General features: G+C 30.6%; 51 protein-coding genes (2 of these 51 only partly in view). 29 read left to right on the top strand and 22 right to left on the bottom strand.

Annotation, left to right across the window (positions count from 1 at the left end; genetic code table 11):
• Positions 1–990, top strand: partial view of a PKD domain-containing protein gene (locus IPK88_18470; GenBank protein MBK8245418.1) — the final stretch only. Its footprint begins 2,223 nt before the window's first position; 990 of the gene's 3,213 nt are visible here — the last part of the coding sequence; the start codon falls outside the window, past its left edge; it ends in the stop codon at positions 988–990.
• Between the two features lie 836 nt (positions 991–1,826).
• On the opposite strand, the gene IPK88_18465 is transcribed toward IPK88_18470, so the two are convergent.
• The gene (locus IPK88_18465; GenBank protein ID MBK8245417.1) at positions 1,827–2,303 is read right to left on the bottom strand and encodes an OsmC family protein; all 477 of its coding nucleotides are present in this window, start codon (positions 2,301–2,303) and stop codon (positions 1,827–1,829) included.
• A 135-nt stretch (positions 2,304–2,438) separates the two neighbouring features.
• On the opposite strand from IPK88_18465, the gene IPK88_18460 reads away from it, so the two are divergent.
• From IPK88_18460 to IPK88_18430, 7 genes are all read left to right on the top strand, one after another.
• Entirely contained in the window at positions 2,439–3,638 is a 1,200-nt protein-coding gene (locus IPK88_18460; protein MBK8245416.1) for a homogentisate 1,2-dioxygenase, read from the top strand.
• Positions 3,639–3,747: 109 nt separating this feature from the next.
• Complete coding sequence (locus tag IPK88_18455) at positions 3,748–6,021, top strand: gliding motility-associated C-terminal domain-containing protein (GenBank protein ID MBK8245415.1); 2,274 nt, start codon at positions 3,748–3,750, stop codon at positions 6,019–6,021.
• A gap of 26 nt (positions 6,022–6,047) precedes the next feature.
• Complete coding sequence (locus tag IPK88_18450; GenBank protein ID MBK8245414.1) at positions 6,048–6,701, top strand: hypothetical protein; 654 nt, start codon at positions 6,048–6,050, stop codon at positions 6,699–6,701.
• A 31-nt stretch (positions 6,702–6,732) separates the two neighbouring features.
• Positions 6,733–7,608, top strand: coding sequence for a hypothetical protein (locus tag IPK88_18445; GenBank protein MBK8245413.1), 876 nt, complete (start codon positions 6,733–6,735; stop codon positions 7,606–7,608).
• A 79-nt stretch (positions 7,609–7,687) separates the two neighbouring features.
• Positions 7,688–8,374 (top strand): DNA alkylation repair protein, encoded by a 687-nt coding sequence (locus IPK88_18440; GenBank protein ID MBK8245412.1) that lies wholly within the window; start codon positions 7,688–7,690, stop codon positions 8,372–8,374.
• A 199-nt stretch (positions 8,375–8,573) separates the two neighbouring features.
• Positions 8,574–9,227: a hypothetical protein gene (locus IPK88_18435; GenBank protein ID MBK8245411.1), complete on the top strand. Its 654-nt coding sequence runs from the start codon at positions 8,574–8,576 to the stop codon at positions 9,225–9,227.
• Between the two features lie 83 nt (positions 9,228–9,310).
• On the top strand, positions 9,311–9,850 hold the full coding sequence (locus tag IPK88_18430; GenBank protein MBK8245410.1) for a hypothetical protein: 540 nt from the start codon (positions 9,311–9,313) through the stop codon (positions 9,848–9,850).
• A 139-nt stretch (positions 9,851–9,989) separates the two neighbouring features.
• Here IPK88_18430 and IPK88_18425 read toward each other — a convergent pair whose 3' ends face one another.
• The 3 genes from IPK88_18425 to IPK88_18415 form a co-directional block, all read right to left on the bottom strand.
• Entirely contained in the window at positions 9,990–11,471 is a 1,482-nt protein-coding gene (locus IPK88_18425; protein ID MBK8245409.1) for a T9SS type A sorting domain-containing protein, read from the bottom strand.
• A 15-nt stretch (positions 11,472–11,486) separates the two neighbouring features.
• Positions 11,487–12,905, bottom strand: a complete 1,419-nt coding sequence (locus tag IPK88_18420) for a T9SS type A sorting domain-containing protein (GenBank protein ID MBK8245408.1) — start codon at positions 12,903–12,905, stop codon at positions 11,487–11,489.
• Positions 12,906–13,238: 333 nt separating this feature from the next.
• A complete protein-coding gene (locus IPK88_18415) occupies positions 13,239–14,372 on the bottom strand; it encodes a Fic family protein (protein MBK8245407.1) in 1,134 nt (377 codons plus the stop codon).
• Between the two features lie 1,493 nt (positions 14,373–15,865).
• On the opposite strand from IPK88_18415, the gene IPK88_18410 reads away from it, so the two are divergent.
• The 3 genes from IPK88_18410 (at position 15,866) to IPK88_18400 (ending at position 18,957) form a co-directional block, all read left to right on the top strand.
• A complete protein-coding gene (locus IPK88_18410; protein MBK8245406.1) occupies positions 15,866–17,080 on the top strand; it encodes a site-specific integrase in 1,215 nt (404 codons plus the stop codon).
• 161 nt (positions 17,081–17,241) lie between these two features.
• Entirely contained in the window at positions 17,242–17,562 is a 321-nt protein-coding gene (locus tag IPK88_18405; GenBank protein MBK8245405.1) for a hypothetical protein, read from the top strand.
• A gap of 348 nt (positions 17,563–17,910) precedes the next feature.
• The gene (locus IPK88_18400) at positions 17,911–18,957 is read left to right on the top strand and encodes an FRG domain-containing protein (protein ID MBK8245404.1); all 1,047 of its coding nucleotides are present in this window, start codon (positions 17,911–17,913) and stop codon (positions 18,955–18,957) included.
• Between the two features lie 41 nt (positions 18,958–18,998).
• Here IPK88_18400 and IPK88_18395 read toward each other — a convergent pair whose 3' ends face one another.
• The 9 genes from IPK88_18395 to IPK88_18355 form a co-directional block, all read right to left on the bottom strand.
• Complete coding sequence (locus IPK88_18395) at positions 18,999–19,688, bottom strand: hypothetical protein (GenBank protein MBK8245403.1); 690 nt, start codon at positions 19,686–19,688, stop codon at positions 18,999–19,001.
• Positions 19,689–19,800: 112 nt separating this feature from the next.
• Positions 19,801–21,582, bottom strand: coding sequence for a hypothetical protein (locus IPK88_18390; protein ID MBK8245402.1), 1,782 nt, complete (start codon positions 21,580–21,582; stop codon positions 19,801–19,803).
• Positions 21,583–22,647 (bottom strand): tetratricopeptide repeat protein, encoded by a 1,065-nt coding sequence (locus IPK88_18385; GenBank protein MBK8245401.1) that lies wholly within the window; start codon positions 22,645–22,647, stop codon positions 21,583–21,585.
• Positions 22,648–22,882: 235 nt separating this feature from the next.
• Positions 22,883–23,755 carry a relaxase/mobilization nuclease domain-containing protein gene (locus IPK88_18380; protein ID MBK8245400.1) on the bottom strand — a complete coding sequence of 291 codons (873 nt, stop codon included), beginning with the start codon at positions 23,753–23,755 and terminating at the stop codon, positions 22,883–22,885.
• A 51-nt stretch (positions 23,756–23,806) separates the two neighbouring features.
• Positions 23,807–24,343 carry a hypothetical protein gene (locus IPK88_18375; protein ID MBK8245399.1) on the bottom strand — a complete coding sequence of 179 codons (537 nt, stop codon included), beginning with the start codon at positions 24,341–24,343 and terminating at the stop codon, positions 23,807–23,809.
• Complete coding sequence (locus tag IPK88_18370; protein MBK8245398.1) at positions 24,327–25,769, bottom strand: type IV secretory system conjugative DNA transfer family protein; 1,443 nt, start codon at positions 25,767–25,769, stop codon at positions 24,327–24,329. The genes IPK88_18375 and IPK88_18370 overlap by 17 nt, the downstream gene beginning before the upstream one ends.
• 189 nt (positions 25,770–25,958) lie before the next feature.
• Entirely contained in the window at positions 25,959–26,666 is a 708-nt protein-coding gene (locus IPK88_18365; protein MBK8245397.1) for a hypothetical protein, read from the bottom strand.
• Positions 26,663–27,679: a hypothetical protein gene (locus tag IPK88_18360; protein MBK8245396.1), complete on the bottom strand. Its 1,017-nt coding sequence runs from the start codon at positions 27,677–27,679 to the stop codon at positions 26,663–26,665. The genes IPK88_18365 and IPK88_18360 overlap by 4 nt, the downstream gene beginning before the upstream one ends.
• A 161-nt stretch (positions 27,680–27,840) precedes the next feature.
• On the bottom strand, positions 27,841–28,104 hold the full coding sequence (locus tag IPK88_18355) for a hypothetical protein (GenBank protein ID MBK8245395.1): 264 nt from the start codon (positions 28,102–28,104) through the stop codon (positions 27,841–27,843).
• A 496-nt stretch (positions 28,105–28,600) separates the two neighbouring features.
• On the opposite strand from IPK88_18355, the gene IPK88_18350 reads away from it, so the two are divergent.
• Positions 28,601–29,578: a hypothetical protein gene (locus IPK88_18350; GenBank protein ID MBK8245394.1), complete on the top strand. Its 978-nt coding sequence runs from the start codon at positions 28,601–28,603 to the stop codon at positions 29,576–29,578.
• Positions 29,579–29,706: 128 nt separating this feature from the next.
• Here IPK88_18350 and IPK88_18345 read toward each other — a convergent pair whose 3' ends face one another.
• Entirely contained in the window at positions 29,707–30,630 is a 924-nt protein-coding gene (locus tag IPK88_18345) for a DUF1738 domain-containing protein (protein ID MBK8245393.1), read from the bottom strand.
• A 30-nt stretch (positions 30,631–30,660) separates the two neighbouring features.
• A complete protein-coding gene (locus IPK88_18340; GenBank protein MBK8245392.1) occupies positions 30,661–31,140 on the bottom strand; it encodes a JAB domain-containing protein in 480 nt (159 codons plus the stop codon).
• A gap of 815 nt (positions 31,141–31,955) precedes the next feature.
• Here IPK88_18340 and IPK88_18335 point away from each other — a divergent pair.
• On the top strand, positions 31,956–35,036 hold the full coding sequence (locus IPK88_18335; GenBank protein ID MBK8245391.1) for a T9SS type A sorting domain-containing protein: 3,081 nt from the start codon (positions 31,956–31,958) through the stop codon (positions 35,034–35,036).
• Complete coding sequence (locus IPK88_18330; protein MBK8245390.1) at positions 35,036–36,706, top strand: T9SS type A sorting domain-containing protein; 1,671 nt, start codon at positions 35,036–35,038, stop codon at positions 36,704–36,706. Before IPK88_18335 ends, IPK88_18330 begins: the two co-directional genes overlap by 1 nt.
• 210 nt (positions 36,707–36,916) lie before the next feature.
• On the opposite strand, the gene IPK88_18325 is transcribed toward IPK88_18330, so the two are convergent.
• A complete protein-coding gene (locus IPK88_18325) occupies positions 36,917–37,333 on the bottom strand; it encodes a hypothetical protein (GenBank protein MBK8245389.1) in 417 nt (138 codons plus the stop codon).
• Positions 37,334–38,426: 1,093 nt separating this feature from the next.
• On the opposite strand from IPK88_18325, the gene IPK88_18320 reads away from it, so the two are divergent.
• The 8 genes from IPK88_18320 to IPK88_18285 all read left to right on the top strand — a co-directional run bounded on the left by IPK88_18320 (position 38,427) and on the right by IPK88_18285 (position 46,642).
• Positions 38,427–38,747 (top strand): HTH domain-containing protein, encoded by a 321-nt coding sequence (locus IPK88_18320; GenBank protein ID MBK8245388.1) that lies wholly within the window; start codon positions 38,427–38,429, stop codon positions 38,745–38,747.
• Between the two features lie 357 nt (positions 38,748–39,104).
• The gene (locus IPK88_18315) at positions 39,105–39,287 is read left to right on the top strand and encodes a hypothetical protein (GenBank protein MBK8245387.1); all 183 of its coding nucleotides are present in this window, start codon (positions 39,105–39,107) and stop codon (positions 39,285–39,287) included.
• Positions 39,256–40,116 carry a hypothetical protein gene (locus IPK88_18310; GenBank protein MBK8245386.1) on the top strand — a complete coding sequence of 287 codons (861 nt, stop codon included), beginning with the start codon at positions 39,256–39,258 and terminating at the stop codon, positions 40,114–40,116. Before IPK88_18315 ends, IPK88_18310 begins: the two co-directional genes overlap by 32 nt.
• Positions 40,116–41,102 (top strand): grasp-with-spasm system ATP-grasp peptide maturase, encoded by a 987-nt coding sequence (gene gwsG / locus IPK88_18305; GenBank protein ID MBK8245385.1) that lies wholly within the window; start codon positions 40,116–40,118, stop codon positions 41,100–41,102. Before IPK88_18310 ends, gwsG begins: the two co-directional genes overlap by 1 nt.
• Before the next feature lie 128 nt (positions 41,103–41,230).
• The gene (locus IPK88_18300; GenBank protein MBK8245384.1) at positions 41,231–42,304 is read left to right on the top strand and encodes a hypothetical protein; all 1,074 of its coding nucleotides are present in this window, start codon (positions 41,231–41,233) and stop codon (positions 42,302–42,304) included.
• Between the two features lie 52 nt (positions 42,305–42,356).
• A complete protein-coding gene (locus IPK88_18295; GenBank protein MBK8245383.1) occupies positions 42,357–42,980 on the top strand; it encodes a hypothetical protein in 624 nt (207 codons plus the stop codon).
• A gap of 111 nt (positions 42,981–43,091) precedes the next feature.
• Positions 43,092–45,293, top strand: coding sequence for a peptidase domain-containing ABC transporter (locus IPK88_18290; protein ID MBK8245382.1), 2,202 nt, complete (start codon positions 43,092–43,094; stop codon positions 45,291–45,293).
• Positions 45,294–45,298: 5 nt separating this feature from the next.
• Positions 45,299–46,642, top strand: a complete 1,344-nt coding sequence (locus IPK88_18285; protein ID MBK8245381.1) for a hypothetical protein — start codon at positions 45,299–45,301, stop codon at positions 46,640–46,642.
• Between the two features lie 105 nt (positions 46,643–46,747).
• Here the strand turns inward: IPK88_18285 and IPK88_18280 are convergent, their stop codons facing one another.
• Entirely contained in the window at positions 46,748–47,905 is a 1,158-nt protein-coding gene (locus tag IPK88_18280) for a type IV secretion system DNA-binding domain-containing protein (protein ID MBK8245380.1), read from the bottom strand.
• Positions 47,906–48,012: 107 nt separating this feature from the next.
• Here IPK88_18280 and IPK88_18275 point away from each other — a divergent pair, with 107 nt between their 5' ends.
• Genes IPK88_18275 through IPK88_18265 form a run of 3 tightly spaced genes read left to right on the top strand, consistent with a single transcriptional unit; the run spans position 48,013 to position 50,241 of the window.
• Positions 48,013–48,201 carry a hypothetical protein gene (locus tag IPK88_18275; GenBank protein ID MBK8245379.1) on the top strand — a complete coding sequence of 63 codons (189 nt, stop codon included), beginning with the start codon at positions 48,013–48,015 and terminating at the stop codon, positions 48,199–48,201.
• Between the two features lie 9 nt (positions 48,202–48,210).
• Positions 48,211–49,800 (top strand): recombinase family protein, encoded by a 1,590-nt coding sequence (locus tag IPK88_18270; protein MBK8245378.1) that lies wholly within the window; start codon positions 48,211–48,213, stop codon positions 49,798–49,800.
• Positions 49,801–49,806: 6 nt separating this feature from the next.
• Entirely contained in the window at positions 49,807–50,241 is a 435-nt protein-coding gene (locus tag IPK88_18265; protein ID MBK8245377.1) for a replication protein, read from the top strand.
• 523 nt (positions 50,242–50,764) lie between these two features.
• Here IPK88_18265 and IPK88_18260 read toward each other — a convergent pair.
• The 5 genes from IPK88_18260 to IPK88_18240 all read right to left on the bottom strand — a co-directional run bounded on the left by IPK88_18260 (position 50,765) and on the right by IPK88_18240 (position 55,925).
• Positions 50,765–51,415 carry a trypsin-like peptidase domain-containing protein gene (locus IPK88_18260; protein MBK8245376.1) on the bottom strand — a complete coding sequence of 217 codons (651 nt, stop codon included), beginning with the start codon at positions 51,413–51,415 and terminating at the stop codon, positions 50,765–50,767.
• A gap of 64 nt (positions 51,416–51,479) precedes the next feature.
• A complete protein-coding gene (locus IPK88_18255) occupies positions 51,480–54,401 on the bottom strand; it encodes a DEAD/DEAH box helicase family protein (protein MBK8245375.1) in 2,922 nt (973 codons plus the stop codon).
• Between the two features lie 33 nt (positions 54,402–54,434).
• Positions 54,435–54,638: a hypothetical protein gene (locus tag IPK88_18250; GenBank protein ID MBK8245374.1), complete on the bottom strand. Its 204-nt coding sequence runs from the start codon at positions 54,636–54,638 to the stop codon at positions 54,435–54,437.
• Positions 54,639–54,660: 22 nt separating this feature from the next.
• Positions 54,661–55,302, bottom strand: a complete 642-nt coding sequence (gene lexA, locus IPK88_18245; GenBank protein ID MBK8245373.1) for a repressor LexA — start codon at positions 55,300–55,302, stop codon at positions 54,661–54,663.
• A gap of 227 nt (positions 55,303–55,529) precedes the next feature.
• On the bottom strand, positions 55,530–55,925 hold the full coding sequence (locus tag IPK88_18240; GenBank protein ID MBK8245372.1) for a type II toxin-antitoxin system PemK/MazF family toxin: 396 nt from the start codon (positions 55,923–55,925) through the stop codon (positions 55,530–55,532).
• A gap of 137 nt (positions 55,926–56,062) precedes the next feature.
• On the opposite strand from IPK88_18240, the gene IPK88_18235 reads away from it, so the two are divergent.
• The 4 genes from IPK88_18235 to IPK88_18220 form a co-directional block, all read left to right on the top strand.
• Positions 56,063–56,287, top strand: a complete 225-nt coding sequence (locus IPK88_18235; protein MBK8245371.1) for a hypothetical protein — start codon at positions 56,063–56,065, stop codon at positions 56,285–56,287.
• 9 nt (positions 56,288–56,296) lie between these two features.
• Positions 56,297–56,665 (top strand): replication protein, encoded by a 369-nt coding sequence (locus tag IPK88_18230; GenBank protein MBK8245370.1) that lies wholly within the window; start codon positions 56,297–56,299, stop codon positions 56,663–56,665.
• Between the two features lie 570 nt (positions 56,666–57,235).
• Positions 57,236–57,544 (top strand): hypothetical protein, encoded by a 309-nt coding sequence (locus tag IPK88_18225; GenBank protein ID MBK8245369.1) that lies wholly within the window; start codon positions 57,236–57,238, stop codon positions 57,542–57,544.
• A gap of 57 nt (positions 57,545–57,601) precedes the next feature.
• Positions 57,602–57,671, top strand: the start of a protein-coding gene (locus tag IPK88_18220) for a metallophosphoesterase (protein ID MBK8245368.1). The gene runs 1,103 nt beyond the window's last position; 70 of the gene's 1,173 nt are visible here — the first part of the coding sequence; it begins with the start codon at positions 57,602–57,604; the stop codon falls past the right edge of the window.

Below are 57,671 nucleotides of genomic sequence, written 5' to 3'. Positions count from 1 at the left end.
ACATCTTCTGTTAGTTCTACTGATTTCGTCTGGTCATTTCCAGGTGGAACCCCGTCCACAAGTACAGATCGGGATCCGGTTGTGGTTTATAATTCAATTGGAACTTTTGATGTAAAATTGGTTGCTACAAATTCTCAGGCAGCTGATTCTATTACTTCAACTCAATATATAACGGTTGAAGATTTACCGGTTTCTAATTTCCAAAGCAATGTGACCGGATTCTCAGGATTTTTTACAAATAACAGTATCAACGGAACTAAATATTTATGGGATTTTGGAGACGGAAAAGGAACAAGTACGCTTGCCTCACCAAATTATAATTATGGTGTTGAAGGAGAATTTACAGTTAAATTGACTGTGGAAAACGGTTGTGGTGTATCAACATTTGAACAATTAATAGCAGTTTACTTGATTCCTAAAGTTAATTTTAGTTCTGATGTTATCAGAGGATGTGCGCCACTCAAAGTCAATTTCCAAAATAAATCTTCAGTAGACGTAAATGATTGGAGTTGGCAATTTGAAGGTGGTTCACCACTTGTATCTACAACAGCAAATCCAGTTGTTACATTTAATAAACAAGGAAAGTACACTGTAAAATTGACTGTAAAAAATAATAATGGATCTAACGCATCGACTAAGATTAAATACATCGAAGTGATTTCTCCGGTATTATGTCCTGATCGTCCAAAGAAAAAAGGACCAAAAATATCTGAAATTGGTGGATTTTATAATCAAGAGTTAGACGAAAGAGCATCTTTATCCAATACGGTTAATATTTATCCAAATCCTGCTAATGATATCATTACCATTGAAGGAGCTCATATTATTTCATATTCATTGGTAAATTTAGCAGGAAAGGAATTGGCATCAGGTCAAACCAATGGAAATGTTACTTCGGTTAATATCAGCCACATTGAGTCGGGAGCTTATTTTATAAAAGTAAGAGAGACCGATGATTTTACGATTCGAAAAATTACAATAGCTAGATAATTCTGGATATTCAGATTCAAATAAAAAAAAACTGATCATACAATATATGATCAGTTTTTTTTTGATTAAAAATGTCCTACTTCAGCATATAATCAAAATATTAGCTTAGCCTAAATAATTGGTGACTAACGCGAGTTGAAAACATAATCGATACCATAAATTAATGGAAATTGATTAGCAAGTAACCTATGTAGTGAGGTGGTTTTATTTTAACATGGAGAGGATAACATCAGAGGCTGAATTCGTTCGATATTTCTAAATTATTATTTAATAATTAGAAGACATTTATTTAATTTTCCAAAAATAGAATTTGGCCAGCATAAATATGGAGGGCGGATTACAGATATGGTGTATTATTAATGATCTTGTTAGATATTTTTTAAAATGTTGTCCAAATGAATCAGTATTTGAATCATACGCCTCTATGACCTTAGGCACAAGTATACAGCAAGTATGTACGCCTATAGGGTAGGTTTGGTACCAACTAAGATACCATGGAAGTAGTGGTTTAGATAGAGGTTAATACAAAGTACTCCTCTGCCATATATCGATCATACTAAAGCGCATTTGGTTCGATTAGTAAATATGGTCTGTTTAATTTTAGACTATTTATTATGGGTTTCATATAATTTATCAGGACTAAAAATTTGCTTTCTAGATTAGGAATCAATAAAATTAAAATACCTTGCTCCCCAGAAAATGATTTTGACCTAAAATTTGGCAGCTCGAATATCAAGCTATTTTGAATTTTAGTTTGTAACAAAAATCTAGGATAATAAAATTAGAATTGCATTTTTTTCAAGTGATGTATGAATCTAACCATAATCCTAAACAACTTATTGCTTAGATTCTGTAAATGTCGGATTATGATAGACAGGAAAGTTACACGAATTGGCAATAAAACACATTTCATTAGCTTTTTGATGTAACGCCTTTGCTTCTGAAATTCTCGTCAAATCAGTAATAACAATTTGCGGATTTAATGTCACTTCTTTAAAGTGACCACTCCCGTTCTCAAGTTCGGTCATAATTCCAATGGCATGATCTAAATAATCCATAACGATAATACCAGCCTCAGAACACAAGTGCAAATACCACAACATATGACAAGATGAAATGGCCGATAATAATAAATCTTCTGGATTGTGAAGATTTGGGTTTCCTCTAAAATGTGGATCTGACGAACATTTCAATAAAGGTTTATTTTTGAAATTAATTTCATGGGACCTTTCATAACTCGTATAAGTTTTAGTACCGATTCCCGTATTACCTGTCCATTTTAATTCCAGTTGATAGCTTAATTCTCGATTCATTGGAAAATTTTAAATGATACTTTTTTTTCGACTAGGCTAAATGCTTATTTTGTATTGATAATAGGCCAAGTGACTGGTGTAAATATCGATTAAAAAGATAGATTATATCACTATTTTTGTGACTAATTTTATAATATGCATTACTATAGTTTAGGTCAAATTCCTCATAAACGTCATACTCAGTTTTTAAAACCCAATGGAGAGCTTTATTCTGAGCAATTGTTTTCAACCGAAGGATTTTCAGATTTGGCTTCTTTACTCTATCATTGTAATGCACCTACTCAAATCCTCCAGGTAGAAGAACCCTTTTCAATAGCGCCAAAAACCATCCATGATAAACAGCTTAAGCATAGATGTTTAAAAGGATTTCATATTAAACCTGAATCTGATTATTTAAAAAGTAGAAAACCGGTATTGGTTAATGATGACTGCAAAATCACATTGGCAGCTCCTAGCCAAAGTATGACAGAATATTATTTTAAAAATGCGGATGCAGATGAAGTTGTATTTATACATGAAGGGACCGGAGTTTTAAAGACCATGTATGGAAATATTGATTTTGCTTATGGTGATTATTTAGTAATCCCTCGGGGAACTATCTATCAGTTTCATTTTAATCAATCTTCCAACAGAATCATGATCATTGAATCAGCAGGACCCATTACTTTTCCAAAAAGGTATCGCAATGATTTTGGCCAATTGATGGAACATTCTCCATTTTGTGAACGAGATATAAGAAAACCCGCTACATTAGAGACTCATGATGTACAAGGCAGATTTTTACTTTATATTAAAAAGCAGGACATCATCTATCCTTATCATTACTTAAATCATCCTTTTGATGTTATTGGTTGGGACGGATATGTATATCCATTTGCATTATCGATACATGATTTTGAGCCGATTACAGGGAGGGTACATCAACCGCCACCGGTTCATCAAACCTTTGACGGACGAAATTTTGTTATTTGTTCCTTCGTTCCCAGACTTTATGATTATCATCCTTTAGCCATCCCAGCTCCATACAACCACAGCAATATTGACAGTGATGAAGTACTCTATTATGTTGATGGAGACTTTATGAGTCGAAAACATGTCGAAAGGGGAATGATTACCCTGCATCCGGGAGGTATTCCCCATGGTCCTCATCCAGGTACGGTAAAGAAAAGTATAGGTGCTAAAGAAACTAAAGAGCTTGCAGTAATGATTGATACATTTAAGCCCCTATTGATGACTGAATATGCAGTTGACATTGAAGACCCAAATTATTATTTGAGTTGGCTAAGTCATGAGATTGGGGAAGGTGGTATCCAAATGAATACCATTACTTCATAAAATATTTAATAAGATACCTGAAAGTTATTCATTTAATCTTTTAGATCCTTTTTCGCAACTTTTATAGCATTTCGCGCGTATCTTTACTATGTAAATCAAACTCGAATAAATGAGATTTCCCAGAGTTGTAATTTGTGTTTTATTCTCTTTTTTAAAGATATCAGGTGTTTTTGGAGCACATATTATCGGAGGTGAGATGTATTATGAGTGTATGGGTTATGGTAATGCAGGGAAAGATACTACTAAAAGAATTTATAGAATTTATATCACTTTATATAGAGATTGCCGACCCCAAAGTAATGCTGCAGGATTTGATGAACCCTTAGGTTTCACCATTTGGCGCAAGAATGCCAATGGAACATATACCAATACCAAACAAAATAATAACCCGGAATACAGTATAAATAATCTAAAAAATAGACCAACTTTAGTAGATCCTCCCATTTACCCATGTTTGATATTACCACCTGATATTTGTGTTGAAAAAGGGGACTATTATTATGATGTAGAGCTTCCGATTATTAATCAAGAATATGTGGTCGTTTGGCAAAGGTGTTGTAGAAATAGTACAATTTCAAATATTCAAATGCCAGATGCTACAGGTATAACCTTTTCTGTTTCAATTCATCCCGAAGCACAAAAAACCTGTGGAAGTAGTCCAAGATTCAAAAACTTTCCCCCTACAGTTATTTGCGTAAATGAACCCTTTAGTTTTGATCATGCAGCTACAGATAAGGAAGGGGATTTATTAATATATAGTTTTTGTCCTCCTCTTGCTGGAGGGGGTAGAAGTGGTGGTAGTGGTTGTTCTGCTACCATTCCAAGTCCAGATTGTCCCCCTCCATTTACAGAAGTTTCTTTTAGAGCTCCTACTTATTCATATTTGTTCCCTGTTACAGGTAATCCACCGATGACTATTAATTCGATTACCGGTGAAATTACCGGAGAACCTGATTTAATTGGTCAATTTGTAATTAGTGTTTGTGTTTCTGAATATAGAAGTGGGGTGTTGTTATCAACGGTCAGACGTGATTTTCAATTTAATGTGGCCAGTTGCACAGGCACTGTTGTGGCACAACTTGACAATGGTGTTCCAATGGGAAAAAAGGACCGGTCCATTTTGTTGTGTAATTCAGATCAGCTTACTATGAAAAATTCCAGCTATCAACAACAATTTATTTCAGATATACTTTGGGAATATGAGAATGGCGGACAAATAGAAACATCAACTGTTTGGAATCCTACTATTAAATTTAAAGAAGGCGGGCTTCACAATGGTCGATTTATTTTGAATCCTGGGACAAACTGTAGTGATACCGTGAATTTTGTGGCTAATGTAATCAATGATTTAAAACCTGATTTTAGTTTTACTTATGATAGTTGTCATGTTGGTCCCGTACAATTTAGAGATACTTCCAGTTCAAGTTATAGCACGATAACAAATTGGAATTGGGATTTTGGTGATGGATTTTTGGGATTTCAGAAAAACGTTGATCTTCAATATGTCTACCCGGATCGCTATACTATTAAATTACAAATAAAGGATAATTTTGGGTGTGTCAACCAAATTCAAAAACCACTTGTTTGGTATCCTTCTCCCGAGGTAGTCATTTTTGAGCCTAGTATAAAAGCTGGCTGTGTTCCATTGAAAGTTAATTTTAGAAATATTTCATTCCCGACTGATAATAGCTACACCTTTAATTGGAAGTTCGGTGATGGTGATGAGGCTAAGGGTATTTCAGTCGACCATGTATTTGATTCGATAGGTAATTATGATCTAAAATTAGAAGTCACATCACCCATAGGATGTTACAATGAAGGAACTTTTACCAATGTTGTTCAGGTCTATCCACCACCTACAGCAGAATGGATGATCGATAGAAATGTGTTGGATATTAAAGATCCTATTGTACAATTAAATGATGTTTCAAAATTGACCTTAGGTAGAACTTGGATTGTAAATGGAAAGGATTATTATTATGATAAGGATCTCACTTTAATTTTAAAAGATACAGGATTTCATCATATTCAATTAATTGTTTCAGATCAATTTTTGTGTACGGATACTTTAGAAGCTGATGTGTTTGTAGGACATAAGTTTACATTGTTTATGCCAAACGCATTTACACCAAATGGTGATGGAGACAATGAGACTTTTTTGCCTGTAGGTGATATTCATTCTTTGGAATATTATTCATTAAATATTTATGATCGATGGGGTTCAGTCCTGTTTCACTCATCAGATCCTCAAGTTGGTTGGAATGGCAAGTTTAATAACTCAGGTACTGAAGTCCCATCTGGAGCATATCCATATCTTTTGAATTATAAAGTGAATCGCTCCAATCCAGTCAGTGAGAAAAAAATGCTTACCCTTATTCGTTGATTTATTTTTAAAATTTTATTTATATTATGAAGATTAAATTTTTTATTGCCTGTTTTATTGTCTTTACTTTTAGCATGATGTTTACTGAATGCACCAAGTCGAGTCTTCCAGATCCCGAGATTTGTTTTGAATCTGAAATTTTGCCATTGTTGAAATCAAATTGTACTCAAAGTGGATGTCATAATGTGATAGACCGCAAAAGTGGTGTTGTTATTTCTGATTATTATGATATCATAAAATTGGTAGATCCGGGGCATTATAAAACCAGTGAATTGTATCAAGTTATTGTATCTGAATTTGGTAATAAGATGCCTCCTAAGCCTTACGAATTGTTAAATGATAATCAAATTAAAACCATTGCTTTATGGATCAAGCAAGGCGCTCAAAACACTATTAATTGTGCAGGGGCATGTGATACCTCGAGTGTATCATTTAACAGAACTATTTTTCCAATGTTGCAGACCTATTGTAATGGATGTCATGGCGGATCGAACCCTCAAGGAAATGTTGCGCTGAATAATTATGGTGCAGTTTTAGAATACGTTAATGATAATTCATTGGAAGGTTCGGTGAATTATGTAACTGGATATAGTCGGATGCCAAAAGATGGTATTCAATTATCTTCTTGTCAACTATCTCAAATCAGTAAGTGGTTAGCGGATGGTGCGCCTAATAATTAATTCATTTTTCAATTTATCAAAATCAAAAGTTATGTTTAAATATATATTTGCTGTTTGCTTTTTTAGTTTGTCCGTTTTAAATGCACAAGATGAAGGAAGCTTATTAGATGGATTAGGAGTAGATGATGGAACTACTGTTGTAACCAATGCTTTTAAATCAACCAGAGTGATAAATGCCCACAGTATTGAAATGCTTCATAAAGGTGTTTTGGATTTTAGAATTTTGCACCGTTTTGGAGATATAAATGGTGGAGCATATGAGTTTTTTGGATTGGATCAGGCTTCTATGCGTTTAAGCTTTGACTTTGCACCCATTGAGAATCTCACCATAGGAGTAGGTAGAAGTACTCGAAATAAAGAACTGGATGGCATGATCAAATATAAGTTTCTCAGCCAAAAATCAGGCAATAACTCCTTCCCATTCACTGCAATAATTGTTGCAGGAATGAATGTCATTACATTGAAGAACCCATTTGGAAATGAATATCAGGAAGTTTTTAGTGATCGGTTGAGTTATTTTGTACAGCTACCTGTTGGAAGAAAATTCACTGATCGTTTTTCATTGCAGTTGGCACCCGTTATGGTATATCGAAATCTGGTGAAGACTAGTGTTGATCCTAATTTGGTCTATGGATGCGAACTTGGCGCCCGATTTAAAATCACCAATAGAATGGCCTTGGTTTTAGATTATACTTATGCAGTGAATCGCTTCCCCAATAAATTGTCCTATAATCCACTTTCTTTAGGAGTTGATATAGAAACAGGAGGTCATGTTTTTCAATTGCATTTTTCTAATGCGGTAGGTATGAATGAAAGATCTTCATTGTTAGATGCAAATTCAAATTGGTTGAACGGAGAGATCAAATTAGGATTTAATTTATCGAGGGTTTTTCAATTGTATAATTAATAAGTTCCTTTTAGGTTTGTTAGAAAATGACAAACTGGTTTTCATTATTAAATAATGTAACGATTTAATTCTGATTCCTATGGACCATTTGTTCAATAGTATAAAGCTTCAATTTGAAGCTAAAGCCAATGCCGTTAGGGCAGGGCAGATGAAAGCATATATGAAGGATCGATTTGAATACTATGGTGTTATGGCCCCAGATCGAAAAGAAATCGTGAAACAAGTATTTGATCAATGGGCCTGGCAGGGAGATCAGGCATTTAAAGATTTTTTTGAGCAATGTTGGAGTTCTGATTTTCGTGAGTTCAATTATGTGGCTCTTGATGTAGCTCGTAAATACCTCAGGCGTATGAATTCCTCTTGGGTTAGTTTTTATGAGCCCTATATAGCCCGGGATTCTTGGTGGGACACGGTTGATTTTTTATCACCAAGTATTATAGGCTTATTGGTCATAAAAGAACCTGATACCCAAATTCAACTCATGAGAAAATGGATAGCCTCTGATAACATGTGGTATCGTCGTTCAGCCCTAATTATGCAATTGAAGTATGCCAAATCAACGAATTTCGATATTTTAAAATCGATGATTTCGGATCAATCCACCAGCAAAGAATTTTTTATCCAAAAAGCCGCCGGCTGGGCATTGAGGCAACATTCTAGAGTAGATCCAATAGGAGTTAGTTCATTTATTTTTAAATATCAATTACCGCCCTTGACAAAGCGCGAAGGGATGAGGTTGATATTGAAAGAAGAGGGGAAATGGTGAATTGTGTGATCTTTGGGTTGTGCATTAAAATGAGTATGTCCAAGAAATAAAATCAATTAATTAAAGTACTATCTTTGGTTTTAGTTAAGTATACAATCGGGATATCTTTTCAAAGATAAGTAGTGTTTGTTTTGTATTGAAAAGTTTCACTTATCTTTTAATTAGTTTGTGATAAATGCGATTAAAAATCTTTGCCTTTATGTTTTTTCAATGTTTCATTTTAATTAGTGAAATAAATAGTCAATTGTATTTGGGCGCTGGTTTTGGAATCGATAATTCAAATATAGTTCAATCTAAAAATTCGAATTATTTTTTAATAAATTATCCAAAATCAAATTATAACAAATTAAGTCTTGCTGCTGAAATTAAAATTAGATATCTATTTAAATCAAAGATGTTTATCGAATTGAATCCTGGTTATACATTCAAAAAAATTCCACTCTCATCAACAACTATATTGGGATTCCCTGAAGAAGAACCAAAATTAGATTTTAAGTTCAATTACTTTCAAAATTCAGCACATTTCGGTTATGCAATTAATAAATTTGAATTTTCAATTGGACTTGATGTTAATATAATAAATAGTATTAAAGTCCATTATCTCTATTCACCATTTTATGAAATAGTTTTGAAAGATAATATAGAACTTGGACCAACATGTAGATTTGGCTACAAGCTTAATAGATTAAATTTCTATATTTATTATAATCGCGGCGTTTATTTTTCTGATAAATTAGTTAAAGAAAAGTATTTTGAACCAATAAATTCATTCGGTGCAAAATTATATTATATCTTTAAGATATATTCAATCAAACAAAAAAGCAAAGTGGACTGCCCATCATTTAAAGCTTGAGAAGTGTATTAAATGTGATAATAAAGTTATAAAAGTAAATATTTAAATAAATCAATCAAGTCAAAATTCGCAATATAGTATAAATGAAATATTTATTATCAACTGTTCTATTATTACTAATCTATTCATGCATTAAGGATGCTGCATTTGATGAGAATGGATTTTTTGGCGAAGGACAAGCAGTATTAAATGGGGAAACTTGGAAAGGAAAAACTGGTGTATTTAAATCTAGAAACTATTGTACTCCTGATACATGTATTGGTGTTTTAATATATAAATATAATGAATTTGGTGAACTTAGAGGCAAAATCTTGATTGACTATGTATCATTAAAAATTGGAAGATTTCAATTAAATCCAATAGAACCTTTTTATTTAGATACATTTAATAGAATTTCATATAGTGAATTTATTTCTGATGGAGATGTAGTAACAGGGACTTATATTTTAAAAAATCCTAGTTCTGATTATTATATTGAAATTAAGGAACTAAATAAGCAAAACGGTGATATTCGAGGTAGTTTTAGAGCTAAAGTAGTTAGAGATACTTCATTTATAGGTAAATTTCCAGACACAATTAATATTGAAGATGGAAATTTTTATGGTAGAATTAATTGGAGATAAATAAAAGAATTATTGTTTTTGAAAGTGATTTTACAAGTAGCTTGTCTTCACTACAAATTGATCATGTTTTTGAAACTTATGAAATTCTCTTTCAAATATACTTTTAATACTTTACTTTTGACTTGACTAAGTCCTCCTTCTAATTCTTAACAAGTTTATATTCATAGTGAAAAGTCCCCCAATTAGCCTGAATTAAATATGCACCTGGTGTAAAGTCTTCTATGCTTATAACTCCACTTGGTGAGACATTTTTCATTGTTTTAATTAACTTGCCATTTATAGAATAAATAGATATCCACCCTGACTTGTCTTTAAAATTATAATAAATAAAATCACCTCTCTTCTCGAAAACCTCAAAGTTTTCATTGTTTAAGTCAACTGAATTAGTTTCTTTACATTCTCTTACACCTTTAAAATCGTAGAAATTAGGAGCATAAGTCATTGTATAATCATGATTGCCAGGCAATCGAACAGCTTGTTGAATAAGTTCGCATTTCTTTCCTCTACAGTTGGGATTATTAATTACGCTGAGGTATTGGCCTCCTGCTAATCCACCTATGTAAATTCTACCATCTGGACCTATACGTCCAGAATTAAATGCTGAAATATTTGTTTTCCCGGTACTTCGGTCCAATGTATCAATTAATATTCCTGAGCTTTCTACATGATCAGAAGTAAGATCATATTGGTATAAAGAATCTATTGAGAATACATATAATAATTTAGAGTCGGGAGAAAAGCAAATTCCACCAAATGGCTGACGACCTCCTTCTTCATGGAAATACTTTGGTCTGTTAATGGCTCCAGTTTTAGAATCAAAATCAAACAGTTGAATTCCATATTCAGGACAGTAACGAGCATATTTAGTACGATCGGGACTAAAAGAAGTTGAACTTATTCCATCAGAATAACCATAAATTTTAGATCCAACACATGTTCTTCCTAAAATATTCAATCCCGCTGAGGTATATTCATATATTAAATAACAAACGCTTGCGTCTAGAGGAACTATAATCCACCAATCTTTACCGTTATCTTGTAGGCATGCTGTAAGATGGCCTGGAGCAAATGTATCAAAATGAACTTGGTTCCAATTATTGACTAACCTTTTGCTAATTGTATTTGTAAGATTCATTTCCATTGAATATAATATTCCGTAATCTAGAGCTTTAAGTGAATCTTGATCTCGTTCTATAGAAGCTATATCCATTAATAAAATTGGAAAAATGTTTTTTTTATGATTGTCAGGCAATATAATCATGGACTGATCATATGGGTAATAATAGTCTATAGGATCAAAACACCAATAATTTCGTCTGTTTGACTTAAGTGTATAATTACCATACATGGTATCAAGCTGACTATCCAAAATAGAACAATTAGTAAATAATACTATGGGGTCTCCATCTTGATTACATATAAAAGTTTTATCGCCAAAAATGTTGAAATTACTCTGCAAACTATCAATTTTGACTATTCCAGTATCCGAAAAATATATACGATTTAAATTCTTATTACTCCCAATATTCGTTCCAAAGGTCCAAGTATAGTCATATTTATTCTGACCAACCCCAATTAATGTAAATATGGACCAAATAAATATTGCTAAAAGTACTTTCATTATTACACTTCAATCTTAATTCTTGACCAGTTTATATTCATAGTGAGAAGATCCCCAATTCACCTGAATTAAATATGCACCAGGTGTATAATCCTCAATGTTTATGACACCACTTGGTGAGACATTTTTCATTGTTTTAATTAACTTGCCATTTATAGAATAAATTGATATCCACCCTGACTTGTCTTTAAAATTATAATAAATTAAATCACCTCTCTTCTCGAAAACCTTTAAGTTTTCCTCCTTTGAGTCAACTGAATTCGTTTCTTTACATTCTCTTACTCCTTTGAAATCATAGAAATAAGGAGCATACGTCATAGTATAATCATGATTGCCAGGTAATCGAACAGCTTGTTGAATAAGTTCGCATTTCTTTCCTCTACAGTTGGGATTATTAATTACGCTGAGGTAATGGCCTCCTGCAAATCCACCTATGTAAATTCTACCATCTGGACCTATGCGTCCAGAATTAAATGCTGAAATATTTGTTTTCCCGGTACTTCGGTCCAATGTATCAATTAATATTCCTGAACTTTCTACATGATCAGAGGTAAGATCATATTGGTATAAAGAATCTATTGAGAATACATATAATAATTTAGAGTCGGGAGAAAAGCAAATTCCACCAAATGGCTGACGACCTCCTTCTTCATGGAAATACTTTGGTCTGTTAATGGCTCCCGTTTTTGAATCAAAATCAAACAGTTGAACGCCATACCTAGGACAATATCGAGCATACTTTGTTCGGTCTGGACTAAATGTTGTGGAGTTAACGAAATCAAACTCGCCATAAATTTTATTACCAACACATGTTCTTCCAACGATATTCAATCCAGCCGAGGTATATTCATATATTAAATAACAAACACTTGCGTCTAGTGGAACTATAATCCACCAATCTTTACCGTTATCTTGTAGGCATGCTGTAAGATGGCCTGGAGCAAATGTATCATAATGAACTTGGTTCCAATTATTGTTTAAATGGTTTGTTATTAGATCCAATTCCATAGAAAATAATGAACCATAAAATGGGGACTTTAATGAATCTAGTTCAAACGAAATTGGTCCGACATCTATTAATAAAATTGGATAAAAATTTTTTCTTTGAACATCAGGTAAAATCAGCATAGTTTGATCAAATGGGTAGGAATAGTGCAAAGGATCATAGCACCAAGACAATTGTCTATTATTTCTTAAAGTATGATTCCCTTTTAAAGTATCAAGATTAATATCTAATACAGAACAATTCGTGAATAATACAACGGGATCTCCATTTCGATTACATATAAATGTTTTATCTCCTTCGATATCAAAATTACTAACTACACTATCTATTCTAATAATTCCAGTATCAGAAAAAAATATTCGGTTCAAGTTATTATTACCGGAATTCTTACCAAAAGTCCAAGTATAGTCATATTTATTTTGGCTCAATAAAAGTTGTATTGAAGTCAAGCAAAAAATCCAAATAACAGTTATTCTCATTCAGTGTAAATATAATATTGTTTTCTGTTTTATTAAAATATTGTTGGTTTAAAGTTTGAGAATTTATTAAAGGAGTTATGAAAGGATTCGTTTTTGTTGATATATTACCAAGTCTTGAGCCTATTTTCTAAATAAAATTATTGTTTTGTATCGGTCCAATATTTGGACTGTTTATTATCACGATATTTGCAATAACAGTAATGTGATTTATATAGCTTAATTTCCCACGAAATAGTTTTATAATTCTGTTTTACGTGTGACGTTCTATTTTACCAATGTTACTCACGATCTGAAAAGTTTAATATAATCGTCGAATGCAAAAATTCGATTGCGTTTAAACCCAGTAACTTCTATTAGTATTTCCAACTTAATAAAATCTTCTATCAATCTTAAAGCGGTTGATATATTGATGTTTAAATCTTTCGCTACATCATTGGCATCAGTAATGGGTTTTCCATATAAAAACTGCAAAAATGATTTTGCCAATGCTTGCTTTTTTCCTAAAGAAATAATTTTGTGTTCTACTTCTGTTCTGATTTGTATGATATGTTTAAATGTCTGGATAGCGTTTTCTGAAGTACTACGAACACCTTCTAAAAAGTATTTCAGCCATTGTGTTAAATCATTGTGGTTTCGTACTCTGTTTAGATTTTCATAATACAGCGATTTGTTTCGTTCAAAAAAATCAGATAAATATAGTGTTGGTTTGTGTAGCAAATGATTACTGACCAAATACAATGTAATCAGTAAACGTCCAATCCGACCATTACCATCTAGGAACGGGTGAATGGTTTCAAATTGGTAATGGGCAATACCTATCTTTATTAAATGCGGAACAGGAGTGTTATCATTGTGTAAAAATCTTTCTAAATCTGCCATTAAATCAGCTACACTGTCTTGGTGAGGAGGTATAAATGTCGCATCTATTAAGCTGCTACCACCTATCCAGTTCTGACTTTGGCGAAATTCACCCGGCAACTTATGTGTACCCCTTACGCCTTGCAGCAGAATTGAATGTGTTTCTTTTAATAATCGATTGCTCAGGGGTAATTTTTCCAAATTTTCGATAGCATGATTCATAGCTTGCACATAGTTTTGAACTTCTTGCCAATCTTCCTTTTTATCGTCTTTTATGTATTCAGCTTTTTGTATGGCTTCGTCTATATTGGTTTGTGTTCCTTCAATCCGGCTACTTTTGGTACCCTCTTTTAAAACATGCATTTTGATAAAAAAATCAACATCGGGTATCAGTTGTGAATATGCATTGAGTTCGCCCATTTTGATATTGGCTATGCTTAGCAGCATATTTAGTTCAGCATTGTCAATTTGCCAAGGCATATCAACTATATTGGGTTCAAAACTCTTATATTGATATCGTTGTACGTTTTTTCCTGCTTTAAAACTGGTGACATTCATTTACTTTATGCTTATATCTTCTGCAAATATAAATATTTATAATTGCACTTTATGTATTATCTGCTAATAAGATAATTTTTATTTACACTTCCTATCAACCTTGTTTTGCCGAATAACAATTCCTGAATCACGCATTGTTTGAGTAGTTTGTATTTTATAGCTTTTTTTCTGATTAGGTGATTTCATTATACATATCGGAAAGTCTTGGGGTAATTTGAGCCCGTTTGATATGAGTTGGAAATGTTTTTTCAAATTTTCTATGGTATTTGCTTTAAAACTCCGGAGGCTTCATTGTGAGTGAGGCGTTGGCATGACAACGCACCTAAAAAGGTGGTCTGCATGCCGATCGAAGCATCGGCATTCGAACTCATAATCGTAATTAAAAAGAAATAACTAACTGGAATCCCATTGTATTCAAATAAAAAAGGAGCTATGAAAATTAATTCATAACTCCTTGATTTTCAGTCGGGGCGGAGGGATGCAGACGCACCATAAAAGGTGGTCTGCATGGCGACCGAAGCGTCGGCATTCGAACTCTTGACGATACCAATGAAATCGGTATAGTTTAAATATTGTAAAATGAATTTAAGGCCAAAAAAAAAAGAGTTATAATTTTCATTATAACTCCTTAACAATCAGTCGGGGCGGAGAGATGCAGACGCACCAAAAAAGGTGGTCTGCATGCCGACCGCAGCGTCGGCATTCGAACACTTGACAATACGTATAGAATCATGTTGGAATTGAATTGTATTCAAATAAAAAAGGAGCTATGAAAACTAATTCATAACTCCTTGATTTTCAGTCGGGGCGGAGGGATGCAGACGCACCTAAAAAGGTGGTCTGCATGCCGATCGAAGCATCGGCATTCGAACTCTTGACAATTCCGAGGAACTCGCGACAGATAACATATTATAAATGAATTTAAGACTAAAAAAAAAGGAGTTATAATTTTCATTATAACTCCTAAACAATCAGTCGGGGCGGAGGGATGCAGACGCACCAAAAAAGGTGGTCTGCATGCCGACCGCAGCGTCGGCATTCGAACTCTCAAGCCAAAGTATATTGAAATTATTAGTTGAAAATAAATAGTATTCAAAAAAAAAGGAGCTATGAAAATGAATTCATAACTCCTTGATTTTCAGTCGGGGCGGAGGGATGCAGACGCATCAAAAGATGGTCTGCATGCCGATCGAAGCGTCGGCATTCGAACTCTCAAGCCAAAGTATATTGAAATTATTAGTTGAAAATAAATAGTATTCAAAAAAAAAAGGAGCTATGAAAATGAATTCATAACTCCTTGATTTTCAGTCGGGGCGGAGGGATTCGAACTCTCGACCCCCTGCTCCCAAAGCGTGAAATTTATGGATTTATGTGTATTTATAATTATATAAAGTATTGTAAATCAGCATAAAAATATTAAAATCAATTCATATCTTTACATATTAATACAAATGGTGCTGGCAAATCGCTGGCAAATTTTAAATACAATCAATATGGCTTTATCAGTCAAAGTAGAATTAGACAAGCGAAATATTAAGAGTGATGGTAGATATCCATTAAAGCTATTGATTGTGGTGAAAAGAAGTTCTATTCGTTTATCTTTAAATCAAAGTCTCTTAGAAAAGGATTGGAACGCAAAGCTCCAATGTGTAAAAAACTCTTGTACAGACTTTGATCACATTAACCGATATAATAATTGGCTCCTAAAGGAAAAAAGTAAATATTTAACCAAGTTGTTAGCATTGAAAGAAGAAGGTGTGTTGGAAAATATGTCAATAGGGGATATTAAAATTAGATTATTAGATGTCAGAACTGAATTAATGACCTTAGAGTATTTTAAAAATATCATTAATGAATTAGAAAAAGCCAAGAGATTTGGCAATGCAAGAGTCTATGATTTAACTTATAGAAGTATCTCAAATTTTATTAATGGCAAAGATTTTCCGCTCAAGCAAATAACCTTTACTTGGCTTAAAAAATATGAAGCATGGTATTTATCAAAAGGAAATAGTTTAAATGGTCTAAGTGTCAATTTAAGAACCCTAAGAGCATTGCTTAATTTAGCAATCAAGCAAAAGAGATTGTCAGCTGAGAATTATCCGTTTAAGGAATATACCATTAAAGGACAAGAAACTCGGAAAAGAGCTATAACTAGAGAAGATTTAATTAAAATACTACAATTCCAACCTCAAACTCAGAGGCAAACTAGAGCAAAAGACTATTTTTTAATTAGTTTCTATTTGATGGGAGCTTCCTTTGTTGATATAGCCATGCTGAAAGGAAATAACATTATTCAAGACAGGATTGAATATAAAAGACAAAAGACTGGAAAACTTCATTCTATACCACTTTCAAAACCACTTAATGAGATTATAGACAAATATAGAAATGGAAAGACAGAGAACGAATTTATATTGAATGTTGTAAAGTCATCTGATCCAAAAATTCAACTTAAACAAATAAGTGATGAACTTAGACGATATAATAAAAGCCTAAAAGAAATAGGAAAAATATGTGAAATTGAATCTTCGATCTCAAGTTATGTAGCAAGGCATTCATATGCAACAAGTGCTAAAAAGCTTGGAGTGCCTATTTCAGTAATAAGTGAATCACTTGGTCATGCAACAGAGAAAACCACTCAAATTTATTTGGATTCCTTTGAAAACGATGTAGTTGATAAATATCATGAATTGGTAATTGACCTATAAATTTATGTAATTAGGATTCAACTACTTAAAAATTTAAAATTATTCAGTATTAAAACTAACTAGATACTTTTAAATTCAATTCAATATAATCAAGATTAATTCTTAAATTTGCATTTCTATTAAATATTCTATATTCAAAATCAACAAAGGAATCTTGCCATATGAATAAATTAAATCATGATTTGATTGTGAAATTAGCTAAAGAATATATATTGGTGAACAAGGATTTAAAAAATTCTAATTTATCACAATACCCTTTAAGAGTATTTATGGATGACACACATCCAGACAGACTAGTTGTAGTAAAAGAGATGGAGTTAAGTACTTTAGAATCCTTGGATTTAAGTAAGATTGAAGAATATTTTTTTAACCAATGCGATTTTGAAAAAGAATATTTAGTTCTTGTTGTTTACGGTGGAGAAGGGTCAAATCTGGACATCTTTATATTGGGAGATTATCCCGACAAGTCTGGGATTAATTGAACTAAATTTGAATTTGAAATTAATAGACTTAGATATAAAATGGATAAATTTAAATATTAGACTTTGAATAACATGTAGCGATTTTTATTGTTCATGTTAAATTTCAAATTATGGTTTATGAGTTATTTCAAAAATTAACTGAAATTTTGGGTTTTATTAAAATCTAATCATGCATATTGAAAGCCATACTTCTGGGAATCTGTCAGTTGATAAGTTTCCATTTCAAATGCTTCAAAAACTTAAACTTCATACATTCATCCTAACAATAATTGGTTACCAAGATAATTTTATTAATAAGGATAAGGATGTTGCGTTAGAAAGTGTTCTTAAATACTAAATAAAATATCCATGTCAGAAATCAACAGTAAATTAATTAAGACTTCCGCTCTTGCTTATGTTAAACAAACACTAAAGAACGAAATAGAGAATTTTCCAATTTGTTATTTAAAAGTATCTAATAATTTGTCTAGTCAAAAAAAACCTTACGTTAAGGAATTGCCTTTAACAAATGAAGAATGCTTAGATTTTAAAAATGCTGAAAATTATTTCAATAAAAATTGTGATTATCTTAATGATTATTTAGTTAATGTTGTTAGATTAGAAGGGAGAAGTAGATATGAGGTGTATATATTTGAAAAGAAAGTTAAAGTAGATAAGAAAATAAAATCTATAGAAATTAAATCGCTCGCTGATTATATTAAAAAGATTAATTCTAAGAGCTTAACTTGTGGACATTATGTTTTTCGAGGAGTCACGGATTCTAAAAATTACAAACTAATTCCAGCAATTGGAAGAGTAGATAAGGAGATTTTAGACTCATCTAATTATGAGAAAGAAATAATTGATAGATTCAAATTACGAAGTAGATCAGGAATAAATTTGTGTCCCAATAATGATTGGGAGTGGTTAGCCTTGGCTCAACATCATGGACTGCCAACTAGATTGCTTGACTGGACATCAAGTCCTTTAATTGCTCTTTATTTTGCTACGATGCCAAAGTTAAATAATCAAGGAATTATTTTACCAAAAGATAAGAATGGCACTGCGGTTTATGCATGGCATACCTGTAATAATATTGACATAGAGAAGATTAAGAATCCCTATGAATATGATTCTTGCGGATTGTTTTATCCACCAAGTATATCAAATAGAATTTCAGGCCAATTTGGTTTATTTTCAATACATACGAACCCATTTATACCATTTGAAGAATTATTAAATGAAACAGATGACCAATTATTAAAATTTACTCTTTCTAAGAAAGTGTCTGAGAGAGTATTGCGAGAGCTATATTTTTCAGGAATTAGGCATGAGAGTATTTTTCCTGACTTAGATGGATTCAGTTATGATTTAAAGGTTAAATACAATTTGGCGGAATGTCATATAAAAAACTAATTTTTTATAAATTTAGAATTTTATAGAATTTTTGCTATTAATCAAACTCGCTTGAATTCTGTGTTCAGATCAGCCTTAATGAGATCAATTATTGGATCCCCAGTATTTTGATCGTATTTGACATTAAATTTTATTTCTCCAGTAGTACCTTCAAAGTTGATATTCCAAAGTTGCGTATGAATTTGATGTAATTTTAATAAATTTTTTGTGGCTAATGGGATTGTCCATGCACAATAATTTGTTTTATATTCATTTGGGACGATATTTTCCCAATGTGGATCTCTTATTGACAGATAATCGTAATTAAAATCAATGTTCATTTCTGATGGTTTTTTTGGTTTTCCTGACCATTCATAAAATTGACCCTTTTCAAATACAGTATCTAAAAATTGATTTTCTTGGAGATAGGCCTTTATTTCATTTTTTAGTGCTTCATTTAATTTGGTTTTGATAGAATCCTTCATAATTTTATTTAATAAACATGTACTCAAAGTGAATGCCAAAAACTCGCCATCTGCCATTATGTCAGTAGAGCGCATTGAATTACCACAAGTGCTAAAGATTGGAACATCAATTTCAGTAATAAGTGAATCACTTGGGCATACAACAGAAAACAACTCAAATATATTTGGATTCCTTTGAGAACGATGTGGTCGGTAAATATCATGAAATGATAATACAATTATAAATAGATCAGACACTGCTTTGGGTATTTTTTTTGTAAGATTCAAATGCTTCAAAAGTTTTATCGGCATTCATCAACAACGACAACTATTAGTTATCAATCTAATTTTATAAACCAAGAAACAGAAGAAGCACTTGATGCTCTATTAAAATTCTAGCTTAATTACTATTTTCAAAAATAGCAGGTGAAATTTCATAAAGAATTTTTGGCGGTCTTCTTAAATTTAAATTACCTAAAAAGTTATCAATAAACATTGAAAAGGATTGACATGAATCCATTATATATTCATAATGTTTATTATATTTTAAATTCGCTTTTTTTAATAATACCTCAGAGTTATATTTATCTAAAATAATATGTAATGGATATTCGTGGGAAAGTATTTCTTGATGATGAATAAGCGTATCTATATTAATTACAACTAAGGGCTTAATTTTATTAATATAATATCCCTCGTCATTTAGAGTAATTTTCTCATCAGTAAACCAATCATTCACCATGAAATTAAATCCTGGAGTATCATATTGAGAATCATGTGTTATTAATATTGGATAAATATTTAATTTCTTATATTGATAATTTGTGTCATCAATAAATTCCCTTTTTAATACCTTTCGTATAAAATAAGAAAGTTGCATGACTGCACCTCTTTTTACTTTTCCAGGCTTTATTTCTTCTTTTATTAAAGTCCTTTCAAATTCATAGTAATACTTGTCATAGTCAAAGGATTGTTTAATACTAGCTTTAATTAAAAAATCTTTTGATTCAAAAAGTAGTAAGTTATTTCCAATTCTAATATAGTAATCTGGCCCTCCGTCTATTCTATTATCACTAAAATATTTCCCAGAAAACTTAATAATTCTATTTTCGCTAGCATAAATAATATCAAGTATTTTATAAAGTAAATATTTTTCTGAAAATTCATTGCAATAAATTCCTTTTAATTTGTTGTCACTGATTTTAATAGAATCTAACATTTTTCTATTAATATCTCTTAATTGAAAATAGAGTCCCTTGAATATTTTTTCGACTAAAAATAGATTAAAAATAACTCTATAAATGCCATTTGAAAGTTCATACATTGGATTGCTTCGTAAAGCAATAAAGTCTTCATCATTCATTCTATTATCTTCAGATAAACATAACTTTTTTAGAAAAGAGCAATTAATTTCAAAATGTTCATCTCTTGGAATATTAATATCACAATGTGCTTCTTTGTCCGCTTTTAATAGAGTTAAAATTAACAAAACAATTTTGTTTAAATATGATTTGGGGTTTTCGCATTTAAAATTAGCAAGAAAACTGTCATAAAGATATTTGAAATTTATTTCATTTTCAAAATATTGGAAAAAATAGTACGCTTTAATTAATTGAGTAAAAAAAAGTAGCTTTAGGTCATAATCTACTTTGTCATAAATTGGATATTGCGAACAAAAATTGTAAATAGGATATCTAATTTCTTTATCTAATTCTTCAGTTGACTCCTCAGCGAGAGATTGATTTTTTGTAAATATAGAATTAATCGAAAGATATGCTTTCATTAAGTTAATTTCAAATTCAATTGGTGTCTGCGTAATTTCACCTATATCCAATTGAAAGAAAGTCTCAAATAATGTTAGACTTGACCAATTGTTAATTATTAATACTTTATGATTGAAATTATTATTAATTTTCTGTTGGCTTTCAATTTTTTGAATAATAATACTTAAATTGTCACCAAATTTTCTATTTTGTGCATGGAAAAACTTATTTAGTAATTCAATATGATTGTGATAAATTGAATTTTTGGGTTTAAATCCAAGAAAATGTGAAGCTGCTCTAAGTATTACTTCTTTGTTTCCACCTTTTAAATAGTAGGCAGGTTCTTGCCTTATTTCATTTGGAAAGACAAGCTCAAATTCTAAGAATTGATTAATGATAGCCGCGCTGCCTATTATCATTTACTTACTTAACAACTGAATAATATCATCAGAACCTGCGATAAGAGTATTTTTTAATCTTGCTTTTTCAATTGCCAAAATCATTGCTTTTTTCTCAATTAAGGCATTTTCACCTTTACAATGACTAATAGCCTCAGCATAAAATTTATTTGCATTATTTTCATCATTATTTAATAAATAAGTTAATCCCATTCCACTATAGACTCTAGTTTTATATAGTTCATTGTCTTTATTTTCCTTGATTGATTTTTGATAAGCACTAATTGCCTTATCATATTCACCAATATACCGATATGCAGTTCCTAGACCCTGATATGCAATATAATCATAATATTTAGTACTTTTTGCTAATTCAAGGTAAATATTTATTGCGGACTTATAGTCTTCCTTTTCCATTTTTAATTGTGCAAGTTCGAAATAGCTTTTTGAATCAGCTATCTCTTTTTTTTGTTTCTCTTCCTTTGCCTTTTTTGAAGCTTCCGAAATATCTGACAATGCATTAGATAAAGATTTTATCCCATCGTCTAATTGATCTTTATTGTACTGTTCCTTATCAAAGACAATTGCAACTGCCTCTATTTGGACTTTAATAGATTCATTAAAATTTGGATTTTCCAAAGTGATAATTTGATTTGAAAAATTCGGAATAACTTCAACAATTCCAGAAGTCAACATGGATCTGGAACCGACTGAAAGATAACCTCCATCCATTATGTTTATATTACAGACAATGACACCAGATGGTGCCGTAAGGGATTTTACAAATCCGGAATAAATGCCTTTTGAAAATAATTTCGACATTTCAACAAGTAAATTTGATTGTGTCTTTTGTTCAATTTTGTCAGAACTAAGAGTATAAACCCACTTTACAGTATTTCTTGGAATTGTAAGAGGAATATCAGTTGAACTTTTGCCAACTGTCAAAAGTTTATTTAAACTAAAATTAGTAGAAGGTAAGATTTGAACCAATTTATAATATTTTTCCTTTCCAGCTTCCTGAGCTTTTAGTATAAATAGGTTTTGGGTAATGATGGAAAATGTAAATAATAATTGTAAAAATTTCATCTTAGTTGATTTTAAATATAGGGCATGTTCGCACAAACAAATTTAATTTAAAAATGCAAATTTAGTTATTTATTAATTGTTCTTAAATATTTAAATCACAATTTAAAGTAAGGTCCAAAGCAAGCTAATACAAGAATGATAGATAAACAAATAGGAATTGCAAGATTGCCTCTCGCCATGGCGATTTGTAACCTGCCTTTGTCGAGAGGCTATCTTGTCGGGAGACCCGAACCCCTTAAATTCCTAATCCATCATATTCATCATCTTCGGAATTATCCTCAGTTTCCTTATCATTCTCAATTTCAATACTTCGTTCATCTTCAAGCTCTTTTTCTAAATTTTTGGATTCACGAAGATCGCTAAGCTCTTGTAATACAGATTCCTCCTTACTTTGTTTCTTGTCTAATTCATCCAGGTTGTTAATGTCAAACCCCAAAGTCTTAAATCTGTAGTGCCTTCCTTGATCCTCAACTCCATACACTGAACCACCTCTATAATAGGGCTCTAAACCCTTAAATTTGAGCTGAGAAAGGAATTCTTGACTTGAATTGACCTTTCCATAGATTTCTTCAATTTTCTCTGAAATTTGCTGTTTTTGAGACAATGTCTTTTCAGAATCTTTAAATGGATAAGAAATATTTTGGGAATGGATATTGTTCAATTTACCATGTGCTGGCAAGCTATGGATTAACACTGGATATTTTTCTTTTTGATAGGCATCTAAAGCAAGCTTGAGTTCACGGAATTCCATTTTTGAGATTCTATTGGATTCTCCAGTCATATACTTTGTCGCAGACATTAATATATGTAAATGAATATGGTCCTTATCATGGTGTGATGAAGCTAGATATAAATTGTCTTTGCCTCTAAGTTCTATAAATTTTTTAGAGATATCCTTTAAAAGATCTTTAGGGATATGTTCCATATCTTTATTTGAGAATGATAATATTGTATGGTTAAGTTTAATATTATCACTTCTCTTGTATAGCCGCAGAGCATCATTTGATTCAAATTCCTTTGTCCAACCAATAGCGGAGCGTGATCGAAGGTTATGTTTTAAAATTGGTTCAGCCTTTTCATTCTTTTCTGGCTTTAGGATATAGTTCACTAATTGTCCAATATTACTTCGACGAGTTAGATTTTTTAATATCACGGATCATTAAGAGTTTAAAATTTCCAATAATTGAGCTTTATTTCTTCCATCTTTTGCAATATGCAATTTAATATATTCCTCCAAGGTTTTAGGATGGTGAAGTAAGGGTAATATTTCTCGCTCCAGTCTATTTATTGATTCCATTATATCTCGGCCCAAATCAAAATTTAATTTGTTAGCATCAAACAAGTCTTGAACTGAATTGTATGTCATTGCAAGTATTTGTGATATTCGTTTTACCTCTAGTATGTCAGGAACAATAAAGGAGTTATTAATATAAGCGAATGTGGTTTCTTTGATAAACTGAGTTCTACTTAACTTATGCTTTTTAGACTCATAGGTTAAAACTTTTAATTCATCAGGATTAAAGGAGATGGTGAATTCCTTATCTATTCTTCTCTTAGCTACTCTCCACTTTCTTTTATACTCTTTCCAATATTCACTCCGAATTTTTTGAATTTCTTCATGAGTTCCTTTTTCAAGTACTCCGTTTGTTTGCAAATGTTTGAAAATGGTATTTTCCTTATTAACCTTTCTTTTCATCTGCAAATTGAATTAAAGGAGGTATATCAAAAGGAAGTATATTGTTTGGAAGATATGGAGGAATTTCAGTTAGCAATTTCAACTTTTTGTTTTTATAATATGGATACAATTTTGCATGAATTGGTGGTTTGTTGCCAATTAGAATAATGGCTTTATCGCTCATTCGTATTTCATCTGAGGTCATTAATTGACGAGTATGCCTAACTTCATTTTCATCCTCATATTTAAATTTACCTAGTGTCATTTCTAACATTTTGCATGTCTCAATCGGTTGACCTGGTAAATATACTTTTGCATAACAATTTGCTGAAATATTCTTGGCTTCATATGAGCCATAAATATGTTCTAGAATATGGTAGTCCTGATATATCAAAAGTATTCCACTATTGTATTTACGGATATTAGAAATTATGGTTGATAGTGAAGGCAAATACATCGATCCAGCTTCATCTAAAAGAAAGAAAATATTATTATCATGCTTACTAGGAATTCTAATTAATATTTCATTCATAAATTGCTGGAAAAAGAGTGATGATATTCCGCTATAATATTGCATGGTTGGAATGGAGTTGTTTATAAATAGGGCAATCTTTTTAGTGCGGAATTCTGCAAAATCAATTGTATCAATTGATGTAATCTTAGCTATTGTTTCATCTGCAAAAAGTGAAAGTGAAGCTTTGGCTGTAGCAACAATAGACATTAGGGTCTTGTCGCCATAAGCTACAAATGCTTTGTATTCTGATAGCAATTTATCATCTCTAGTCTTTACTATGAGTTTATCTATTTTCTCAGGAGTGCCAGCGAATACATTAATAAGTTGAAGGACATTGTATAAGTTTCTATTCTCAGGTTCACCGTAGAATATTAAATATCGGATGAATAGAGACAAAAGAGATTCAGCTGACTTGTTCCAAAACGGATCTTTTGCTTCTCCAAGGGCATTGCGAACTAGCAGTGATGCTAATTTTTGAATATCCGAAATTGTTTTACATCTTTGAAGTGGGTTAAAACACTCTGACGCTTCATTGCTATAGTCTATTACTTTAATGGTATATCCATAACTTTGTAATGCACCACTTACAAGTATTTTGATTTCATGAGATGGATCATTAAAAATGAGTGATGAATTTCCTTTAGCCATGAATAGTGCGCTATTGATAAGTACAGTAGAGCTTTTGCCTGAACCGCTTCCACCTAAAATAATTTCATTTTTATAACTCTCTGATATTGATAAACAATTTTCACCATCAAGACAAAAACCAGTATCTGAATTTTGCAAGACTTTATCTACACTAATAAAGTCAGCATTGAATTCCGTTTTCCGACTCATTTTTGCAAGTGATGAAATAAAATCAAACAGTCCTGTTGCTATTTCAGTACAAAGCCAATAAATGACTTCAAATATTACACCTATTATTTTTATCATCTTGTCATCATTTTTTCAATAGTTTCTCCCGTTTTAAGTAAAAGCATTCCAAAAACTTTACATAATAGGGCAAAGGCCATTGTCATCAATTTGAAAAAAGTGACTACAAGTGTTCGTATTAGATTAAATATTGTTTGGGTAGAAGTTCTATTCACATTCACGTATTTAGGATTAGATAAATATCAAGCTCTATAAATTACTACCTATACTTACATGGGCACCATTTGATTCTAGGAATAATTTATAGAAGTCAGAAACAATTTCAAATCTTTCGCTGTCCATTTTATCAATTGGCTTATATAGTATGTAAATTTCAATTCCAGATAATTTATTCAAAGGGTACTTTTCAATCAGTAGGTTTTGAATATGCGTTGGCTGATTGACTAATTCATTGAAAATTTCTTGATCATAGAAATCAATGAATGATTTATCCATAAGGTCTGTATTAATTATTAGTATCTTCTTATCATATTTAGATTTACTAAGTATATTTAATTCTTCTGAAATTATTTTAAAAATAACAGAACCAACTCTTTCTTTCTTGTTATTATTTAATTCTAATAATGTGGAATCTATATTGGAATAATATTTTTTGATAACATGCTTCCTTTCATAGTCATTTGATAATAAAGCACTCGATACTGAATCAAGCATAAATGACTTTACTTCATTGAATCCAAACTCTGTAATGCCTTGAATTCTCACTGCCTCCGAATTATTCACATTTTTCGAAATAATTGATTTCTTTTTAAAATCATTCAACGATATATGTGAAAAATGTTCTGAGGTAAGATCCAAGACAATTGAGATTTCCTGTGAAATTGGATTTGGATTACAGGAGGGAAAGAGCACTGCTGAAATTATCAGCAGTGCACAAATGTATTTGTCTATTTTCATGAGGTTTGATTTATTGGGTTAACTAATGCCTTTAATTTATGTGATCCACTTTTCAATACAAACTCTTTCATAGCCATCGCATGGATTCGTTCTGTTTCTTTATCAATTAGAATTATCATTGAATCTCTGTATTTATGAAAAGCTTCTAGTATTTGTTTGCGCTCATTAATCCTTTCTTCTTCTAATCGTAAAAATGTAAGCATTCCTTCCTTTTGATTCTTTAAAAGCATTAATTGATTTTTCTTTTCTTCTAATTGACTATGTTCCATTGATTGCTCTTTAGTTGGAAGTTTTGTTGAAGCGAACACCAAGGCAATACAATAGAAGAATAAATTGAATAGAGCCCAAAGGATTGGATTATTTCCAAATGAGCTTGAATCATCCATATATGTTTGTCTTAATATGCCAAGGAAAAGAAAAACAATTCCAGCTCCAATTAATCCTCCTATGAACCAAAACCGTTTTTGTTTTGGTGTCTTTGCAGTTTGGATTTTCATACCAATAGTATGTGAAGCAACAGCAAGACCACTGGCTACGAATATGGATAAAAAGATTGCACCAATTAGACTGCCTGTGATTACTTGAAAACTTGAATAGTTTAAGCCTGCATCAATAGAGCATAGAGCTACAATTGCAACTAATACCCATATGTATTTTTTCCAATCATAAGTCAGTCTTGTTCTCTGAATATCCACCTCAACACTACTTATTTTCTTTTTTGTCTGCTCAACCTGCTCGTCAGTTGCATTTTGTAAAGCTTCTAAGTTTGTTTGCTTTATGTCTTCAGTAATTTTGTCAACTTCAGGATCAATGTTTTTGTTAACTTCTTGCTTTAGTACTTCAGTCTCTGTGGATACTGAATTCAGTATTACAGTTGTGTCATTTAAGTTTTGGGATACTGCAATATCCATGTCTTGTTTTGCTCTATCTCCAATTCTAGAGATTTCTGATTTAATATGGCTCTCAAGTGCGTCAGCACGAATGCCAAATTGAAAAGATTTGCTTGTGGTCATAAAATAATGGTTTATTTAATAAATGAATTTATTCTTTTAGAACAGTGTTTTGTTTTACTTAATTAAAGTTCAAGATAAATGATATTAATATGTCATTGGAGCATTCAATTTGTTGGGTTTTAAAATTAATTTTTAAAAAAAATTTGCATTACGTTATAAATTTATGACAGGTACGTAATAGTGCTTGATTTCCCAAAACAACTCATTCCACTATATTGAATTCCAAATGAATTGTCTTTTGATTTGAGTAGAAAGAAAGTAAAGAGACCTTGTAGTTTTATTCCGCAATGTTTACATTCATAAATTGCATTTACTACTAAATGTTCTTGTCGATGTGAAATATCAATGTGTGAAACATCAAATCTTACAGGTTCTAAGCCATAAATTATGATGTAAGGATAAAAATCAAACAGACGCTTTTCCATAACTGTATTTATTAGATTATTAAAAAAAAATCCTCTTGCTCCAATACAGCTAGTTAATGTTAAAATAAAGACACCAGATGCTAAATATTACAATAGTGGTTAGATGAAATTGCAGTGGATAACCATCTATGATAAGATTAGCCTGGGCTTCGTTCTTGTCGGAAAACTAGTTATCGAAGCCTATTACCATAGTCGCCAGACTGTGGTAATTTTATTTTAAATTGACCACAATTAAGGTTAACTATTTAGAAATTTCTTTAAAAGAAGGGTGAGATGATGCTCAAAAAAGAAGATTTGCTTCGATCTTTTCGGGATTATCTTATCACTTAATCTTATTAAAGGTTAGCAAATATAATATAAAGTTGATAAATTAACCTTAAAAATCAATGATTAACTTTGTATTAACATATAAATTTGAATTGTTTGTCATATATATGGTTAATTATTGGCTTGATTTTTGATTATTGATATCTCATATTGTAATTAAGGTTAGTTTGTGAAAGGTAATATAATTCTAAATTCAGATGAGCTACAAAGTCTTAGAAAAGCATTAGTTGAAAGATATTGTCATTTAACTAAGCATAACATTTTGGATCCTGATAGTCTTTTCAATTCAAATATGGAGAATTATAAGGATCTATATGAAAGTATGGATAAAGTAGTTGCTTTAAAGGCAAATGGAATACTCAGCGTAAAACCTCTATTATCACTTTTCTATTTATCTAAAAGAAGCCCTAATGCTTTACAATCATTCAGAATAAAGTTTATTGATTGTGTTTATAAATATATTTATGGTCAAATAAGAAGTGAGTCATTATTAACTTATATAAATAAACAAACTCAAATACCCACGACAAATTTCTTAGATAATATTAAAGGATATTGGGAATGCTATTATTCAATAGATAATAGTTTTTCAAGAAAATTCGATAACAACGAAATTGCAACATTAAATGTAATTGCATTACTGATAAAAGGAGATAATATTCATAACTTAAAAGTATCTATTTTAAATTCAGAGGGAGAAATTGAACAGGGTCACATAGAAGTCTTTGGTAGTAACTTCATATTGCAATTGAAAAATGAGACTTCATCATCAAGTTCAATTCTACTAATGAATTGTGGAATCACATCAATTGAAAACTTTCCAAAACATGTGGAAAAGGCCACAGGAATTTATACATACCCAGATTCATTAGTAGCTAGTATCAAATCAGCGAGGAGCTTAATGTTATATTTTGATCAAACAAAATTAATTGATAAATACAATATAAATGAAATAGATCTAGATGATGCAGAATTTAAAAATAAATTTATTACCAAATATTCAAAAATAAATATTTCAAATCAGGTAAAAATGGATGATACTTTATTACATATTGCTTCCTTTTTTAATTATCAAAATATTGCAACTGATGTTAGTATTACTGATTTTACTTCTGATGCTAATTTAATCTCAATTAAGACTAATTGATAGCATATCTTTAATTGCCTTTATTGATTATTGTGATTCTCCATTCAAATTATTCTAAGTTTTACTATCAAAAAATCCCCACAGAACCATAAAGGCAAAGCAGGGACTCAAAACTAAATAACACCAATTTACAAATTTAAAATGAAATCCACACCTTTTTGGGCCTCTGAGGTTACCTTGAAAATGAATTTGCTATCCTCCTTAAGAACTTTAAGCCATCCAGCTAAATAGGCTACATTGTTTTCAAAGATTTGATCAAAGTCAATTTGCACACTAGAACATAGAAATGAAGCACCCATTTCAGCAACAAGCTCCTCTCGGCTATATGGCTTACTGCCAAAAGTATGAGGATTCATAACTTCCTCTCTTCCTAATCGTGATACATGCCCAGTTGAATGAATGAGTTCATGAAATAAAGTAGCGTAATATGCTTCTGCTGATTCAAATTGTTCAATTTGAGGTATATTGACGATGTCCAGGCCAGGAGAATAGAAAGCACCTTTACTATCAATATGCTTTATCTCAGGGCATTTAGGCATATTCTCTACAATAAATTCACACTTATCTATTTTCTCATTTGGCTTTAGTTGAATTTCCGAGATTTCTAATTCAATTCCTTCCACATCTGAGATATTAAACACATTATAATATTTAATGAACTTTAAAGTTTTTACTTCTGCTCCTATATTATATAGGTGTGTTGCTTCAACTTTGCTTATCGTTCTGTTGTCTCTATCCTTGTATACCACATTAAAGTAAATTACTTTTTCCGCTTTAGCACCTTTATTCAATTTACCACCTAAAGTTCGAATTTGGTTAAAGGTTAAGAAATATGGAATGATATGGGAGGTATTGTTCATCAGGATAAAGTTAATTCCGGTATATACATGTCCAGTTGCATAATTCTTGGCTAATCCATAGGTCCTCCATGTCCTTCTCCATGGTGCTACTCCTTGTTCAAGTATTGAAATGATTTTGTTGGTCAATTCTTGATAAAGGTCAAAGTTTTTAGAAATAGCAGTACTACCAGGTGATTCTAGTTCTTTTTTCATTTTAATAGATTAAATGGTTATGAAATGGAACTATAGGGTGCCTTTATCTGCGAAGGAATAATAACCAGAATTGGGTATTAATATCAAATGGTCAATGATTTGGATATCAAGCAGTTTTCCAGCTTCTAGTACCTTTTTAGTTAATTCAAGATCTGCTTTACTGGGTTTTATGTTTCCTGATGGGTGGTTGTGTGCCAGGATAATACCAGATGCTAATGCTTTTAATCCAGCTGAAAAAAGAATCTTGAGATCAACATAGGTATTAGACACTCCACCTCTAGAAAGGTGAAAGAATCCTTTTACTCCATTAGCTCTATTTAGGAATAGGGCATTAAATTCTTCAAGTAATTCCATATCGTCACTCCAATTTTTGCGGAGGATTAATTCAGCTTCAGTTGAAGTGTTGATTTTTGGATAATCGGATACTTTGGATTGGTTATGGTAAGAGATTTTAACCTCAGCAACTAACCAAGGTCGCTTTGGTTGACTTAATTCGTTCAAATTTTTCATTTTAAACTGGTTTAGATTGTTAAAGAATATTTCTAAACCATTTTAATATATGAATGAATGTTGATGTAGAGGGTAGAAAATGCCAAAATGGCAAATTCAAGTTAGGGGAATATTCATAATTTGACCCTTAGATGCTAAAAATATTTGGAGCTTTTATTCAAATTTTGGGTCAAAATCATACGCTCGTTTAAAAGTTCCCTGCGTTAGTACGAAAGTCCTTGCCAAATTCAAGTTAATATTTGACCTTTGGCTTAATATTTTAAATGATTCTTAAAAGTTTAGGAAATTGTAAATAGATACTAAGCGAAAGCTAATGATTGGATTATTAATGAATATTCCTTTTTAGGTTTAAACAATACATGATGTATCAATAATTGAATTTGTGTTTGGAAACTCCTGTTCTTCAAAAATCGATTTAGGGTTTTCACTGAATTTCTTAGGTGTTTACCCTGAATTTTGTTATGGGGTGGATTCAAATTCAAAAATTATTTGTACATTTGAATATACTTATTTTAGAATTAAAATCAATTTTTTCTAAAAAAATGAAATTAATGAATTCATAAAGCAGCATTTTTATAATAAGTAAGGTCTTTAGTTAAAATGACCTTTGAGATGAGAATGATCTAAATTGTTAGATTTTTAATTTATTTGTAAAATAGTTTAAAAATAAATTAAAAATATTTGGAAGATTTAAATTACTCATTTAGATTTGTATCAATTCTACACTTTAGTAAACGTAGAGTTGTAAAAGTTAATTGAGTTTTCTCGTTATTTTTATTTTTTAATTTCTATGAATATTTAGTAAATTTAATATTATGAAAAAAATTATAAGAGATACATCAATTCCATTAAAGTGGAAATTATTAAGATTTTTTAAATCTAATATGTTATTCTTTATTATTAGTTTAAACTTTACAACATTATTTAGTCAATTTGCCGAAGAACCATTGACGAAAGATAATGAACAAAAAGCATTTGACAAATTATATGCAAAACACTTATCTTCTAAGCAGATACTTATTGGTTCGAATTTAGAAGATATGGTTTTAAATTATGTTGACAATTTATATATCAATACAAATCCAAAAACAAAAATTAGAAATAATCTAAAGTTAAATTTTATAAAAATATTTAATGGTCAATCCAATATTTATTTCAATCAAACCTACAAGGGAATAGAGGTTGAAGATAAATTCATTGTTGCTAAAGTGGATTCAAAAAATAGGTTATTGAATTTTGTAAATAATTATAAAGACCTAGGTAATTTTGATATTAAGCTTAACAAAATCATTATTGAAGATAATATCAAAAAAATAGTATATGATAATTTTTCAAATTTAAATATTGAGAAGATTAAGCTAGTAATTGATACAGATAATAATATTCCAAGTTTAATTTATAAAATCTATACTACATCACCTTTCTCATTAAATGAGTACTTATTAAAACTAAATGCTTACACAGGTCAAAAGATAGGAGCAGACTTAATTGAATTACAAACTTGTTCTAAATATCATAATTCCGAAATTAACCATAATGGCAAATTTAAATTAAAGGAATTAAGTTTGAATAATAATAAAATTGATAGAAAAATAACTAGTGCATTAAATTTACCGATACAAGTAGATGGCATTGGAACTGTTTTTGATCCTACGCCTACTTATACTGCTAAAACAGCGTATGGAGTTGGAAATTTTATAGATAATAGTGATGCTTCAAATTCAGATTTAGTTGCGCAGCAGCGCACAGTTGTATTGAAAGGTATTGAAAATAATAATGGTATTTATAAATTGAAAGGTGATTTTGTAGAAGTAGATAATTACGGACCTGCAAATCATAGTTTATATGAACAAACTTCACCTGACTTTTCATGCAATAGAGGTGATGATCAATTTGAAGCTGTAATGTGCTATTATCATTTAGATAAAAATTTAAGGAGAATTAAAGATGATTTAAATATATCGGGTGTTGAACCAAATAATAATCCATTGCTGCGTTTCGAACCTTTTTGGTCAGAGAGTTCAATAGGTGCAATTTATAATCCTACAAGAGAAGAAATAGTTTTTGGAGGAGGAAATGTCGACCTTGCAGAAGATGCGGGGATTATTCTTCATGAATTAGGACATGGAATTTCGTTTTTTGTAACTAATGATAATATTACAAGAAGTCCAGGAGTTGCAGAAGGTATCGCAGACTTCTGGAATGTATCAAATAATAGGGATTGCACTTTAGACAATGTTTATCCGGAAACATCAGAGGAATATAATGTTAGTTGGGGTGATTGGGGAGCACAACCTACTTCCACAAGACGAACTAATAAAACTACCCGATATACACCTAATTTAAATAATGGAGGACAAGAAATTTTCACAAGTGCTCTATTTAAAATATTAAGAGATATAGGCAGGGAAAAAACACAGAAACTAATTATTTGGAGTTTTCCAAGATTAGTAGGTGTTATGAATATTAGAACCGGGGCAACAGAAATTTACAAAGAGGCTTTTGATCGTTATCCAGCTGATTTTTCATTAAAGGATCTCTGTAGTATTTTTTCAATTTTTGATAAGGAATATGATTTAATTGATCCTAATGATACCGAGGTAATTTACCCTGATTCACCATCTGATGTTTATATGAAAGATACTGAATGTGATTTCGGTGAAGAGGTTAATCCTGATAATGGCCCAATGTGGATAAGTAGAGATATTTGGGTTAGAAATACAAATGATAACGGATTGGATCATCAAAACCCAGAGTTTAAAACTAATTCCCCAAATTATGTTTATGTAAGAGTTAGAGCAAAAGGTTGTCAGACATCTAGTATTGATGGTTTGCATGTGTATTTTAGTAAAGCGTCAACTAAATTAAAGTGGCCAGACACTTGGGTAAATTACTATATTACTGGATTAAATGGGCAGCCAGTCCTTGCTGGAAATGAAATAACTCCTGCTGCAGGCTTTCCAATAACTTCATTAACTTCAGGTTCCAATGACTATATTGGATTTCCTTGGTATCCACCAAATCCAGCTGAATTTGCCACAGATAATCACCATTTTTGTCTTTTAGCAAGATTAGTAGATGATGATGATGCTATGTATATTCAAGAAGGAAATGATGTGAATATCAATACTAAAAATAACAATAACATAGTTTGGAAAAATATTTCAGTATTCGATGATGCACCTAATTTCGGAGTTTATGGACCGAACTCTGTCTATATTGGTTGCGAAGACGTATTAACAGACAAATCATTTACTTTAAAAATAAAATCAGCAAAATTGGCATTAGGTAAAAGCATTGCAGATTTTGGCGAAGTAACAATAGAATTATTGGAACCATTAAAATCAATTTGGTTAAATCAATCAAATCAAGGACAAGGATTTAGCCTCAACCAAGATGGTAATGTAAAGGTTTTAAATGATAATTTTATTCTAAATTTTAATGGCCTTACTAATTGTAATCCTGGTGCAATTAAAGTATATTACAAGCCAAATATAGAAGGATCAGTTTCGTTTGACCTTATTCAAACTAACAGTCATGGAACGGTATTAGGAGGCGAAAGATTTGAATACAATATTCCAAATCTGCAAAATCAATTAAAGAAGCCAGACTTAAGAACAAGCACAAAAAATGAACCATTAATACAAGTATTTCCAACGAATTTTGATGAAAATATTTATGTTAAAATAAGATCAAACGAAAATACTAAAAAAGTATATATTTTTGAAATCTTTGATATTAGTGGTAAACCAATATTAAAATACAACAATTTATTATTGTATCAAAATACTGAATATAAAATTGATTTAAGAACTCTAGAAAAAGGTGTATATATAATCAAAGTTTTAAATTCTATTGATAAAAGTAGCCAAAATTTTAAAATTATAAAAATTTAATGAGATTAAATTTGCAAATTTTATTATTTATAATATTAAATTCTTCAGATTTAATAAGTCAGAATATAAATTTTATTGGCGACTTTCAAGGCAGAATATTAAAATTAAATGGTTTTGAAGGGTCGAATAACGAACTTATTTATGTAATTTCTTTGAAGGGTTTTGAGTTATATTATAAATCTAAAACTATATACCGAGATATAGATTCAATAAATAACAAGACTGTTTTAATTGTTGTGAAAATGAATTCAGACGGAGATATTTTATTAGTTCAGAAAATTAATACAATAGGTAGCTTTATTAACTACATACCGCAACTAGAAGGTGAAAATCTTTTCATTATTGGGACTTTTGGTAAAGGAGATTTAATGGTGTTAGATTCACTATTTGTGAATAATACTATAAATAATTCTTCTGATTTAATTTTTATTAATTTGAATATTGAATCCATGAAGTTAATAAATATCCGACATTATGAAATGAATATTAAAAATTACGCACTTTCAGATTTTAAAATTTCCAAAGATAATGTTTATTTAACAGGATATTTTGAAGGCAAATATTTTAAACTTGGAAATTTGTCTTGTATTGGTGATACTATTTTTGAATCATTTACTATATTTATAGTAAGCATTCAAAAAAGTGATTATAATTGTAATTGGTTAAGGAGTTTTGGAGGATCGGAAAATGAATACTCTAAAAATTTGTTATTGACAGAATCGGGTATACTAATTTCAGGAGACTTTGTAAGTTACGAATTTTCTTTATGTTTGGATTCAATATTTAACACAGGTTTTTTCCATACGACTGATATTTTTCTTTCAAAATATTCATATGATGGGGATTGTAAATGGATATTGAATTCTTTTAGTAAAGAAAATGATAATTCTAATGATATGTTAAATATTGATAAAGAAAATTTCATAGTATCAAATACATTTTTTGATAAAAAAATAAATATCGGATCAATTAATTACGAAACAAATTTACCAACATCTACTTTTATTTCTAAATTTAACACTAATGGTAGTTTGATGAATTCAACATATTTAGAGAGTGACAATTATGTTACAACTTCATTTATTGAATCAAATAATACATCTAAATTTTGGTTTGGTGGTGAATGTCAAGGTGCTTTTTTAAGTGATGGTAAGAAAACTTATAGTTTAGACAATAAATTTTCTAATTTATACATAGGTGTTATGACCAATAATTTGGAGTTAAGTTATTTTTCAATACTAAGTTTTGATAGACCAACGTACCTAGGCGAAATAATAAGTGGGAATAATAATAAATATTATATTGACATTATTACAAGAAGTAATCTAATAAAATTGAATAATAAAGTTATTTATTTGGACAGTTTATATTCTGAGAAGCATTTAATCCTAAGTCTTGATGATACTTTATTGGATTATGCATCTGGGAATAATAGTCGAGAAAATTGCACATATATATACCCAAATCCCGTAATTGATGAAATCAATTTCAGTATTAAGTATAGTAATTGGTCAAATTACCAAATTTTTAACTTAAATGGCACCGAAGTGATGTCGGGAAAAATTTTAAATACTAAAGTTAATGTCAATGATTTAGTCTCAGGCGTTTATTTTGTTAAATTAAAAGCTCCTAATAAAAATACTTATTTAGCAAAATTTCTTAAATATTAAATTAAATTTAATATTTTGATACAAATTTGTAGTCCCACTAAAAGGCCGACTAGGCCGTCCATCAATCATTAATTTCAAATATATCTTGTAATTAGGAAGATTAATAAAATCCTGAACATCAAATTCGGGAAACATTCTTTCCACCATATGTTTTGCATCTTCTGTTCCATTCCTAAATGAAGTTATAGGACCTATATTCCCAAGGACAGCTTACCTAATTTCTTCATCAAGTTGATGCATGTATTGGTGGGTTAGTATCATACCAACTTTTAACTTTTGCAATTCAGAAAGCATATTAACCAAAGATAATGTAGTGAAGTTATGAAATTCATCTATGTAAACCATAATCGGAACTCTGTTCGCTTTATCAATGTCAACACGACTAAAAGCAGCAGAAGCAATAGATGTGATAAATAGAGCACCGGGTATGTGCGCCACAGAAGTACCTACATGTCCTTTGGTGAAATTGACGAGTATAATCTTCTTTTCGTCCATAGCTTTACTAAGAGAAACTTCTCCTGTATTTTCAGTCAATATTCTTTTAATAGTAAAAAGTATACAAAAAATCAATGCAAAAAAAAAGATGAAGACTAAACATTCATCATTGAGTTGACCTGCATTTGACAAACCCTGGGCATAAAGTCCAAAGTGGGTGAATATATGAAATAGTTTATTTTAAATTTTTATTCGAAATAACTGACTTGTGAGAGCTTTCTTGAAAGAAATCTGGCAACTCCTATACAACGCAATATTTTTTTTCTTATAGTATTCTGTAAGGACATCACTGGCAACTAGAGTTATTCATCCAATATTAAAATAGATGTAAATACTGCTGTATCGTCAAATAATTTCGAGATATATCCCAATCTAATTTCTAATAAGTTATTATTTCAAAATCAAACTAATAAGGAAGGAAAGGTGTTAATATTTGATTCCTTCGTTAAAAAGATACTTAGTGTGGATAAAATTGAAAATGAAATCAATGTCCAATATTTAGCTTCAAGAATTTACTTTGTTCAAATAATTCTACATAATGGAATTTCATTTACTAAAAAAATTATTATGAAATAAAACGTAATGCCAATTATTGTTTATACATGAAAATAAACAATAACTGAATAATTCTTCATCATTTTTTATCTTACAGCACATGTGATAGTAAATCCATAGTTCGTTCCATTTATAACACCATAAATTACTTCATAATTGGTACAGCATTCACTAATATGCAATAGATTAATTAGACATGTTCGTTAGGATAGATCCAAATTAAATATACAAAAACCGCAACTTGGCTAGCCATCAATCATAATCTTAATACAAATTTTGTAGTTTTGTAGATTAATAAAAATCCTAACATCAAATTCTAGATAAATTTATTTTTACCACATACATTGCATCTTCGGCTATGAAAGTAAAAGTTAAATAATTTAAGTCATAATTTTAATACGTAAATATACTTAGCATATTGCAGGAATTACTTAAAAGTTTTTTTTGAGTTGTGTAATTTGTTTTAATGAATTTAAGGGGATACATTAGTGCGATATATAAAACATCTCATTTATAATTATCTAACTAAGCCTTTATATTTAGAGGAAATGCAATAAGTCTTCATAAATTTTTTTTAAATTTTGCATCTTTGATATCACATTTCTAATTATCTTGCGTTAACATACTATAAACAACATTCTAATGCCTTTTCTAACTAACCCCCTACATTATGAAATTCTTAGATGCCTTACAGCGATTGCAACGACTTGATAGACTTATCAGAATTAAAGCGACAGGTGACATTAAGTCACTAGCTAATAAACTTGATGTTTCAGAGCGGACCGCATATAATTTATTAGATAACCTCCGTGATATGGGTGCTGAGATTGAATATTGTCATGAAAGACACAGTTATCATTATCCGAATGGTACAGGATTGCAGATAAAAATAAAATTAGATAATGGAGAAGTAATAAAGGGTGGTGTAAGCTCAATGAATTTTAATAATTTAGAATTTTTTTTTGAGGACGTAGGGTATTTAAATCTATAAATATTTTACTGTTTTGTGATTACAATGAAAGTATTATTTTTATAAAAATTAATTTAAACTTATGATTATTAATAAAATACATATTGTAAAAATAATTATTTATAAATTAATTTGATTACTGCAAAAATTCTGCAGTCTCATTTCTTAGTCTTGCAAAGTAAATGTACATTACACTGGTCTAGGATCGTGTTATATGCTTCTCTTTAACACCTTTCTTGTCCGCTGACATATGGGGCACCTGCATCAGAAAACTATAACTTAAGAGAAGTTAACAAGTAAACGGGAAATTAAACCTTACCCGGCTGGCTGAAATCTCAGTAGCGAATAAAAAGATAGGTAGACTTGAATTTTTATATTATGATACTTAAAAAATTTGAAAAAACTCAATTTGACAAAACTGATTACGTTCAAGGTGGAATTTTATACACAAAGGAAGTGACAGCTGTTTTTGGTACAAGATGGGATAATACTTGGAATGATGGTTCACATTGGACTGAAAGTACACAAAATGAAGATAGTACTAGTCAAGGTTGGCAGTAATCTGAGTTATTTACGAATCATCAAACAAAACAGAACAGCTGTTCTGTTTTGTTTGATGATTATTTTTATTAAGTTTGGTCATGGGCAATTCGATGGGCGTTTTAAATTTGAACTAGCTAAAAATAAGTTAATATTAAAAGATACTTTAGGAGCAATATCAAATTTTGACAGTTCGATCTATTACAATTTTAAGCCATGCTTTAGTGATTTTAATGAATTTATTAATCTTGCTGTTTTAGTAAAGGATTCGAGCTTAATGTATAAATATATTCATGAATTTGTAATTAATAGTTCAGAAAGAGCACTTTCAAAATTAAATAATGAAACACTTTCTCAATTTATATATTCACATACAATTTTACACAATATTTACCTAAATAATGTAGTTAAAAATAACACTGAAATTAGAAAGAATATTTTAATGTTTTTATCTGTTGATCAATTCATTCGAATTTATGAATTTAAAAGTAGTACAGTTGAAGAAATTACACTTAAGATAAATTTTGAATTCCTGGATTTATTAGAATTTTGTATAAATAATAAAATTATTTTATTTGATTTGGAACCAGAAATATTTATTTTACTATTTCACTCTGCAAGAGAAAAGAATCATGGAAAGGAATTTTTAGTTTTGATATATAAGGTGTTAAAGCACAATTATATTTCTTCTCGAAATTATGCATTAATACATGATGAGTGGTGTTTATTTCATAATCAATCTCCACAATTTGCAGAAGAGAATACAATAAGTAAGTTTCCATTAACTTCATCCAATAGAACAAAGATTAATGAAAATAGAATTGTTATCGGCTTAACACCCATACTATAATGGTTCTAATTATTTCACAAAATGAAGATTCAATAATTAATCCAATATTGCGGTATTTGGTTTATTTTAAAATAAAGTTTATTCGAATTACCGAAGATACAAAAGTTTGTTTAGAACAAATTGAATTAAATAATTTAATAACAGATTTTAGATTATCAATTTACAATCCTACACTTAAAAAAATAATATTTCTAAATTACTCTGAAATAAAATTTGTATGGCATAGAAGAGGATATTTTAACATTGAGCGAAATTTTCAATTTGAGGAAGATTACCTGAGAAAATATTTTCAAGAAGAGTATTCATATTTGAATAATTTTATAAAGTACAAATTTTCCTTAATTCCACATTTGAATAAACAATCAGATGAAAGAATTAATAAATTAGCTGTATTAGATAAAGCAAAAGTAATTGGTCTACTAATTCCTGACACATTGATATCAAAAAATATTAATTGTATCAATGATTTTATTTATTTGAATGAATCAATTATTACAAAAGCAATAAATAGTGGAGCCATTTATAAGAATGAAAATATGACTATTGGTTGCGGAACCATTAAAATAACTACAAAAGACATAAATGAAAATAGTGAGTCCTTGAGTTTATTAAGCTTATTTCAAAAGAATGTGATAAAAAAATTTGATATTCGAATTTTTTATATAAACAAACAATTCTTTGCAAGCGCAATTCTTTCACAAAAAAATCCTAAAACTAGAATTGATTTTAGAGAGTATGATTCACAGACTCCTAATAGGATTATTCCAATTCAACTGCCAAATGAAATTGTTGTAAAATTATCAACATTAATGCATGAATTGAATATTAACTCAGGAAGTATAGATATGATTTATTCAGAATCAAATCAGTTTATTTTTTTGGAAGTAAATCCAGTTGGTCAGTTTGAACAAGTTTATATACCTTGTAATTACAATATTGATATATATATTGCATCACTAATAAAGTCAAAATATGAAGGGATTTAATTTTCATGCTTACTTTTGGGAAATTATTGAGAATGTAAAACCACCTACTCTTGAATTAAAAAGGCCATTATTTCAAATCACTGTATCAACAATTAGACCTTATTATAAACCTTTAATTGTGATTGATTATGATCAATTTGTTTAATGACAGTAAGGATTTATTTTTATATTTAATTCCGACTTGCCCAATTGTTGATGGTCCAGTGAGATCATGTATTTATGACCTAAATAGATGTGATTATTATTTTATTCCACGATCCTTATCTGATTTTTTGAAAAAAAATAATAGAGTTAACTTAAAAGATGTAAAAGATTTAATTCTAAAAAATGAACAATTTTTGAATTTGATTGGTGATATGTACGAAAGAGAATATTTGGATTTTATTGATTTTGATACAATGAGTTTATTTAGCGATTTACAATTTACAAAAAATCAGTTGAATCTCTTAGAAATTGTTGAATGTTTAATCGAAGAAAATAAATGGTCTATAATTTATGAATTTATTGTTGAATCTTTGGAAAATGGTGCTAGGCATATTATTTTGTTTTATAAAGGAGATGATGTAAGATTTATTGAGAAATTTTTATCCATTATTTGTGATTTTAATGTTGAGAGTATTATTTTATTTTTAAATAGCAATTATTCTATTGAATGGATAATGGATTTGGAAAATAAATATTTGAAACTATGTAAGATTTATTGTAGTTCGAATGCAAATAACTGTATAATAAAGAGTGCTTTTCGGGGTAGTAATTTTGCTTTTATCACTAATAATTCTTTTGAATCTTTGTTGCCTCTAAATATAGACGTAAATTATTTTTCTGTTAATATAGTTTCATTTACTCAAGCCTTTAATTTTAATTTGTATTATAAAGGTAGAGTTTATTTTGATGGAGAATTTATTAAAAATTCAATTCAATCACAAAATATAGGTATTAGATTTAAAAAGGATGACCTTCAAAATTTAATTAATTCTGAGTTGTTTAATTTACTTCCTAATTCAAAAAAAAATGAAATAGATCCTTGTAAAAATTGTGAGCACAAATATATGTGCTATGATCCTAGAATTCCAATAAAATTAAATAATATTCTAACATATGAATCAGATTGTAAATACAATTATTATACTAATCTCTGGTTTGAGCAAGAAGGATTTGAACCTCTGTCTTTTCATTTATTGGGTAATAAATTCAAATCATGAATTATTATGCCAAAGGAACATTATATCAAATCCAGGATTTGAGCCTTCAAATTTGCAGGCTCCTATCATCAGTCAAGAAAGTTATAATTTTGAAAAATACATTAAGGGCTGGAGTCGTAGTCAAACTAATCATATTGTCCCTGCTGTATCACATGAATTTTATCATAAGAGTAACTCTCTAAAGGCTTTATCAGACCAAATTAAGAATAACGGAAAATGTTTTATTGTAATTGAAACATTAGGATTATTTTCTGGTGATACTTTGCATAGGAAACGAGGATACCTAATGACAAAGCTTTTGAAACCAATCGATTTAGGTGATTCTATCACGGTTAAATTTGATATATTGATGTCACTTGGTTCTAATCATTTATCGAATGGGATTGAAGTCTATTTTTGTTCTGAAAAGAATGAATTTAAAAAAGTTATGCGTGGACAGATTGAGCCTCAAATTCAAAATCCAAATATTATTGACCATCAAGAGTGGAAGACTTATACTTTTTCTTTTAAAGCTAAGAATAGGTATAAATACATTTGTATAGGTAAAGGATCAAATGATTCAATCTCTAATTATATTCCATTTAAACCTGATAATGAGACTATTTGGCTGTCAAATAGATATAATAAACGTTCTATATATGCAATTGATAATTTTACTGTTGTCAATTGGAATTGATGTTTGAATTTTTTTAAATTTTAAATATATTTATATGTTCTATCTTTTAAAACTTTGATTAAAATGATATTTCATTTAAATTATTATATTTGTTTCTAAATTGATTTCTAATTGCACTATAACTTTCCTTATTATCCTCAACACGATTCTATGGATTGTGGTCCAGCATGCCTACGTATGATTGCTGCTTATCATGGGAAGTTATTGACATTGCAATATTTAAGAGAGAAATGCTATATTGATCGAGAAGGGGTAAGTCTTAAAGGTATAGCTGAAGCAGCTGAAGGAATAGGTTTTAAGACCATGGCAGTTAAGGTAAATTTTGGTCAATATGAAAGTTTACCTTGCTTATTAGGTGCACCATTACCTGCTATAGCACATTGGAATCAGAATCACTTTATCGTTGTGTACAAAGTGAACAAGAAATTCGTGCACATTGCTGATCCAGCATCTGGAAGACAAAAGTTAAGTCGAAAGGATTTCGAACGCTCATGGTGTAGTGACGGAGATGTAGGAATCTTATTGTTATTAGAAAAAGGTAGGGAGTTTAATGAATCATTTTCAGGGGGGGAGTATGAGCGACCAAAACCAATTGGATTTTCATTTCTAATACCATACTTTAGTCCGTTTAAAAGGCTGATATTCCAGTTGATACTTGGAATGTTAGTAGGGTCTTTGTTACAGATGGTATTTCCCATATTAACACAATCTATAGTTGATATTGGGATAGATACTAGAGATCTCAAATTTATTTATCTGGTTTTATTAGGGCAGTTAGCTATTTTTATTGGTCAAGCAATGGTTCGGTTCATACAAGGATGGATATTACTGCATATTAGTACTCGAATTAATGTAAATCTCATAGGTGATTTCCTGAGTAAATTAATGAAATTACCTCTTGGATTTTTCGATGCGAAACACACAGGTGATCTCATGCAGCGAATAGGAGATCATTATCGTATTGAATCATTTCTTACTCAATCCTTATTGTCCATTATATTTTCTGTGTTCAACTTGATTGTGTTTGGAATTCTGCTTGCGATATATAATACAACTTTGTTCCTTATTTTTTTCATTGCAGCAGTTCTTTATTTTAGTTATATTTTTATTTTTCTAAAGTACCGCAGAGAAATAGATTATCAATTGTTTCATAGATCTTCGGATAATCAAGATAATCTTTATGAGATTATTAATGGAATGGCCGAAATCAAGCTCCAAGGATCACAGACTAAAAGAAGATGGCGATGGGCTCAGACACAAGCATCACTTTTTCATATTAGAATGAAGTCATTAGCATTATCACAATATCAGGATGCTGGTGGTATAGCCATTAATCAACTCAAAGATATCCTTATTACTATAGTGTCTGCCCAAGCTGTTATCGAAGGGAAAATGACTTTGGGAATGATGCTTTCAGTACAATATATTATAGGTCAACTTAATGTTCCATTACAACAAATGATTGGTTTTATAAGAGCTGCGCAAGATGCGAAGATCAGTTTAGAACGGTTGGGAGAGGTACATGGGAAAGATAATGAAGAGAGGGAAGACATCACTCAAGTGAATATAATTCCTTATGAGGATATACGTATTGAGGGATTAGGGTTCCGTTACACCCCTATTTCAGAAGAAGTGCTTATGGATGTTGATATGATCATACCTAAGGGTAAGGTTACTGCGATTGTGGGTTTAAGTGGAAGTGGAAAGACTAGTCTGGTCAAATTATTATTGGCTTTCTATGAAGCTAGTTCTGGACAAATTTATATTGGTTCGATCCCATTTTCAATTTTACACAAAAAAAGTTGGCGTTCTCGATGTGGCGCGGTACTACAAGATGGTTATATATTCTCTGATACGATAGCTAATAATATAACAGAAAGTGACGACAGCCCGGATTTGAAGCGATTAGAGTATGCAGTAAAGATGGCAAATATTAAGGAATATATTGATGAACTTCCACTTAGATACAATACTATGATTGGAGCAAAGGGAAATGGCTTAAGTCAAGGTCAGAAACAACGTATTTTAATAGCAAGAGCAGTTTACAAAAGTCCAGATTATTTATTTTTTGATGAAGCTACGAATTCTCTTGATGCAGTAAACGAATCTATTATTGTACAAAATTTAAAAAAATTTTATCTAGGAAAAACTGTTGTCATAGTTGCACATCGACTAAGTACAGTAAAGGATGCGGATCAGATCATCGTGCTTGATAAAGGGAAGGTTATAGAAATAGGAAATCACATTGACTTGGTTCAAAAAAAAGGAGCCTATTATAATTTAATTAAAAATCAATTGGAACTCGGAAATTAGATTGAATGCCTGAAGAAAAATTCATACACGAAGCAAATATAGATATCGATCGGCAGCAACTTAGAAGTGAGTCTAATGATAACTTGATTCCTGCTCCCAAAGGATGGTTATTGTATAGTGGTATTAGTGTAATAGCTTTCGGTTTGATTTTGGGCTTATTGGTATCTTACATTATTGAATATCCTGATGTCATTAGAGCAAGAGGGGAGATTACTACCATGGTTCCTCCATTGGATCATTATCCAAAATTAAGTTCAAGAATTTCTACAATTTTTAAACTTGATGGTGATACCGTAACCTTTGGTGAACGATTATTTTTGATGGAATCTGATGCTGATTATAAAGATATGGATCAATTGAAAGACATCATAAAACCTATGATTGGAATTAATGATGATACTCTTTATTTGGATAAATATTTTCCTGTGGGACTAAATTTAGGGACACTTCAAGATTCTTATGAGAATTGCACCAAATTATTAGAAGACCTAAAATATTTTATTTCGGAGGATTTAAGTGCTGTTAAATTAAAATCTCTAGAGAATGATATTTTATATTTAAAGAAATTAATTGCTTCTCAAAGTCGTGAGTTAATTCTATTTCGAAAGGAATTGGATTTAGTGGTTCGTCAGTCTCAAAGACAAGTATGGTTAGAATCTGAAGGAGTTATCAGTAAAAGGGAAATGGAACAGGATTCTCAAAAGACATTACAGAGTGAACGAAGTAAGGAAGGAATGAATGCTAATATAATTCGATTGCAGAGTCAATTAATCAACTTAGAAAAGCAAAAATATGAATTGGTTTTTGATAAAAGGACTGGTATACATGATCGTATTATTGCATTCAAGGGAGCTGTGGTTAATTTGGTAACAAAACTCAAAGAATGGCGATCCATTTATGAAATATCAGCAGGAATGTCAGGCGTCTTACATTTTGAAAATCCAGTCTTTCCCAATCAACAAGTATTAACAGCAGACAAAATATGTAGTGTTATTCCAATACAAGATCCTAATCCAATCATTGTAAGGTGTAAACTTGCTGGACTCGCATATGGTAAAATAGCGAAAGAGCAAAAAGTTATTGTAGAAATTGATGATTATCCAGTAAGCGAATATGGACGAATTATTGGAACTGTTTCTAAAATTTCTAAAATGTCAACTAAAGATAAAGATGATCAAAATAATTATTTGGTTGAAATATTAATTGGTCAAAAATTAATAACTGATTACAATAAAAATATTGAATGGCGCCAGCGCATGCAAGCAAATGTAAAAATTATTACAAAATCAAGAAGACTTCTGGAGCGATTTTTTGAAAATATTTATGAATTACTGTCAAGGATCAAATGAATATTTTATTGGAATAAATATTGCAGTACTATTGAAACATATATTCACAACTCCTTATCCAACACAAACTATTTAAGCTATAATAAATCATGATATTGTTTTGATTTAGCTCAAATAATTTATAGTATGCCCACTAAAAGGTCGACTAGGCCGTCCATCAATCATTAACTTCAAGTATATCTTGTAATTAGAAAGATTAATAAAATCTTGAACATCAAATTCAGGAAACATTTCTTCAGCCATATGCTTAGCATCTTCAGTTCCAATCCTAAAGGAAATAACGGTGCCAATATTCCCAAGTACAGCTTGTCTAATATCCTCATCAAGTTGATGCATGTATTGGTGAGCGAGTATCATACCAACTTTAAACTTTCGTAATTCGGAAAACATGTTTACCAAAGACAAAGTAGTGAAATTATGAAATTCATCCATGTAAACCATAAAAGGAACTCTGTTTTCTTCATCAATATCAACACGACTAAATGCAGCCGAAGCTATAGAGGTAATAAAAAGGGCACCAAGGATGTGAGCAACATCCGCACCTACATGACCTTTTGATAAATTGACGAGAATAATCTTCTTTTCGTCCATTGCTTTGCGAAGAGATACTTCCTCAATATTTTCAATCAAGACTCTTTTAATAACTGAGTGCACTAGCATTCCTCCTATCTTGTTCATCACTGGTAATAAGTCATATTTTTGATACTCAGTAAATTCTCTTTTCCAGAAATTTCTAACACTTTCACTTTTAATATGCTTAAGTGCATTTCTCCTAAATTCCTTATCAAGCAATAATTCAGAAATATCTGCAATGGTAGCTTCTGGTTGATCAAGTAAAGTAAGGATTGCATGTCTTAAGATATGTTCTAGTTTAACTCCCCATGCACTATCCCATAACTTAGAAAAAACGTCTAAGATTCCTGAAGCCACTAATGACCTCTTTTCATAAGATACCTTCTTGAATGGATTATATCTCAAATTAAGACTAGAATCAGGAATATTGAAATATATTAAATCTTTCTTACGATGTTCAGGAATATTCCTTGCAATTTTATCAACTAAATCTCCATGTGGATCTAGTAAACAACAACCACGACCATGTTCAATATCCTGCATTATCATTGTCTCTAAACATGTTGATTTACCAGTTCCAGTCTTACCAATCATGTAAGTATGCATTAAGCGATCTGATTGTTTAATACCAAATATTCTTCGATCATTTCTCCAACCAACTTTTGCAAAATATGTGATGTCTTTGTCCATATTTCTATGATATGAGAATGAATATTTAAATCGTAGAGGGTTGATATTGCCGAAATGACATAAAATACACTCTACGATAAATTTAAAGTTCGACTATTCTTTTAACCATGGATAACAAGAAATATAATGTTTCCAAATTTATTAGTAACATAAGTAAGGGTCGAAATGAGATCGAATTATTAGAAGCAGAAGAAAATTTCACAAAATATCTTTTGGTCGTAAAAGATATAGTGGAAAGATTGGAAAAGGAAGGAACGAGTACATCTTTCTTTGACGAAATTGTTAATAAGGGGTAAGATTAAAATATGAAGAAAGTATTTGGATATACAAGGGTATCGACCGTAAAACAAGGAAATGGAGTTTCACTTCAAGAACAAAAAGAAGCTATTTCAAGATATGCAGACAAAAACAATTTGCATATCATTGAATGGTTCGAAGAATTGGAAACAGCAGCCAAACAAGGTAGGCCATTGTTTAATAAAATGCTTAAGTTAATTAGAGAGAAAAAAGCAGAAGGAACAATTATTCACAAAATAGATAGAAGTGCAAGAAATTTAAGAGACTGGGCTTCGCTCGGAGATTTGATAGATGAAGGTTTTGAAATTTATTTTGCACATGAAAGTTTAGATCTAAATGAAAGAGGTGGAAGGCTTGCAGCTGATATTCAAGCTGTCATTGCCTCTGATTATATAAGAAATCTACGTGACGAGGCAATTAAAGGATTATATGGGAGGTTAAAGCAAGGTATATTACCTTTTGCAGCCCCAATTGGGTATATAAATACAGGAAGTGGAAAACTGAAAGAAATTGATCCAATAATGGGTCCATTGGTTAAAAAAGCTTTTGAACTATACGCTTCTGAAAAGTATAATTTAAACTCATTAGCGAATGATATGAATTTACTTGGGCTGAGAAACTTAAGAGGAAATGAAGTTAATAAGGCAACATTATCTATTATTTTTAACAATCCTTTTTACATTGGTATTATGAAAATTAAAGGAATAAATTTTTCAGGGAATCATGAGCCACTAATCAGCAGTGTATTATATAAAAAAGTCCAAAGTGTATTGAAAGGTAAAACAAATACTAAAATTGTTAAGCATGGATATTTATACAATAAGTTGATTAAGTGCAAAATATGTGAACAATCTTTGACTGGTGAAAAGCAAAAAGGAAATATATATTACAGATGCCACATGAAGGGGTGTAAAACAAAAGGACTGAGAGAAGATTACATTGAAAAAAATATACTCTTGCAATTTGAAGATATTAACTTACAAGACCAAGAGAAAAGTATAGTAGATGATTTAATTTCGGACATTGAAGATAAAAATAGAATTAGAGAAGAAGACATTTTAAAATCAATTCGAATTCAAGAAAGTCAATTAAATATTAAGCTTGAAAGACTGACGGATGCCTTGATTGACAATAACATTGATAAAGGAATATATGAGGAGCGAAAAGAGAAGATATACATTGAAAAGAAAGGACTACAAGAAAGAAAAACTAACATTGATGATAATATTACTAAAATATTTCAAAAGACAAAGTTATTCTTCGAACTACTAAAAAGCCTTAAGAATTTATATATAATTGGAAATTATGAAGAAAAAAGAAAATTACTAAAAATCATTACTTCGAACTTACTTGTCGAAGGTAAAAAGCTAATGATTACAGTGCGAAATCCATTTCAGGATATAGCTTTAACTCATATCGTATCGTCAAGCGGACAAGACCAAGCCAACCCTCGAACATGTACAGCTGAAATTGCCAATCAGGCAATTTCTGTGGATAAAAATGAAGTTCGGGAACGAATGAAAGAACTTGTAGAAAGAGTAAATGAGTATTTCAAGCAATATCCAAATGAGATTGAATTAGAAGATAACAATGAATAAAAATCTATGTTGGGATATAAACAAACAACCCATGTGCCAAATGAGGTATTTGATAAGTGGTTAGCAATATTAACAGAGTCAGAGATAAAAATATTACTAGTAATTATCAGACAAACCTATGGTTGGATTGATAGATATACAGGAAGAAGAAAACTACGAGATAGGATCACTAGAACTCAGTTTATGAAGAAAGCTGGATTATCAGCTAGGATAGTGTCTAAAACGCTCAATTCTCTCCTAAAACGAGGTTTAATTTATATTAGTGATGAGAACCACAAATTACTAGTTGATCCATCAGAAAGGAAAGGTAAATACATCCTACTCTATTCCATAAATCCAGGGAACTTAATGACTGAAACTAGGGAACAATGTTATCCAAGATTAGGGAACGGAAGTGCCTATAACAAAACTAATATTAAACTAAAAGAAACTAAGTATTGATTTTTGCTTTCTTTCCATTCTTAGTGATACCTTTTGAGATTCTGAGATGTATAATTATATTATGTACAAACCTCCTATCTACATGAGAATGTATCGGAAGAAATCTGCACTAAGTTAAAAGGATGTTGAATATTTACATATTCAAAATACAAGTTTATGCCTTATGGAAAAAGGAAAGTGGAAGCCTAAGATAGATGTTCTTTTGGTGTATCATTTATTGGTTCATACTTCAATAGAATAGATATTTGTGCTTAGGTGTAAAATTATTCTACCTAATTTAATAAAAAATTGTATGAAGTTAATGACAATTATTAAAAAAAAGATACTTATCAACCAAAATTAAACTCATTTAAAATTAAATCCTTGGAGGAAATGATTGAATGATTGGATAAGTATAAGTTAATAATTGCCAATAAATTTGTCCTTAATTAAAAAATCAATGAGAAATATTTAATAGTCAAAAATATCTATGACTCATTAAATTTAATACTCTCTACCATCACAATAGATTTAATTATATTATTTAAAATTCAGGCACTGGATATCCAAAAATCACAGTATTTGCATCATCCAGCAAGCCACTTGAGATAAATCCAATTACTTCATTTTTTGAATTAAGTATAGGGCCACCAGAAAAGCCAAAATATGCTCGTCCTCTGAATTGAATTTGTTTTACTTGACATGCTTTCTTCTTTCTAATATTAACTTGGTCAATGAATGAGCTATAAGAAGTCACCTGAGGAATGCCAAATTTTTCACTTGCTTTAAAATCAAATCCATAATATTTTACTTTTTCAGATTTATTTACCTTTCTTAAAGAACCCTTAGTAAGATAATTTAATATTGTTCCTTCTTCTACTTCCAATACTGCAAAGTCATAACATGTGTCCAACTTTAGAATTTTGAATCGTACCAACTTTATTGGTTCTAAACAAGTAAAACTTAGGGTATTAATGTCAATAAGTTGACCGTTAATTTTATTATATAGATTATGAGCAGCAGTAACAACTCTATTTGGCGAGACAGAGAAGGCTGTGCCAATTGGTTTGTTGTCATGCGCAATTAGTCCTAAACTATTAAATACCACTTTTGGAGTTTGAGCAACATTAATATTAGATGCAAATAATAGGGATACGAAAGTTAAATATTTGTGCATTTTATTGTAACTGTCCATGTTTATTGTATTATTTAGAAACTTCGGTAGAATGTAAAATCCGCTAATAAATAAAATTTTATCTTTAAGAAGATAAAATTCTCACTCCCAAATAACCTCCTCTTTTAAGATAGTCACTTCCAGCTGCCAACATATTAGATAATTCTGCAGTAAGACCATCTTTTTTTAAACCTGGTTGAACTGCTATGAACTCAAAATCAATTGATGCAGCTGTTGCTCCAGTTAACAAAGATTCAAGCTCTTCTAAATTTCCTTTTACAAAGGTATGTGCGCCTATACGTTGGGTATACCTTCGACGAATATTATCTAAGATTCTCTGTTTTGAAGTCCAAATAACAGATTTAACGATTTGAGTAGTAAGTTCACTCATAGATCTTATATCATGCCCTGGATTTGCTGAAGGAGATTTCTTGCAATGATAAAAACTAATAAGTATTCGGCCATCTCTGTTTTTAAATGAAATGTAATCCGCGATTTCACCTGTTGAATGATCGTAATATGCAATATCTGCGTCAGAAGATTCTAATAAAGAACCAATATAACTATGAATTGAAATCATTCCTTCACGGGCATCACCAAATTCACACCTAGTGTCTACATTTTGTGCAATCCAATCTGTGACTTCAATAATTTCGGTATTCAAAGGCGAGAAAGAATCAGGTGGTGCTCTAAAAATACTAATCCCATCAATTAATGCTAAATCATTTGTGTGAAATACAAGCATTTCGTGATTAATATATTCAATTAATGATATCACCGTTCGACCATGCTCCACTTTTATTTCTGGCTCATTTTCAGATGCTAATTCAAAAAAATGATTTGTTTCAAGTGAAAATGTAAATCTATAGTTCAAAGAATTAAAAGTAATTACACACATAGTTGCATTCGGGGTAGAAGCGCTTTCATCAACTGAAAGGTTAAAATAAATAAGGGGTACTCTAAGTGGATTTCCTTCAGCATCAGATATAACTGCCATTGGAGGGTTTAAATATATAGATTTAGGCCAATCCGCAGAAATAATGTTTTGTGGAAGTTCTGTTAATTCTTCACCCGGACTAAGATTATCTAATCCTGAATTTGTTATCGGAGTACGATTACTAATAATTTTTACTGCAAGTCTTTTACACCATTCAATTAATTCTGGAAGTTTTGAACTTTTATTACTCCATATTTTAGAAGCACTACTTAATCCAATAGTTACTTGTTCTCCGCGATCGAGTGCTTTGCCAAAAGCATGACCGCGATGGTAGAGCCTGCTATCGCTTCTTAAGACCGATTTGTCAGCACTTGAACCAGCAATAATTCTATAGGATTCAGATGTATTAGAAGCGACACGATTTCTCATTCCTACATTAAAAAACTCGGTTGCTGTTAAATCATTCAAAGCTTTATTCAATCTCACAAGTGGCAGAACACGCGGATTTGCATGTGTGAATGAATCCATTAATTCTTCATATATGCCAGCGCTTTTACGAGATGCACAAACAAAGAAAAGTTTTGACGTCCGATCAAAATAAAAAATAAATAAGTCAGACTCAAGATTTGAAAGTCTGTTGTCGTCTGTCCACCGTGGAAGACTTATTTCTCTTGTTATATAGATGGCTGTATTAAGCGGTAAACTTACGCCATGATATACCATTTGAAAGCGAGAAGGAAATTTGATTTCTTCCTCAATATTAATATCTCCTTGAAGCTGATAAATTTTTACGTGATAATATGGTTCTAGTGTATAGAGCGATAAGTCTGAAAGATCAGGAACGGCATCAATTACTGTAAATGATTGAAGAGCTTCACGTGTTTCAATCTCCTGGTTCATTCTAAGTGCTGCTAAATTATGAATCATTACTTGCCAAATTGCTCTTGAATCATAGAGTCGTTCTTCTTCTATTTTGACATCTGATGGAATCGCCAAAAAAGTTGCGGGACCAAGATTAGCACCAGCAGTTCGAGCGAATCGACCAACAAATTGTAGTGTAACATTTAAAGATTTATGAGGAGCATGAATTGCAGCAATCTTAAGACTGGGAAAATTAAATCCTTCGCCAGCCATATTAACGCAAACTATACCATCAAGACCACCGTTTTTAAGAAGTTCAATTTTCTTTTTAACTGAGGCAAGTGTATTGTTACCTGTAATTAGATCAAGCTTTAGATTCGTTATTCGTTTATAGAGTTCTAATAATTCCTTTGCTCGAGGGACACCATCAGTTCTAACCATTATACGGTGATTATACCCAGCTCGTTTGTCAGATAAAAACTTTTGTTCCGTAGCACGAGCAATTGCTTCATCATGGCCTTCACCTTCAAAGGGAACTACTGCCTGAAAGGAAAATTGTCCGAATATTCCATCCGTATATGCTTGATCAAGAGAATAAGTATAGATAAACTTTCCTTTGATTTCCTTTTGGTCTTGTCGAAATGGAGTTGCCGTAAATAGAAGACGTTTAGATGATTTAAAATGATCTAATACTCTTTGCCAGGTTCGTGCAGGACTATGATGTGCTTCATCTATTAATACAAGGTCAAAGAGATCAGTGGGTGGTTCTGGTATAGTATGATATTCTGGACTTATACTTTGTATTGTTGCAACTACTACATCAAATTCTCGCAAAGTCTCCCATTCCTCTAAAGAGGATATCCTTTTCTGTATACTTTTTACTTTTGGATTTGGAATATCGGCTGGTATCGCTTGCGCTTCTTTTAAAGTTATTAGTTTGCTAACCTCCTCAACAATTTGTTCTCTTACAAGTCGACTTGGAGTAATAATTAAAACCCTTTTAGCTTGCATGATAAATGCTGAAGCAATCAGAACTGCTGTTTTACCTGATCCAGTTGGCATAGTTATTATTCCAGGATCTTTACGATTAGATAAATGACCAGCAGCTGAATGGATCGCACCTAATTGAGCGTTTCGAAAACCTGGTGTGCTTTCATCAACTTTAATAGGGTAGCGAAATTCATGATAATGTTCTTTAAAATAACTCATATAGGGATGAACTCGTTTTGTTTAATGTTTCTATTACTTACTCCGATTATAAGGTGATTGATTGGTTGGTTTCAATGAAATATTATTTTCACTTGCCTTAGAGTAAATGGAATCAGGAGTTCTTCCTAATTTAAAACCAATTACTCTTGTTGGAGTATTTCCAGTTGCAAGTGTATGTAATTGTTTAACTTCTTGTGAAGTCCATGGTTTTCCTGAATTACGATTTGATTTAGACATAATTTTAATTTTTTAAAAGTTATTAATAAAGATCTGCTGGGAGTACAGCGACTATAACTCCCTGAATTAAACAATTTTCTGATAATACAATTGGCTTGTGAATTGGATTAGTTGATCTGGGCTTCAGAAATACAAGTTGATTTTTTCTTTCAAATACTTTAACGGTTGCTTCCTCATTTATTAAAGCAACTATTATTTGACCGTTTTCTGCGGTTGATTGTTGTTGAACAAGCAATAAGCATCCTTCCTCAATTTTTTCACCTTTCACAATTGCTTCATTCATTGAATCTCCAATAACTCGTAATAAAAAATACTTATTTCCAGGTTTAGCAATTGCTGTAGTGATTGGAATATAAGCTGTGATATCCTGTTCTGCAAGGATTGGGTTGCCGGCGGTAATTGAACCAACAAGTGGTACTTTTACTGTAGAGATTGATAAGTCCGATTGTAAGGATATGGTAGTCAAATGAATCTTATTACCCTCCATTCTTCTGATTAAGCCTGCCTCTTCCAACCGCATCAATGCTAAAACAGCAGACCTTGGAGATGTTCTCCCTAAAATTTCGTTTATTTCCCTTAATTTAGGGCTTTCTAAGCCATGTATTAATCGGCTCCGAATCAAGGAATAAACTCTTTTGTCATTATTACTTAAAAATTCAATCATAGGTATAAATCAGTATAACTTATTTATACAAACCATGCAATTACATATTAAGTTTCCTAATTATAAGATTTTTTTTAAAAAAAGTAAGGTTTGTATTAAATTACTATATATCAATGCATTATGATTATAAATATAGATACTTGACTTATAAATTCATTTTGCTATACTAAAGATACAAATGGACATTAGTCCAATCGAGAAGTCCCCGAAAGGGGGCTTCGTTCGTTCTAGGCTACTTTCTTTATAAAACTCGCAAGTTTATCTTGGATCTTTTCAAATTGATGCGGTGAAATCTTTCGTACAAACCGTCGGAACCGTTTGACACTTACTAAGCGTATTTGAGAGAGAATAACTGAGAATATCTTGCCGTCATGTTCCAATTGATGGTAATAAATTCCATCTTTTTGCTTAGTTGTCATTGGCAAAACCCAGCATATTTTGTTGTTAAACTTTTTTATAATTAACACTGGTCGTTCAAATAATTCATTCTTTCCATCTTGTTCATCGCCTAAATTGATACCAATTGAGCACCACCAAATTTCTCGTTCGTGAAATGAAAGAGTTGCATGACCAATATTTTCTAAATTTTTCTTTTCTATGTTCCAAGAATCGAAATCCTTCATAGATAAATTTTAACATGTTGCATTAGTATTTTCTAGTAATATGTTCTACTTGAAGCGGGCTAAACGTTTAAGAAATTCATTAAGGTTCCGTTATATTCTTTCCAAAAAATGGAATTAAAAAAAATAGCCCTTAGATTATGACCTTCATTTGGATAATTTGCCACAATGGCATTATCTGCCTTCTAGACACACCTAGCGGACAAGACCAAGCCAACACTCGAACATGTACAGCAGAAATTGCCAATCAGGCAATTTCTGTGGATAAAAATGAAGTTCGGGAACGAATGAAAGAACTTGTAGAAAGAGTAAATGAGTATTTCAAGCAATATCCAAATGAGATTGAATTAGAAGATAACAATTAATAAAAATCTATGTTGGGATATAAACAAACAACCCATGTGCCAAATGAGGTATTTGATAAGTGGTTAGCAATATTAACAGAGTCAGAGATAAAAATATTACTAGTAATTATCAGACAAACCTATGGTTGGATTGATAGATATACAGGAAGAAGAAAACTACGAGATAGGATCACTAGAACTCAGTTTATGAAGAAAGCTGGATTATCAGCTAGGATAGTGTCTAAAACGCTCAATTCTCTCCTAAAACGAGGTTTAATTTATATTAGTGATGAGAACCACAAATTACTAGTTGATCCATCAGAAAGGAAAGGTAAATACATCCTACTCTATTCCATAAATCCAGGGAACTTAATGACTGAAACTAGGGAACAATGTTAACCAAGACTAGGGAACGGAAGTGCCTATAAGAAAACAAATATTAAACTAAAGGTGGCTTAGTAAATACGGGTATAAATTTTGAGGTCAAATTAAAATTGATCTAAATGGATTAAATTTGTATTTTCCTACACATCTTAGAAATAAAGGAAAAGAGCTATAGTAGAAGTTTAATACAAAGCTGTCAAAATTAGATTGTGGAGGTGGTTTATAAATTCCATAATTGAAAAATCAATTAATATTGAGCCTCAATAAATTATTTGGAATATCAATATTATCCTATTATATTTGTAGGTTTTTACATTACTTTATTCAAATTAATGTTAAATGCTTGATTTATTAGTAATTATAAATATTAGTTTATTATATGTGTAAATATTATTTATTTTAATGTAATAAATCTTAGTAAAATATTAACAAGCTAGAATAAATGATTGTAATATATTTGCTAAATAAAGTTTATATTTTAACCAAACCTTTTTAAATGATCAATTTTTATCTACTCATTATGATAAACTTATGTATTATGTTATTATAAATATGATAGATATTATCGTTCATTAAAATAATTATATGAAAGAGCTTACAAATCTAGAACTGTTAGAATTGTACCTACGAAAGTTTCCATTTAGAGATAGATTGTTTTATCACTATTTTGTTAAGTTAGAAGGTGCAGAAATTTCCTTTGATGATTTCGAAGATTGGTTTTATGACAAAAATAACCAATATGAAATTGAAAAAATAATAGGCTCAAATAAAGAGTCTATAACTAAAAATTTAAAAATCTCAAATGAAGAATTAAAAGAAGAAAGAAAAAAAGCTTCACTGATGTTTCCTTCTATTGAAAGTCTTTATACACCAATAGGATTATTTGATAATTAAATTAAATATTTTTAGAAACCACTATATTATGAGTGGTTTTTTTAATAAATTATAGAATTGCCCAATCCAATTTATATAGTCCAAATAACTGATTTACATCTGGGTAAATCTGATGTCAATTTTACAG

It is taken from the genome of Candidatus Defluviibacterium haderslevense, from assembly GCA_016712225.1.
Taxonomy (GTDB): domain Bacteria; phylum Bacteroidota; class Bacteroidia; order Chitinophagales; family Saprospiraceae; genus Vicinibacter; species Vicinibacter haderslevensis.
The sequence above is the reverse complement of the archived record's forward strand: the minus strand, read 5'-3'. Positions and strand labels throughout refer to the sequence as shown.

Bases quoted from the DNA above. Each gene is read 5' to 3' on its own strand.
- IPK88_18400 (MBK8245404.1), top strand. From the start codon at position 17,911: ATGTCAGAAATCAACAGTAAATTAATTAAGACTTCCGCTCTTGCTTAT.
- IPK88_18460 (MBK8245416.1), top strand. From the start codon at position 2,439: ATGCATTACTATAGTTTAGGTCAAATTCCTCATAAACGTCATACTCAG.
- IPK88_18340 (MBK8245392.1), bottom strand. From the start codon at position 31,140: ATGAAAAATTTGAACGAATTAAGTCAACCAAAGCGACCTTGGTTAGTT.
- IPK88_18280 (MBK8245380.1), bottom strand. From the start codon at position 47,905: ATGGACAAAGACATCACATATTTTGCAAAAGTTGGTTGGAGAAATGAT.
- IPK88_18330 (MBK8245390.1), top strand. From the start codon at position 35,036: ATGAGATTAAATTTGCAAATTTTATTATTTATAATATTAAATTCTTCA.
- IPK88_18235 (MBK8245371.1), top strand. From the start codon at position 56,063: ATGACCTTCATTTGGATAATTTGCCACAATGGCATTATCTGCCTTCTA.
- IPK88_18285 (MBK8245381.1), top strand. From the start codon at position 45,299: ATGCCTGAAGAAAAATTCATACACGAAGCAAATATAGATATCGATCGG.
- IPK88_18365 (MBK8245397.1), bottom strand. From the start codon at position 26,666: ATGAAAATAGACAAATACATTTGTGCACTGCTGATAATTTCAGCAGTG.
- IPK88_18275 (MBK8245379.1), top strand. From the start codon at position 48,013: ATGGATAACAAGAAATATAATGTTTCCAAATTTATTAGTAACATAAGT.
- IPK88_18335 (MBK8245391.1), top strand. From the start codon at position 31,956: ATGAAAAAAATTATAAGAGATACATCAATTCCATTAAAGTGGAAATTA.
- IPK88_18390 (MBK8245402.1), bottom strand. From the start codon at position 21,582: ATGATAATAGGCAGCGCGGCTATCATTAATCAATTCTTAGAATTTGAG.
- IPK88_18240 (MBK8245372.1), bottom strand. From the start codon at position 55,925: ATGAAGGATTTCGATTCTTGGAACATAGAAAAGAAAAATTTAGAAAAT.
- IPK88_18225 (MBK8245369.1), top strand. From the start codon at position 57,236: ATGAAAGAGCTTACAAATCTAGAACTGTTAGAATTGTACCTACGAAAG.
- IPK88_18320 (MBK8245388.1), top strand. From the start codon at position 38,427: ATGAAATTCTTAGATGCCTTACAGCGATTGCAACGACTTGATAGACTT.
- IPK88_18430 (MBK8245410.1), top strand. From the start codon at position 9,311: ATGAAATATTTATTATCAACTGTTCTATTATTACTAATCTATTCATGC.
- IPK88_18425 (MBK8245409.1), bottom strand. From the start codon at position 11,471: ATGAAAGTACTTTTAGCAATATTTATTTGGTCCATATTTACATTAATT.
- IPK88_18310 (MBK8245386.1), top strand. From the start codon at position 39,256: ATGAAGATAGTACTAGTCAAGGTTGGCAGTAATCTGAGTTATTTACGA.
- IPK88_18415 (MBK8245407.1), bottom strand. From the start codon at position 14,372: ATGAATGTCACCAGTTTTAAAGCAGGAAAAAACGTACAACGATATCAA.
- IPK88_18255 (MBK8245375.1), bottom strand. From the start codon at position 54,401: ATGAGTTATTTTAAAGAACATTATCATGAATTTCGCTACCCTATTAAA.
- IPK88_18435 (MBK8245411.1), top strand. From the start codon at position 8,574: ATGTTTTTTCAATGTTTCATTTTAATTAGTGAAATAAATAGTCAATTG.
- IPK88_18300 (MBK8245384.1), top strand. From the start codon at position 41,231: ATGATCAATTTGTTTAATGACAGTAAGGATTTATTTTTATATTTAATT.
- IPK88_18405 (MBK8245405.1), top strand. From the start codon at position 17,242: ATGAATAAATTAAATCATGATTTGATTGTGAAATTAGCTAAAGAATAT.
- IPK88_18360 (MBK8245396.1), bottom strand. From the start codon at position 27,679: ATGACCACAAGCAAATCTTTTCAATTTGGCATTCGTGCTGACGCACTT.
- IPK88_18465 (MBK8245417.1), bottom strand. From the start codon at position 2,303: ATGAATCGAGAATTAAGCTATCAACTGGAATTAAAATGGACAGGTAAT.
- IPK88_18345 (MBK8245393.1), bottom strand. From the start codon at position 30,630: ATGAAAAAAGAACTAGAATCACCTGGTAGTACTGCTATTTCTAAAAAC.
- IPK88_18260 (MBK8245376.1), bottom strand. From the start codon at position 51,415: ATGGACAGTTACAATAAAATGCACAAATATTTAACTTTCGTATCCCTA.
- IPK88_18315 (MBK8245387.1), top strand. From the start codon at position 39,105: ATGATACTTAAAAAATTTGAAAAAACTCAATTTGACAAAACTGATTAC.
- IPK88_18375 (MBK8245399.1), bottom strand. From the start codon at position 24,343: ATGAAAAGAAAGGTTAATAAGGAAAATACCATTTTCAAACATTTGCAA.
- IPK88_18450 (MBK8245414.1), top strand. From the start codon at position 6,048: ATGAAGATTAAATTTTTTATTGCCTGTTTTATTGTCTTTACTTTTAGC.
- IPK88_18445 (MBK8245413.1), top strand. From the start codon at position 6,733: ATGTTTAAATATATATTTGCTGTTTGCTTTTTTAGTTTGTCCGTTTTA.
- IPK88_18410 (MBK8245406.1), top strand. From the start codon at position 15,866: ATGGCTTTATCAGTCAAAGTAGAATTAGACAAGCGAAATATTAAGAGT.
- IPK88_18370 (MBK8245398.1), bottom strand. From the start codon at position 25,769: ATGATAAAAATAATAGGTGTAATATTTGAAGTCATTTATTGGCTTTGT.
- IPK88_18355 (MBK8245395.1), bottom strand. From the start codon at position 28,104: ATGGAAAAGCGTCTGTTTGATTTTTATCCTTACATCATAATTTATGGC.
- lexA (MBK8245373.1), bottom strand. From the start codon at position 55,302: ATGATTGAATTTTTAAGTAATAATGACAAAAGAGTTTATTCCTTGATT.
- IPK88_18270 (MBK8245378.1), top strand. From the start codon at position 48,211: ATGAAGAAAGTATTTGGATATACAAGGGTATCGACCGTAAAACAAGGA.
- IPK88_18250 (MBK8245374.1), bottom strand. From the start codon at position 54,638: ATGTCTAAATCAAATCGTAATTCAGGAAAACCATGGACTTCACAAGAA.
- IPK88_18265 (MBK8245377.1), top strand. From the start codon at position 49,807: ATGTTGGGATATAAACAAACAACCCATGTGCCAAATGAGGTATTTGAT.
- IPK88_18385 (MBK8245401.1), bottom strand. From the start codon at position 22,647: ATGAAATTTTTACAATTATTATTTACATTTTCCATCATTACCCAAAAC.
- IPK88_18440 (MBK8245412.1), top strand. From the start codon at position 7,688: ATGGACCATTTGTTCAATAGTATAAAGCTTCAATTTGAAGCTAAAGCC.
- IPK88_18455 (MBK8245415.1), top strand. From the start codon at position 3,748: ATGAGATTTCCCAGAGTTGTAATTTGTGTTTTATTCTCTTTTTTAAAG.
- IPK88_18230 (MBK8245370.1), top strand. From the start codon at position 56,297: ATGTTGGGATATAAACAAACAACCCATGTGCCAAATGAGGTATTTGAT.
- gwsG (MBK8245385.1), top strand. From the start codon at position 40,116: ATGGTTCTAATTATTTCACAAAATGAAGATTCAATAATTAATCCAATA.